This window comes from Halopseudomonas oceani (assembly GCF_002903165.1).
In the GTDB taxonomy this organism is placed as follows: Bacteria; Pseudomonadota; Gammaproteobacteria; order Pseudomonadales; family Pseudomonadaceae; genus Halopseudomonas; species Halopseudomonas oceani.
The window spans coordinates 228,182-285,196 of record NZ_PPSK01000003.1 but is presented as its reverse complement, the minus strand read 5'-3'; the positions used below and the strand labels follow the sequence as shown (position 1 = coordinate 285,196).

At 58.0% G+C, this 57,015-nt stretch carries 53 protein-coding genes (2 of these 53 only partly in view); 40 read left to right on the top strand and 13 right to left on the bottom strand.

Annotated elements, in window-relative coordinates; all coding sequences use genetic code 11:
• The 12 genes from C1949_RS05370 to lpxC form a co-directional block, all read left to right on the top strand.
• Positions 1-1,273: the 3' portion of a UDP-N-acetylmuramoyl-L-alanyl-D-glutamate--2,6-diaminopimelate ligase gene (locus C1949_RS05370; RefSeq protein WP_104737436.1), read on the top strand. 179 nt of this gene lie to the left of the window's left edge; 1,273 of the gene's 1,452 nt are visible here — the last part of the coding sequence; its start codon lies off the left edge, out of view; the stop codon is at positions 1,271-1,273.
• Entirely contained in the window at positions 1,266-2,654 is a 1,389-nt protein-coding gene (locus C1949_RS05365) for a UDP-N-acetylmuramoyl-tripeptide--D-alanyl-D-alanine ligase (protein WP_104737435.1), read from the top strand. The genes C1949_RS05370 and C1949_RS05365 overlap by 8 nt, the downstream gene beginning before the upstream one ends.
• A 1-nt stretch (position 2,655) precedes the next feature.
• Positions 2,656-3,738: a phospho-N-acetylmuramoyl-pentapeptide-transferase gene (mraY, locus tag C1949_RS05360; RefSeq protein ID WP_104737434.1), complete on the top strand. Its 1,083-nt coding sequence runs from the start codon at positions 2,656-2,658 to the stop codon at positions 3,736-3,738.
• Between the two features lie 10 nt (positions 3,739-3,748).
• A complete protein-coding gene (gene murD, locus C1949_RS05355) occupies positions 3,749-5,098 on the top strand; it encodes a UDP-N-acetylmuramoyl-L-alanine--D-glutamate ligase (protein WP_104737433.1) in 1,350 nt (449 codons plus the stop codon).
• A complete protein-coding gene (gene ftsW, locus C1949_RS05350) occupies positions 5,095-6,270 on the top strand; it encodes a putative lipid II flippase FtsW (protein WP_104737432.1) in 1,176 nt (391 codons plus the stop codon). The genes murD and ftsW overlap by 4 nt, the downstream gene beginning before the upstream one ends.
• A complete protein-coding gene (gene murG / locus C1949_RS05345; protein WP_104737431.1) occupies positions 6,263-7,336 on the top strand; it encodes an undecaprenyldiphospho-muramoylpentapeptide beta-N-acetylglucosaminyltransferase in 1,074 nt (357 codons plus the stop codon). The genes ftsW and murG overlap by 8 nt, the downstream gene beginning before the upstream one ends.
• A 34-nt stretch (positions 7,337-7,370) precedes the next feature.
• The gene (gene murC, locus C1949_RS05340) at positions 7,371-8,777 is read left to right on the top strand and encodes a UDP-N-acetylmuramate--L-alanine ligase (protein WP_104737492.1); all 1,407 of its coding nucleotides are present in this window, start codon (positions 7,371-7,373) and stop codon (positions 8,775-8,777) included.
• Positions 8,777-9,694 carry a D-alanine--D-alanine ligase gene (locus tag C1949_RS05335; RefSeq protein WP_104737430.1) on the top strand — a complete coding sequence of 306 codons (918 nt, stop codon included), beginning with the start codon at positions 8,777-8,779 and terminating at the stop codon, positions 9,692-9,694. The genes murC and C1949_RS05335 overlap by 1 nt, the downstream gene beginning before the upstream one ends.
• Before the next feature lie 11 nt (positions 9,695-9,705).
• Complete coding sequence (locus C1949_RS05330) at positions 9,706-10,566, top strand: cell division protein FtsQ/DivIB (RefSeq protein ID WP_104737429.1); 861 nt, start codon at positions 9,706-9,708, stop codon at positions 10,564-10,566.
• A 10-nt stretch (positions 10,567-10,576) separates the two neighbouring features.
• Positions 10,577-11,809 (top strand): cell division protein FtsA, encoded by a 1,233-nt coding sequence (gene ftsA / locus C1949_RS05325; protein WP_104737428.1) that lies wholly within the window; start codon positions 10,577-10,579, stop codon positions 11,807-11,809.
• Positions 11,810-11,897: 88 nt separating this feature from the next.
• On the top strand, positions 11,898-13,070 hold the full coding sequence (gene ftsZ, locus C1949_RS05320; RefSeq protein WP_104737427.1) for a cell division protein FtsZ: 1,173 nt from the start codon (positions 11,898-11,900) through the stop codon (positions 13,068-13,070).
• A 111-nt stretch (positions 13,071-13,181) separates the two neighbouring features.
• Positions 13,182-14,093: a UDP-3-O-acyl-N-acetylglucosamine deacetylase gene (gene lpxC, locus C1949_RS05315; protein ID WP_104737426.1), complete on the top strand. Its 912-nt coding sequence runs from the start codon at positions 13,182-13,184 to the stop codon at positions 14,091-14,093.
• A gap of 94 nt (positions 14,094-14,187) precedes the next feature.
• Here the strand turns inward: lpxC and C1949_RS05310 are convergent, their stop codons facing one another.
• Positions 14,188-14,649 carry a DUF721 domain-containing protein gene (locus C1949_RS05310; RefSeq protein WP_104737425.1) on the bottom strand — a complete coding sequence of 154 codons (462 nt, stop codon included), beginning with the start codon at positions 14,647-14,649 and terminating at the stop codon, positions 14,188-14,190.
• A 75-nt stretch (positions 14,650-14,724) separates the two neighbouring features.
• Here C1949_RS05310 and C1949_RS05305 point away from each other — a divergent pair, with 75 nt between their 5' ends.
• The 3 genes from C1949_RS05305 (at position 14,725) to argJ (ending at position 20,025) form a co-directional block, all read left to right on the top strand.
• Entirely contained in the window at positions 14,725-15,684 is a 960-nt protein-coding gene (locus tag C1949_RS05305; RefSeq protein ID WP_104737424.1) for a M23 family metallopeptidase, read from the top strand.
• Between the two features lie 169 nt (positions 15,685-15,853).
• The gene (gene secA / locus C1949_RS05300) at positions 15,854-18,595 is read left to right on the top strand and encodes a preprotein translocase subunit SecA (RefSeq protein ID WP_104737423.1); all 2,742 of its coding nucleotides are present in this window, start codon (positions 15,854-15,856) and stop codon (positions 18,593-18,595) included.
• Positions 18,596-18,807: 212 nt separating this feature from the next.
• The gene (argJ, locus tag C1949_RS05295) at positions 18,808-20,025 is read left to right on the top strand and encodes a bifunctional glutamate N-acetyltransferase/amino-acid acetyltransferase ArgJ (RefSeq protein ID WP_104737422.1); all 1,218 of its coding nucleotides are present in this window, start codon (positions 18,808-18,810) and stop codon (positions 20,023-20,025) included.
• A gap of 4 nt (positions 20,026-20,029) precedes the next feature.
• Here the strand turns inward: argJ and C1949_RS05290 are convergent, their stop codons facing one another.
• Positions 20,030-20,578, bottom strand: coding sequence for a GspH/FimT family pseudopilin (locus C1949_RS05290; RefSeq protein WP_104737421.1), 549 nt, complete (start codon positions 20,576-20,578; stop codon positions 20,030-20,032).
• Positions 20,579-20,687: 109 nt separating this feature from the next.
• Here C1949_RS05290 and C1949_RS05285 point away from each other — a divergent pair, with 109 nt between their 5' ends.
• From C1949_RS05285 to C1949_RS19750, 6 genes are read left to right on the top strand one after another with little or no spacing between them, the layout of a single operon-like run.
• Positions 20,688-21,158, top strand: a complete 471-nt coding sequence (locus C1949_RS05285) for a GspH/FimT family pseudopilin (RefSeq protein ID WP_170063007.1) — start codon at positions 20,688-20,690, stop codon at positions 21,156-21,158.
• Complete coding sequence (gene pilV, locus C1949_RS05280; RefSeq protein WP_104737419.1) at positions 21,155-21,679, top strand: type IV pilus modification protein PilV; 525 nt, start codon at positions 21,155-21,157, stop codon at positions 21,677-21,679. Before C1949_RS05285 ends, pilV begins: the two co-directional genes overlap by 4 nt.
• A complete protein-coding gene (locus C1949_RS05275; RefSeq protein WP_104737418.1) occupies positions 21,676-22,395 on the top strand; it encodes a PilW family protein in 720 nt (239 codons plus the stop codon). The genes pilV and C1949_RS05275 overlap by 4 nt, the downstream gene beginning before the upstream one ends.
• Positions 22,395-22,928, top strand: a complete 534-nt coding sequence (locus C1949_RS05270; RefSeq protein WP_104737417.1) for a PilX N-terminal domain-containing pilus assembly protein — start codon at positions 22,395-22,397, stop codon at positions 22,926-22,928. Before C1949_RS05275 ends, C1949_RS05270 begins: the two co-directional genes overlap by 1 nt.
• 13 nt (positions 22,929-22,941) lie before the next feature.
• Complete coding sequence (locus tag C1949_RS05265; protein WP_104737416.1) at positions 22,942-26,136, top strand: PilC/PilY family type IV pilus protein; 3,195 nt, start codon at positions 22,942-22,944, stop codon at positions 26,134-26,136.
• A complete protein-coding gene (locus tag C1949_RS19750; RefSeq protein ID WP_104737415.1) occupies positions 26,126-26,494 on the top strand; it encodes a type IV pilin protein in 369 nt (122 codons plus the stop codon). The genes C1949_RS05265 and C1949_RS19750 overlap by 11 nt, the downstream gene beginning before the upstream one ends.
• A 25-nt stretch (positions 26,495-26,519) precedes the next feature.
• Here the strand turns inward: C1949_RS19750 and trmA are convergent, their stop codons facing one another.
• Positions 26,520-27,605, bottom strand: coding sequence for a tRNA (uridine(54)-C5)-methyltransferase TrmA (trmA, locus tag C1949_RS05255; protein ID WP_104737414.1), 1,086 nt, complete (start codon positions 27,603-27,605; stop codon positions 26,520-26,522).
• A complete protein-coding gene (locus tag C1949_RS05250; RefSeq protein ID WP_104737413.1) occupies positions 27,605-28,897 on the bottom strand; it encodes an NCS2 family permease in 1,293 nt (430 codons plus the stop codon). The genes trmA and C1949_RS05250 overlap by 1 nt, the downstream gene beginning before the upstream one ends.
• A 122-nt stretch (positions 28,898-29,019) precedes the next feature.
• Here C1949_RS05250 and bamJ point away from each other — a divergent pair, with 122 nt between their 5' ends.
• Positions 29,020-29,637: a BamJ family beta-barrel-assembly machinery protein gene (bamJ, locus tag C1949_RS05245; protein WP_104737412.1), complete on the top strand. Its 618-nt coding sequence runs from the start codon at positions 29,020-29,022 to the stop codon at positions 29,635-29,637.
• Positions 29,638-29,912: 275 nt separating this feature from the next.
• Here bamJ and ispB read toward each other — a convergent pair whose 3' ends face one another.
• On the bottom strand, positions 29,913-30,881 hold the full coding sequence (ispB, locus tag C1949_RS05240; RefSeq protein ID WP_104737411.1) for an octaprenyl diphosphate synthase: 969 nt from the start codon (positions 30,879-30,881) through the stop codon (positions 29,913-29,915).
• Positions 30,882-31,135: 254 nt separating this feature from the next.
• Between ispB and rplU the strand changes: the two genes are divergently transcribed.
• The 4 genes from rplU to proB all read left to right on the top strand — a co-directional run bounded on the left by rplU (position 31,136) and on the right by proB (position 34,238).
• A complete protein-coding gene (rplU, locus tag C1949_RS05235; protein WP_104737410.1) occupies positions 31,136-31,447 on the top strand; it encodes a 50S ribosomal protein L21 in 312 nt (103 codons plus the stop codon).
• Between the two features lie 24 nt (positions 31,448-31,471).
• Complete coding sequence (gene rpmA / locus C1949_RS05230; protein ID WP_088274866.1) at positions 31,472-31,729, top strand: 50S ribosomal protein L27; 258 nt, start codon at positions 31,472-31,474, stop codon at positions 31,727-31,729.
• 98 nt (positions 31,730-31,827) lie between these two features.
• The gene (cgtA, locus tag C1949_RS05225; protein WP_104737409.1) at positions 31,828-33,033 is read left to right on the top strand and encodes an Obg family GTPase CgtA; all 1,206 of its coding nucleotides are present in this window, start codon (positions 31,828-31,830) and stop codon (positions 33,031-33,033) included.
• 86 nt (positions 33,034-33,119) lie between these two features.
• Positions 33,120-34,238, top strand: coding sequence for a glutamate 5-kinase (gene proB / locus C1949_RS05220; protein ID WP_104737408.1), 1,119 nt, complete (start codon positions 33,120-33,122; stop codon positions 34,236-34,238).
• Between the two features lie 188 nt (positions 34,239-34,426).
• On the opposite strand, the gene rpsT is transcribed toward proB, so the two are convergent.
• Positions 34,427-34,699, bottom strand: coding sequence for a 30S ribosomal protein S20 (gene rpsT, locus C1949_RS05215; protein ID WP_083725310.1), 273 nt, complete (start codon positions 34,697-34,699; stop codon positions 34,427-34,429).
• Between the two features lie 217 nt (positions 34,700-34,916).
• Between rpsT and murJ the strand changes: the two genes are divergently transcribed.
• The 6 genes from murJ (at position 34,917) to ispH (ending at position 42,300) form a co-directional block, all read left to right on the top strand.
• Positions 34,917-36,494, top strand: coding sequence for a murein biosynthesis integral membrane protein MurJ (gene murJ / locus C1949_RS05210; RefSeq protein WP_104737407.1), 1,578 nt, complete (start codon positions 34,917-34,919; stop codon positions 36,492-36,494).
• Positions 36,495-36,564: 70 nt separating this feature from the next.
• On the top strand, positions 36,565-37,491 hold the full coding sequence (gene ribF / locus C1949_RS05205) for a bifunctional riboflavin kinase/FAD synthetase (protein ID WP_104737406.1): 927 nt from the start codon (positions 36,565-36,567) through the stop codon (positions 37,489-37,491).
• Positions 37,492-37,514: 23 nt separating this feature from the next.
• Positions 37,515-40,340, top strand: coding sequence for an isoleucine--tRNA ligase (ileS, locus tag C1949_RS05200; protein WP_104737405.1), 2,826 nt, complete (start codon positions 37,515-37,517; stop codon positions 40,338-40,340).
• Positions 40,333-40,830: a signal peptidase II gene (gene lspA, locus C1949_RS05195; RefSeq protein WP_104737404.1), complete on the top strand. Its 498-nt coding sequence runs from the start codon at positions 40,333-40,335 to the stop codon at positions 40,828-40,830. The genes ileS and lspA overlap by 8 nt, the downstream gene beginning before the upstream one ends.
• 45 nt (positions 40,831-40,875) lie before the next feature.
• Entirely contained in the window at positions 40,876-41,307 is a 432-nt protein-coding gene (fkpB, locus tag C1949_RS05190) for an FKBP-type peptidyl-prolyl cis-trans isomerase (protein ID WP_104737403.1), read from the top strand.
• 48 nt (positions 41,308-41,355) lie between these two features.
• Positions 41,356-42,300, top strand: a complete 945-nt coding sequence (ispH, locus tag C1949_RS05185) for a 4-hydroxy-3-methylbut-2-enyl diphosphate reductase (protein WP_104737402.1) — start codon at positions 41,356-41,358, stop codon at positions 42,298-42,300.
• Positions 42,301-42,350: 50 nt separating this feature from the next.
• On the opposite strand, the gene C1949_RS05180 is transcribed toward ispH, so the two are convergent.
• The 6 genes from C1949_RS05180 to pilB are packed head-to-tail and all read right to left on the bottom strand — an operon-like array spanning position 42,351 to position 47,962.
• On the bottom strand, positions 42,351-43,298 hold the full coding sequence (locus C1949_RS05180; protein ID WP_104737401.1) for a Nudix family hydrolase: 948 nt from the start codon (positions 43,296-43,298) through the stop codon (positions 42,351-42,353).
• A gap of 2 nt (positions 43,299-43,300) precedes the next feature.
• Positions 43,301-43,492, bottom strand: a complete 192-nt coding sequence (gene yacG / locus C1949_RS05175) for a DNA gyrase inhibitor YacG (RefSeq protein WP_104737400.1) — start codon at positions 43,490-43,492, stop codon at positions 43,301-43,303.
• Positions 43,489-44,091, bottom strand: coding sequence for a dephospho-CoA kinase (gene coaE / locus C1949_RS05170; protein WP_104737399.1), 603 nt, complete (start codon positions 44,089-44,091; stop codon positions 43,489-43,491). The genes yacG and coaE overlap by 4 nt, the downstream gene beginning before the upstream one ends.
• Positions 44,092-44,125: 34 nt before the next feature.
• A complete protein-coding gene (locus C1949_RS05165; RefSeq protein WP_104737398.1) occupies positions 44,126-44,998 on the bottom strand; it encodes a prepilin peptidase in 873 nt (290 codons plus the stop codon).
• Between the two features lie 3 nt (positions 44,999-45,001).
• Positions 45,002-46,258: a type II secretion system F family protein gene (locus tag C1949_RS05160; protein WP_104737397.1), complete on the bottom strand. Its 1,257-nt coding sequence runs from the start codon at positions 46,256-46,258 to the stop codon at positions 45,002-45,004.
• Positions 46,259-46,261: 3 nt separating this feature from the next.
• A complete protein-coding gene (gene pilB / locus C1949_RS05155; RefSeq protein WP_104737396.1) occupies positions 46,262-47,962 on the bottom strand; it encodes a type IV-A pilus assembly ATPase PilB in 1,701 nt (566 codons plus the stop codon).
• Positions 47,963-48,267: 305 nt separating this feature from the next.
• Between pilB and C1949_RS19745 the strand changes: the two genes are divergently transcribed.
• The 8 genes from C1949_RS19745 to C1949_RS05115 all read left to right on the top strand — a co-directional run bounded on the left by C1949_RS19745 (position 48,268) and on the right by C1949_RS05115 (position 56,660).
• Complete coding sequence (locus C1949_RS19745) at positions 48,268-48,690, top strand: pilin (protein WP_104737395.1); 423 nt, start codon at positions 48,268-48,270, stop codon at positions 48,688-48,690.
• Positions 48,691-48,769: 79 nt separating this feature from the next.
• Positions 48,770-50,740, top strand: a complete 1,971-nt coding sequence (locus tag C1949_RS05145; RefSeq protein WP_104737394.1) for a hypothetical protein — start codon at positions 48,770-48,772, stop codon at positions 50,738-50,740.
• On the top strand, positions 50,737-51,612 hold the full coding sequence (locus C1949_RS05140; protein ID WP_104737393.1) for a glycosyltransferase family 2 protein: 876 nt from the start codon (positions 50,737-50,739) through the stop codon (positions 51,610-51,612). The genes C1949_RS05145 and C1949_RS05140 overlap by 4 nt, the downstream gene beginning before the upstream one ends.
• Before the next feature lie 314 nt (positions 51,613-51,926).
• On the top strand, positions 51,927-53,087 hold the full coding sequence (locus C1949_RS05135) for a lipopolysaccharide biosynthesis protein (protein ID WP_229744291.1): 1,161 nt from the start codon (positions 51,927-51,929) through the stop codon (positions 53,085-53,087).
• A 16-nt stretch (positions 53,088-53,103) separates the two neighbouring features.
• Positions 53,104-53,862 (top strand): class I SAM-dependent methyltransferase, encoded by a 759-nt coding sequence (locus tag C1949_RS05130; protein WP_104737392.1) that lies wholly within the window; start codon positions 53,104-53,106, stop codon positions 53,860-53,862.
• Positions 53,859-54,461 carry an HAD-IB family phosphatase gene (locus tag C1949_RS05125; RefSeq protein ID WP_104737391.1) on the top strand — a complete coding sequence of 201 codons (603 nt, stop codon included), beginning with the start codon at positions 53,859-53,861 and terminating at the stop codon, positions 54,459-54,461. The genes C1949_RS05130 and C1949_RS05125 overlap by 4 nt, the downstream gene beginning before the upstream one ends.
• The gene (locus C1949_RS05120) at positions 54,437-55,111 is read left to right on the top strand and encodes an NTP transferase domain-containing protein (protein WP_104737390.1); all 675 of its coding nucleotides are present in this window, start codon (positions 54,437-54,439) and stop codon (positions 55,109-55,111) included. Before C1949_RS05125 ends, C1949_RS05120 begins: the two co-directional genes overlap by 25 nt.
• A gap of 94 nt (positions 55,112-55,205) precedes the next feature.
• A complete protein-coding gene (locus C1949_RS05115; protein WP_146040292.1) occupies positions 55,206-56,660 on the top strand; it encodes a CDP-glycerol glycerophosphotransferase family protein in 1,455 nt (484 codons plus the stop codon).
• Positions 56,661-56,671: 11 nt separating this feature from the next.
• On the opposite strand, the gene C1949_RS05110 is transcribed toward C1949_RS05115, so the two are convergent.
• Positions 56,672-57,015: the final stretch of a glycosyltransferase family 4 protein gene (locus C1949_RS05110; protein ID WP_104737388.1), read on the bottom strand. Its footprint extends 772 nt past the window's final position; the window shows 344 of its 1,116 coding nt (coding positions 773-1,116); its start codon lies off the right edge, out of view; its stop codon occupies positions 56,672-56,674.

Here is a 57,015-nt window from a genome sequence, read left to right as displayed (position 1 = left end):
TGAGCCGGGGCACGGCGTCGTTGAGGTCGTCAGCGTTCCAGTTGTTGAGGTGCCGAACCTGGCGCAGCAGGTATCCGCGCTGGGTGACATCTTTTATGGCCAACCCAGCGCGGGAATGCAGGTGATCGGTATCACTGGTACCAACGGCAAGACCAGCGTCAGCCAGATGCTGGCCCAGGCGCTGGACCTTCTGGGTAATCGCTGTGGTGTGATCGGGACCCTGGGCAGCGGTCTGGCCGGCGCGCTTGTTGAACACGGCATGACCACGCCGAACGCCATTGCCGTTCAGAGCCAGCTAGGCGTCATGCGGGATGAGGGCGCAACTCATGTCGCGATGGAAGTGTCTTCCCATGCGCTGGATCAGCATCGTGTTGCAGCCGTGCGGTTCGCGGTCGCGGTGTTTACCAATCTCAGCCGCGATCATCTGGATTACCACGGCACTATGGCCGCCTACGGCGACGCCAAGGCCAAGCTGTTCCAGCGCGGCCTGCAGGCGGCGGTGATCAATCTGGATGACCCGTTTGGTCGCGAACTGGCAGCTCGCTGCGAGGCGCCGGTTATTGGCTTCAGTCTGAGCGATCCGGCTGCTGCGCTCTATTGCCGCGAGTTGGTGTGCGACAGTCTTGGGCTTGATGCGCAGTTGCAGGTTCAAGGTCGTGACTTTGCCCTGCGTAGTCCGCTGCTGGGCAGTTTCAATCTGAGCAACTTGCTGGCCGTGCTCGGCAGTCTGCTGGCCCTTGGTGTAGACGCCGAGACGGCATTGCAGCAGGTTGCGCAGCTGCAGCCTCCGGCTGGTCGCATGCAGCGCCTGGGCGGCGGCAATCTGCCGCTGGTCGTCGTTGATTACGCACACACCCCGGACGCGCTGGAAAAGGCACTGACCGCGTTGCACCAGCATGCCGCAGGGCGCGTTGTTTGCATTTTTGGGTGTGGTGGCGACCGTGACAACGGTAAGCGTCCGATGATGGCGCGGGTTGCCGAACAGTATGCCCAGGCAGTGGTCGTGACCGACGACAACCCGAGAACCGAATCTTCAGCACAGATTATCGAACAGATTTGCCGCGGTGCGGAACACCCGCAGGCGTTGACCGTCATACCCAACCGTGCGCAAGCCATCGCCGAGACGATTGCTGCGTCGCAGCCGGGTGATGTCATTCTGCTCGCCGGCAAGGGTCACGAGAATTATCAGGAGATTGACGGCGTGCGTCACCCCTTTAGCGATATCGAACAGGCCAGCCTTGCGCTGCAGCAGTGGGAGGTGGCTCATGCTTGAAGCGCTGCGCCTGTCCAACCTGCTCAAACCACTGGCCGCCACGCTCAACGGCGTGGATACCCATTTTGACAGTGTCAGCATTGATGCGCGCAAGGTTGCCAAGGGTGGCTTGTTTGTCGCGCTGCCCGGCAGCCGCAGCAACGGCCATGACTTTGTTGCCCAGGCCCGGGAAAATGGCGCTGCGGCAGCGATGGTGGAGTACCTCGTCGATGACGAGCTGCCCCAGTTGCTAGTTCACGATTGCCAACTGGCGCTGGGCCACTTGGGCGCGCTGGTGCGAGACCAGTTCAGCGGTACGGTAATCGGCATCACCGGTTCCAGCGGCAAGACCACCGTCAAGGAAATGCTCGCCGCCATCCTGCGTGAGTGCGGTCCGGTGCTGGCGACTCAGGGCAACCTGAACAACGAACTCGGCGTACCGCTGACCCTGCTGCAACTCACTGCTGAACACCGCTATGCCGTGATTGAGATGGGGGCCGCTCAGATTGGCGATATTAACTACACCATGGGCTTGGTCAAGCCGCAGATCAGCGTGCTGACCAACGCCGGTATGGCGCATGTTGGCCGCTTCGGCAGCCCCGAGAGCATCGCCAAGGCCAAGGGCGAGATCGTCAGCGCGTTGCCCGATGGTGGGCAGGCGATCCTCAATCTGGACAGCCCCTGGTTTGAACAGTGGTATCAACTGCTCGGCAGCCGTCGTACCGCTTGCTCCTTCAGCATGAAGAACCCGACCGCACAGCTGCGCGCAGAAGAGGTTGAGATCAACGCAGCAGGTTGCCCCAGTTTCAATCTGGTGACGCCGGCGGGCACGGTCTCCGCCAGCCTGCAGCTGCGCGGTGCGCACAACATTGCTAATGCGCTCGCTGCGGCGGGCGCAGCGCTGGCCGCAGGTGCGGACCTGGACGCAATCGCCCGTGGCCTAGCGTCCCTTGCGCCCGTTGATGGCCGTGGCAACTGGCTCAACGGTATTGGTGGCGCACTGATAATTGATGACGCCTATAACGCCAACCCGGCCTCGGTTAAAGCCGCGATTGACGTGCTCGCCAGCCTGGACGGCCAGCGTCTATTGGTGCTCGGTGACATGGGCGAGCTTGGCGAGTGGGCAGAGCAAAGCCACCGGGACGTCGGTGTGCATGCGCGAGAACAGGGGTTGGACGGTATGTATGCCACTGGTCGGCTGTCTGCGCTGGCAGTGGAGGCGTTCGGCGCCAAGGGGCGTCTGTTCGACAGCCGCGAAGCGCTGATCGATGCCATTAAACAGGATTTGGATGCCAACACCCGGGTGTTGGTGAAGGGCTCGCGTAGTGCGGGCATGGATGTAGTGGTCGCCGGCCTTCTGGCCCCGGCTGACGCGCACGATAACGATAACGGGGCCAGCTGACATGTTGCTTTTACTCGCCGAATATCTACAGCAGTACTACTCCGGCTTTGCCGTCTTCCAGTATCTGACCCTGCGCGGCATTCTGGGTGTACTGACGGCGCTCGCAATGGCGCTGTTTCTGGGCCCCTGGATGATTCGCACCCTGCAGATTCGTCAGATCGGTCAGGCCGTTCGCAACGATGGTCCACAGTCGCACCTGTCCAAGAAGGGTACGCCGACCATGGGCGGTGCGCTGATTCTGGTTGCCATCGGTGTCAGCACTCTGTTGTGGGCAGACCTCAGCAATCTGTATGTCTGGGTGGTACTGGGCGTCACTATCAGCTTCGGCGCGGTTGGCTGGGTCGATGACTATCGCAAGGTGATCGAGAAGAACTCCCGCGGCCTGCCGTCGCGCTGGAAGTATTTCTGGCAGTCGGTGTTCGGTCTGGCGGCGGCGGTAGTTCTCTACATGGCAGCAAAGACGCCGGTCGAGACCACCCTGATTGTGCCGTTCTTCAAACAGGTCGAATTCCAGCTGGGTGTGCTGTTCGTTGTCCTGACCTACTTCGTCATCGTCGGCTCCAGCAATGCGGTCAACCTGACCGATGGTCTCGATGGTCTGGCCATCATGCCAACGGTCATGGTGGGCGGCGCGCTGGGCATCTTTGCCTATCTGTCGGGTAACGCCAAGTTTGCCGAGTACCTGTTGATTCCCTATGTGCCGGGTGCCGGTGAACTGATCATTTTCTGTGGCGCGCTGCTGGGCGCAGGTCTCGGGTTTCTCTGGTTCAACACCTACCCGGCTCAGGTCTTTATGGGTGACGTCGGCGCGCTGGCGCTGGGCGCCGCACTGGGTGTGATCGCTGTGATCGTGCGGCAGGAAATCGTGCTGTTCATCATGGGCGGCATTTTTGTGGTGGAGACGCTGTCGGTGATCGTGCAGGTAGCGTCGTTCAAGCTGACCGGCCGCCGGGTATTCCGCATGGCGCCGATTCACCACCACTTTGAACTCAAGGGCTGGCCGGAGCCGCGCGTGATCGTGCGCTTCTGGATCATCACCGTGGTACTGGTGCTGATCGGTCTAGCCACCCTGAAATTGCGTTGAGGAGCAGGGCGTGTCTCTGATTACCACGGACAAGCAACGGATCATCGTCGGGCTCGGTAGCAGCGGGCTCTCGGTCGCCCGTTATCTGGCAGGCCAGGGCCTGTCTTTTGCCGTGGCCGATACCCGCCAGAACCCGCCGGGGCTGGATAAGCTCAAGCGCTTTGCGCCCATGGCTGACCTGTATCTGGGCGAGCTGGATGAGGCGCTGCTGAGCCGAGCCGACGAGTTGATCGTGAGCCCCGGCGTCGCGCTGGCGACGCCGGCGTTGCAGGCCGCTGCCAAGGCGGGCGTTTCCATTGTCGGTGATATCGAGCTGTTTGCGCGGGCTGCCAAGGCCCCCATCGTCGCTATTACCGGCTCCAACGCCAAGAGCACGGTTACCACGCTGGTTGGCGAAATGGCGCAAGCGGCGGGCGCGAAGGTGGCTGTTGGTGGCAACCTGGGCACCCCAGCGCTGGATCTGCTGGATCAGGATGCAGAGCTCTACGTGCTGGAGCTTTCCAGCTTCCAGTTGGAAACCACTGATCGGTTGAATGCGCTGGTGGCGACGGTGCTGAACGTCAGTGAAGATCATATGGATCGTTACAGCGGCCTGCCGGCCTATCACATGGCCAAGCACCGGATTTTCCGTGGGGCGCAGCAGGTGGTGATCAACCGCGACGACGCGCTGTCGCGGCCGCTTATTGCCGATCAATTACCGTGCCTGAGCTTCGGCCTGTCGCGTCCTGACTTCAAGGGCTTCGGTCTGATTGAGCAGGCTGGGCAGACGTGGTTGGCCTATGAGTTTTCTGCACTGATGCCGGTCAGCGAGTTGCTTATTCGCGGCTCGCACAACCAGTCCAATGCCCTGGCGGCGCTGGCGCTGGGGCAGGCGGCCGGTCTGCCGATGGAGGCCATGCTGCAGGCGTTGAAGGCCTTTCCGGGCCTGGCGCATCGCTGCCAGTGGGTGGGTAGTCACGCCGGTGTCGAGTACTTCGACGACTCCAAGGCCACCAATGTGGGCGCCGCGCTGGCTGCCATCAACGGTTTTGCTGCTGACATGCGCGGCAAGCTGGTGCTGATTGCCGGCGGCGACGGCAAGGGCGCGGACTTTTCGCCGTTGCGTGAGCCGGTGGCTGCCCATTGCCGCGCAGTGGTTCTACTTGGGCGTGATGCCGAGCTGATTGCCGCTGCCCTCGACCCGCAGACGCAGCTGGTCCGCGTTGGGTCTATTGAAGAAGCGGTTGAAGCCGCAGCGGCTCTGGCTAAAGCGGAGGACCTTGTTCTGCTCTCGCCAGCGTGTGCCAGTCTGGACATGTTCCGTAACTTCGAAGAGCGCGGCCGGCTGTTCGCGGAAGCGGTCGGGAGGTTGGGCGCATGAATCTGACCTTCAACCTGCGTGATGCCGCTGCGCCGCTGATTGGCGAACGTCGCTTCGACATGGATATGCCGCTGCTGGTCGGTGCGGTCGCGTTGCTGGCGCTGGGACTGGTCATGGTCACCTCTGCTTCGATGGAAGTGGCAGCAGGTCGGCTGGGCAGTCCGCTGTTCTATATGAACCGCCAGATCATTTATCTGGTAGTGAGCCTGCTGGCCCTGGCCGCGACGCTGTCGGTCCCGGTTGTTGTGTGGGAGCGCTTCCGCTTCATGCTGTTGTTCCTTGGCTTTGCTGGCCTGGTAGCGGTGCTGATTCCGGGTATTGGTCGTGAGGTCAACGGCAGCTGGCGCTGGATTGCGGTTGGCCCTATCAACGTTCAGCCGTCCGAACTAGCCAAGCTGTTTGCCGTGGTGTTTCTGTCCGGGTACCTGGTGCAGCGCAAGGATGAGGTGAAAGAAGAATGGTTCGGTTTCATCAAGCCCTTCATGGTGCTGGGGCCGATGGCCTGTCTGCTGATCGTCGAACCTGACTTTGGTGCGACCGTGGTCTTGATGGGCGCCGCTACCGGGATGTTGTTCCTCGGTGGGGTCGGCCTGTTCCGCTTTCTGCTGCTGTTTGGCTCGTTGGGTGCACTGGCCGCGCTGGCCGTTTGGGCTGAGCCCTATCGTTTGCAGCGCCTGACCGGCTTCCTTGATCCATGGCAGGACCCGTATGGCACCGGTTACCAGCTGACTCAAGCGTTGATTGCCTTTGGTCGCGGTGAGTGGTTCGGCGTTGGGCTGGGTAACAGTATTCAGAAGCAGTTCTATCTGCCAGAGGCGCACACCGACTTCGTGTTTGCAGTGCTAGCCGAGGAGCTGGGTATGGTTGGCGCCCTTGCCGCCTTTGCGCTGCTCATTTTTGTTGCCATTCGTGGCTTGTATGTCGGTCTGGCGGCGGAGGCCAAGGGCATGTTGTTCCACGCCTATCTTGCCTACGGTCTGGCAATCATGTGGTGTGGCCAGATTCTCATTAACGTTGGCGTGAACATCGGGCTGCTACCGACCAAGGGGCTGACCCTGCCGTTCCTCAGCTATGGTGGCAGCTCGCTGGTGGTGTGCTGTGTCTGTCTGGGCCTGCTGTTGCGGATCGACTGGGAGCGCCGTCAGGTCGGCAGGGAGGTGGCCAATGGGTAATAAGGTGTTGGTCATGGCTGGCGGCACCGGTGGGCACGTGTTCCCTGCGCTGGCCTGTGCTCGCATGTTGCGCGATCAGGGCTATGAGGTGCATTGGCTGGGCACGCGTCGCGGTATCGAGGTCGATCTGGTTCCGCAGGCCGGCTTCCCGATTCATTACATCGACATTCAAGGGCTGCGCGGTAAGGGCAAGCTGGATCTGCTGAAAGCGCCGTTCCGCATTCTGCGCGCGTTGGGTCAGTCGCTGCGCCTGCTGGCGGATCTCAAGCCCATCTGCGTGTTGGGCGCCGGTGGCTACGTGACCGGCCCAGGTGGCCTGGCTGCCTGGCTGCGCCGCATTCCGCTGGTTATCCACGAGCAGAATGCGGTGGTCGGCACTGCCAACCGCCTGCTGGCCCGACTGGCCAAGCGCCGCTGTGAAGGCTTTGCCGGCAGTTTCGCTGAGGGCGCGAACCGCCGCAGCACGGGTAACCCCGTGCGTGAAGACATATTTGCTACTCCGGCGCTGAGCTGGGACGGCGGTCGTCCGCTGCACCTTCTGGTGCTGGGTGGCAGCCTGGGGGCAATGCCACTGAATAACCTGCTGCCGAAGGCGCTGGCGCGCATTGAGCCGAATCAGCGTCCGCAGGTGGTGCACCAGTGCGGTAAACAACACCTGCTGATGGCGCGTGAGGCTTATGAACAGGCTGGCGTGCGCGCTGACGTAGAGGCCTTTATTGCGGATATGGCTGGCGCCTACGCCTGGGCCGATCTAGTGATCTGCCGTGCTGGTGCGCTGACCATCTGCGAATTGGCTGCTGCCGGGCGCCCGTCGCTGCTGATCCCGTTACCGCATGCCATCGACGACCACCAGACTGCCAATGCCCGCTATCTGGCTGACCGTGGCGCGGCAGTGCTGATGCCGCAGGCACAGCTCGACGACGAGCAACTGGCCAATACCCTGATCAACTACATGAATAACCCGGAGCTGCTGCAACAGATGGCCGAACGAGCCCGTGAACAAGCCACCCCGAACGCGACCGCCGATGTGGTACGCGCCTGTCTGGAGGTAGCCCGTGAGCACTAACAAGCGCAGTCAGGCGACTTTTACGCTGCCCGAGATGCGGCGCATCCGCAATATTCACTTTGTCGGTATCGGCGGCGTGGGCATGTGCGGCATCGCAGAGGTGTTGCTCAACCTGGGCTATCAGGTGTCGGGCTCCGATCTCAAGCGCTCGGCGGTGACTCAGCGCCTGGAGTCCTTCGGTGCGCGCATCGACATTGGGCACCGTGCCGAGAATGTTCAGGAGGCGGACGTACTGGTCGTGTCCAGCGCGATCAATCCGCAGAATCCGGAAGTCGCCGGTGCCATCGAACGGCGCATTCCGGTGGTGCCGCGTGCGGAGATGTTGGCCGAGCTGATGCGTTATCGCCACGGTATTGCGGTTGCCGGCACACACGGCAAGACCACTACCACCAGTCTGATTGCCTCGGTGCTCGCTGCAGATGGTTTGAGTCCGACCTTCGTGATCGGCGGCAGATTGACTGCCGCCGGCACCAACGCTCAGTTGGGCGAGAGCCGCTATCTGGTTGCTGAAGCGGACGAGAGCGACGCGTCATTCCTGCACCTGCAGCCGATGGTCGCCATTGTTACCAATATCGACGCAGACCATATGGCGACCTATGAGGGCGACTTCAACAAGCTGAAGCGCACCTTCGTTGAATTCCTGCACAACCTGCCGTTCTACGGTCTGGCTGTGCTCTGCATTGATGACCCGGTAGTGCGTGAAATTCTGCCGCAGATCAATCGTCAGGTCGTGACCTACGGTCAGTCGGACGATGCTGACATCCGCGCAGTGGATATTCACCAGCAAGGGATGCAGACGTTTTTCACCGTGCTACGCGAAGATCGCGAGCCGCTCAAGGTCTCGGTCAACATGCCGGGCGTGCACAACGTACTGAACTCGCTGGCGACCATTGCCGTCGCCACCGACGAAGGCGTGTCTGACCGCGCCATCGTTGATGGGCTGGCTGGCTTTCAGGGCGTTGGTCGTCGCTTCCAGGTTCAGGGTAATTACCGCTGGGCAGACGGCGAAGTGATGCTGGTTGATGACTACGGTCACCACCCGCGCGAAGTTGCAGCGGTGATCAAGGCGGTACGTGCTGGCTGGCCCGAGCGACGTCTGGTCATGCTCTATCAACCGCACCGCTACAGCCGGACCCGCGACCTGTACGAAGACTTCGTCCAGGTGCTGGGCGACGCCAACGCGCTGTTGCTGATGGAGGTCTACCCGGCGGGCGAAGAGCCGATTCCGGGGGCAGACAGCAAGCAGCTGTGCCGCAGTATTCGTCAACGTGGTCAGCTGGACCCGATTTATGTCGAGCGTGATGCCGACGTCATGCCGCTACTGGAAGCGGTGTTGCAGCCGGGCGACATTCTGCTGACCCAGGGCGCAGGGGATATTGGTGGGCTGTCGGTCCAGTTGGCCGAAGCTCTGAGCAATCGTGATACCGGAGGTAAGGCCTGATGGTCGATGTAGCTGACTTTGGGCGTGTGGCAGTGTTGTACGGCGGAAAGTCCGCCGAGCGTGCGGTATCGCTGAAATCGGGGGCTGCTGTCCTTGCAGCGCTGCAGAGCGCAGGCGTTGATGCCTATGGGATTGATGCTGACGAGACGTTGGCAGAGCAGTTGCTGACTGCGCGGCCGGATCGGGTGTTTATCGCGTTGCATGGGCGCGGCGGTGAAGATGGCAGTCTGCAGGGCCTGCTGGAGAGCCTGCAGATTCCCTACACCGGCAGCGGCGTGATGGCCTCGGCGGTCGGCATGGACAAGCTGCGTACCAAGCAGATTTGGCAGAGCATCGGCCTGCCGACACCGGCCTACGCAATGTTGCGCGGTGCTGCTCAGTGCGCCGAGATCGTCGAGCGGCTGGGTACGCCCCTGATCATCAAGCCGGTTCACGAAGGCTCAAGCATTGGCATGGCCAAGGCTGACAGCTTGCAGCAATTGCAGGATGCCTGGGAAAGCGCCCGCAGCTACGACGATGAGGCGTTGGTCGAGCAGTGGATACATGGCGCGGAATTTACCGTCGCGATTCTCGATGGCAAAGCCCTGCCGCCGATTCGGCTGCGTACGCCCCACACTTTTTATGACTACGACGCCAAGTACCAGGCCGATGACACCCAATATCTGTGCCCCTGCGGCTTGCCCGCAGAGCAGGAAGCGCAGCTCAAGGCGCTGAGCCTGCAGGCGTTCGAGGCAGTGGGCTGCAAGGGTTGGGGGCGCGTTGACGTGATGCAGGACGAGCAGGGCCGTTTCTACCTGCTGGAAGTGAATACGGTGCCGGGAATGACTGACCACAGTCTGGTGCCAATGGCGGCCAAGGCCACCGGGATGGATTTTGCTGCGCTGGTGCTGGCCATTCTGGCTGGCACGCTGAGTTAACGGATAACAGGATGCAGGCAATTCGCGATAACCGCAACGCTACACCGCTTTCCCGCCGCAAGGCCGGTGGGCGAGGTGCCGTGCGCGTGCCGCCTGCACAACCGCGGCAGCTGCCACGGCTGCGTCTGCCACGTCCGAATCTGCGTGGTCTGGGTGGGCGGCTGCAGCATTTGCTGTGGCCGTTGCTGCTGGTTGCTCTTGGTATGGGGTTGTACGAGCTGGGTAGCCGGTTGATGCCGCTGGCTGACCGGCCGATTGCGCTGATCAGTGTCGAGGGCGAGCTTGAGTACATCGACCGTGAAGCGGTTCAGCAGGTCATTCAGCCCTACCTGAATGACAGCTTTCTGGGTATCGATCTGGATGGCTTGCGCAGCGACCTGCTGGCGATGCCCTGGGTCGCGCAGGCGTCGGTTCGTCGGGTTTGGCCCGACAAATTGGTGATAGCGCTGGATGAGCAACTGCCGGTGGCTCGCTGGGGTGACAAGGCGCTGTTGAATAACGAGGGCAAGGCGTTCGAGCCGCAGGATATCGCGCGTTTCAGCGAGTTGCCGCAGCTCAATGGCCCGGAGCGCTCCAAACGTCGGGTAATGCGTCAGTACCAGCAGTTCAGCAGCCTGCTGCGTCCGCAGGGCATGGTGGTCAGCAAGCTGGAGTTGCGAGATCGCGGCAGCTGGTTCCTGACCACGGATGACGGTATGGAGCTGTTGCTGGGGCGGGACAATCTGGTGGACAAGATGCAGCGGTTCATGACCATCGAGCAACTGATGCTTAGTGACCGTCGAGAACTGATCGCGCGCGTGGATCTGCGCTACAGCAATGGTATGGCCGTCGCCTGGCGTGATGCAGGCGACGCCGAAAAAGTGTCGGAGTAACGGGAAGATTATGGCAAGCAAGCAGGGCAGCAGAATGATTGTGGGCCTGGATATCGGCACCTCCAAGGTCGTGGCACTGGTCGGCGAGATCGGGGCGGACGGCGAGCTGGAAATTGTCGGCATTGGCTCGCATCCCTCGCGCGGGCTGAAGAAGGGCGTGGTGGTGAACATCGAATCGACGGTGCAGTCCATTCAGCGCGCGATCGAAGAAGCCGAGTTGATGGCTGGTTGCCAGATTCATTCTGTCTACGCCGGGATTGCGGGTAATCACATTCGCAGTCTGAACTCCAACGGCATCGTCGCTATTCGCGACCGTGAAGTGGTTCAGGCAGACATCGAGCGGGTGTTGGATGCCGGTCAGGCGGTAGCCATTCCGGCGGACCAGAAGGTGCTGCATATCCTGCCGCAGGAATATGTGATTGATAACCAGGAGGGCGTGCGCGAGCCACTCGGCATGTCTGGTGTGCGTCTGGAGGCGAAGGTCCATCTGGTGACCTGCGCGCTTAACGCGGTGCAGAACATAGAAAAGTGCATTCGTCGCTGCGGCCTGGAAGTGGAAGATGTGATTCTCGAGCAACTGGCCTCCAGTTATGCCGTGCTGACTGAAGACGAGAAAGAGCTCGGTGTATGCCTGGTTGATATTGGTGGCGGCACGACCGATATCGCCATCTTTACCGAGGGGGCGATTCGCCATACCGCGGTGATTCCGATTGCCGGCGATCAGGTTACCAACGACATCGCCATGGCGCTGCGTACGCCAACCCAGTACGCCGAGGAAATCAAGATTCGCTACGCCTGCGCGCTGGCCAAGCTGGCTGGTCCGGAGGAAACCATCAAGGTGCCGAGTGTTGGTGAGCGGCCGCCGCGTGACCTGTCTCGTCAGGCGCTGGCAGAGGTAGTTGAGCCGCGCTACGACGAGTTGTTCACCCTGATCCAGGCTGAACTGCGCCGGTCCGGTTTCGAAGACATGATTCCGGCGGGCATCGTCATGACCGGCGGTACCGCCAAGATGGAAGGCGCCATTGAGCTGGCCGAGGAGATTTTTCACATGCCGGTTCGCCTCGGCATGCCGCAGGAATTCAAGGGGCTCACCGACGTTGTGCGCAATCCGATCTACGCCACCGGCGTGGGGTTGCTGCACTACGGCATGAAACACCACGGTGACCATAGCTCCCAGCCGAGCGATAGCAACAAGACGCCAGTGCTGGAGCGTGTAAAGAAATGGTTCCAGGGCAATTTCTGATTGCTCTGAACCGATGCAACAGACCCGCCTAAGCGGGCAGCAGTAACGAAACGAAAACGATACGAGTAGCTATTCAAGGAGAAAGGCCATGTTCGAACTGATCGATAACGTTCCGCAGAACGCAGTAATCAAGGTCGTCGGTGTAGGCGGTGGCGGCGGTAACGCCCTGCAACACATGGTGGTCAACAATGTTGAAGGGGTGGATTTCATCTGCGCCAACACCGATGCTCAGGCACTGAAAAACGTCAGCGCGCGCACTGTGCTGCAGCTGGGCTCAGGCGTCACCAAAGGGTTGGGCGCCGGAGCCAACCCGCTGATCGGCCGTGAGGCCGCGATTGAAGACCGCGAGCGCATTGCTGAAGTGCTGCAAGGCTCAGACATGGTGTTTATCACCGCCGGTATGGGTGGTGGTACCGGTACCGGTGCTGCGCCGATTGTTGCCGAGGTAGCTCGTGAAATGGGCATCCTGACCGTTGCCGTCGTGACCAAGCCGTTCCCGTTTGAGGGTCGCAAGCGTCTGCAGGTGGCGGAAGAGGGTATCCGTGAGCTGAGCCAGCATGTCGACTCGCTGATCACTATCCCGAACGAGAAACTGCTGACTGTGCTGGGCAAAGACGCCAGCCTGCTTGCTGCCTTTAGCAAGGCCAACGACGTTCTGCTGGGTGCCGTGCAGGGTATCGCGGACCTGATTATGCGTCCCGGTATGATCAACGTTGACTTCGCCGACGTTAAAACCGTCATGAGCGAAATGGGTATGGCAATGATGGGAACCGGTCACGCCAGTGGTCCAAACCGTGCTCGCGAAGCGGCTGAAGCGGCCATCCGCAGCCCGCTGCTGGAGGATGTCAACCTGATGGGTGCCCGCGGTATTCTGGTCAACATCACGGCTGGCCCTGACCTGTCGCTGGGTGAGTTCTCCGAAGTCGGTAGCACTGTTGAAGAGTTTGCCTCTGAAACGGCCACCGTGGTTGTCGGTACCGTTATTGATCCGGAACTGCGCGACGAGCTGCGTGTGACTGTGGTTGCTACTGGTCTGGGCGCACGTGAGAAGCCGGTTAAGGTCGTGGACAACACCGCTGCTGCGCCGGCTCAGGCCGCTCGTCAGCCGGAAGCTGGTGCGCCGAACTATCGCGATCTGGATCGTCCGACCGTCATGCGCAATCAGGCCCCTTCCGGTAGCGCTGCTGCTCGCTTGAGCCAGCCGGCTGAAGACCTGGATTACCTGGATATTCCGGCATTCCTGCGTCGTCAGGCTGATTGAACTGATCAATTGAAGGCATTGGGGTAATTGGTATTCATCAAAAGCTGACTTTGCTATGATGCACGCCAGTTTACTGAGAGTTTTTCGCAATCAGAGCGGAAGCAGGCAAGCATGATCAGACAACGCACATTGAAAAACGTCATCCGGGCCACAGGTGTTGGTCTGCATTCGGGTGAGAAGGTATACCTCACACTGAAGCCGGCACCGGTGGATACGGGGATCGTGTTCCGGCGCGTGGATCTTGACCCGGTGGTCGAGATCCCGGCGCGTGCCGAGTGTGTAGGGGAGACGACGATGTCGACGACCCTGATCAAGGACGGCGCTAAGGTCGACACGGTTGAGCATCTGTTGTCGGCGATGGCGGGTCTGGGTATCGATAATGCTTATGTCGAGCTGAGCGCGGCGGAAGTGCCGATCATGGATGGCAGCGCTGGGCCCTTTGTCTTTTTGATTCAGTCGGCGGGCATTGCCGAACAGGATGCCGCCAAGCAATTTATTCGTATCAAGCGGGAAGTCACGGTAGAAGAAGACGGCAAGACCGCCACTTTTGTGCCCTTTGAAGGGTTCAAGGTGTCGTTCGGTATCGACTTCGATCACCCTGTATTCCGCGGCCGCAGCCAGGAAGCCTGTGTCGACTTTTCCAGTACATCCTTTGTGAAGGAAGTTAGTCGCGCACGCACGTTCGGCTTCATGCGTGACATCGAGTACCTGCGTTCCCAGAACCTGGCACTTGGTGGCAGTGTCGACAACGCCATTGTGGTGGATGAGTATCGGGTGTTGAACGAGGATGGTCTTCGTTATGAAGACGAGTTCGTCAAACACAAGATTCTGGACGCCATCGGGGATCTTTATCTGCTGGGCAAGAGTCTGGTAGGCGAGTTCCGTGGCTACAAGTCGGGGCATGCACTGAACAACAAACTGCTGCGTGCTCTGCTGGCAAACAAGGATGCATGGGAACTGGTTACCTTTGATGATGCGGGTACTGCTCCGATCTCCTACATGCGTCCCGCTGCGGCCGTCTGATCTCAGACGTCTGACAGCCTACTCGTTTCGTTTCTTGTTTCGGCCGCCTTCGGGCGGCCGTTTTTATTTTTCGGGGTTGTCTGTTTGCGCCGAATCAATGACCTTCCGGCTCGCCATGATGGCGCGCAAGCCTGCTCAAGGCAGCCTTGAGTTCGGGGTCGCAGACGTGTTCGGCGGTTTCCTGCAACGTGCTGCTAGCCACCTTTGAACGCTTGATAGTGCGAACGGGTGGTGCTTTTTTGACCAGTGGTGGTTGTACCTTGCAATGAATTTTCGTTAAGGTGGCGAATTCGTTGAAGGTCTGCAGGTCCCGAATCAGCCTTTTCTGCTGATACCGCATGCGCGTAGCCCACTGACTGCTGGTGACTACCAGTCGCAGTACGCCGGTCTCGAATGAGGCAACCCGGCACTGTTCGCGTGCTGCCGGTTCGAGACGCGACTCAAACAGGGCCTGCAGGCGCTCAAGTTGACGGGACTTTTCCAGCAGTGCGCGGAGTGTGCTACTGGTTCTTAAAAGGTCGGTTGGTCGACGTGCGTCCAGCGGATGGAATGCCATGGGTTCGCTGCCAGCCAGGAGTGATGGAGCGGTCATCCTATCAGAACCGCCGTCAAGAATGTTTGGGGTTGCTATTTGAATATCATTATTCTCACCGGGCGCAATGGCGCATCGCGAACACTGACGCTGGGAGCGCCGTGGGTTGCTGCCGGCGTTTGCCTGCTGCTGGCGCTACCGCTGGTCGCATCTCTGGTCACCTGGCAACTGATGGCCGGCAGTTCTACGGAGCTGGCGGCTGCTGACTCCAGTGTCCCGCAGTGGCAGCAGGTGCTGCAGGACTACGATGTCGACCCGCTGGTCGAAGATGATGGTACCCAGGCACAGATTGAGCGCATGAGTCAGCAGCTAGCCCGCCTGCAAATGCGGCTGACCCGTCTGGATGCGTTGGGCGAGCGACTGACCGAATTGGGCGATTTCAACGACGGTGAATTCGATTTCGGTTCAAATTCTGATTTTGACTTTGGTATTGATCTGGAATCGGGCATGGGCGGTCCAGAGCTGCGCGATGATGACCTTACCTTCGAAGCGCCTTCAGATCTGCAGGGCTTGATTGAGCAGCTGTCCGCGCGGGTTGACAACCGCACCCAGCAACTTCAGCTGCTGGAAGATCTTATGGTCAACCGGCAAACCGATGTTGATGCGATGCTGGATTTCGTTCCGGTCAGCGTCGGCCATCTGTCATCTACCTTTGGCCGTCGTACCGACCCGATAACCGGACGCATATCGATGCACAATGGGTTGGATTTCGCGGCGCCGCGCGGTACACCGATTCACGCAGTTGGTGCGGGGGTGGTTATCTTCGCTGGCCGTCATGGTGCGTATGGCAACATGATCGAAATTAATCACGGCGGCGGTCTCAAGACCCGTTACGCGCATGCTTCGGTGCTTAAGGTCAGCAAAGGTGACCTGGTGCAGAAGGGCCAGGAGATCGCTGCAGTCGGCACTACCGGTCGTTCCACAGGCCCCCACCTTCATCTCGAAGTCTACCGCAACGGCATGGCGGTCAACCCCGCTCGCTTCCTGGCGTTGAAATAACCTCCAGCGATCCTCATATAGGTTGTCGGTCGATGCACTTGTCGGCAGGCGGCCCTGCCCTCTGCGCGGTTTAATGTGCGGCAGAAATCAGAGTAGAATGCCGTTTTCGGGCTGGTCCGGCAGCATGGGACTGGACACGCCACTCATCACATGGATATCTAAGTCGATTATGTTTGCGCCGTTAATGAGAAAGCTGTTTGGAAGCAAGAACGACCGTGAATTGAAGCGAATGGGTAAGGTTGTCGCTGCGATCAACGCCCTTGAAGAAAGCTTGAATGCACTGAGTGATGAACAGCTGAAGGCGAAAACAGACGAATTCAAGCAACGCCTTGCCAGCGGCGAGACCCTGGATGCGCTGCTGCCCGAAGCCTTTGCTGTCGTGCGTGAGGCGGGTAAGCGTGTGATGGGGATGCGCCACTTTGATGTCCAGCTAGTCGGCGGTATGGCGTTGCACGAAGGCAAAATCGCTGAGATGAAGACGGGTGAGGGTAAGACACTGGTCGGTACGCTACCGGTGTACCTCAATGCGCTGGCCGGTAAAGGTGTTCACGTGGTCACCGTGAACGACTACCTGGCCAATCGCGACGCCAACACGATGCGCCCGCTGTACGAGTTCCTCGGAATGACTGTTGGCGTCGTTGTGCCGATGCAGGACCCCGAGCAGAAGCGCGCAGCTTACCAGTGCGATATTACCTACAGCACCAACAACGAGCTTGGCTTTGACTATCTGCGCGACAACATGGCCTTCCGGCTGGAAGACAAGTTCCAGCGTGAGCCGTTCTTTGCCGTCGTTGACGAGGTTGACTCGATCCTGATTGACGAGGCGCGAACGCCGCTGATCATCTCCGGTCCCGCGGAAGACAGTTCCCGGCTGTATACCACCATCAACAAGCTGATTCCCCTGCTCAAGCGCGGCCAGCTCGCTGAAGAGGGTGAAGAAGGTGTCGAAGGCCACTACCTGATTGACGAGAAGGCCCGTCAGGTTGAGCTAACCGAAGAAGGTCACCAGTTCGTTGAAGAGCTGCTGGCGCGCGAGGGTATGCTCAATGAGGGTGACAGCCTGTACGCTGCGCAGAACCTTGGCCTGTTGCACCACGTCCATTCCGGCCTGCGTGCGCACACCTTGTTCCATCGCAATGTCGAGTACATCGTGCAGAACAATCAGGTGCTGCTGGTTGATGAGCACACTGGTCGAACTATGCCCGGCCGCCGCCTGTCCGAGGGCCTGCATCAGGCTATCGAGGCAAAGGAGGGGTTGCAGATTCAGGCCGAGAGCCAGACGCTGGCCTCTACTACCTTCCAGAATTACTTCCGCCTGTATCCGAAGCTGTCCGGCATGACCGGTACTGCCGACACCGAGGCGTTCGAGTTTCGTCAGATCTATGGTCTGGATGTCCTCGTTATCCCGACCAACAAGCCGATGGTACGCAAGGACTACAACGACCTTGTTTATCTCAGCATCGAAGAAAAGTTCGCCGCTATCGTTGCCGACATCAAGCATTGCATGGAGCAGGGTCGCCCGGTGCTGGTCGGTACGGCGTCCATTGAGTCGTCCGAGGTTGTAGCCAATCTGCTGACCCGTGAGAAGGTGCCGCACAAGGTCCTGAATGCCAAGTTCCACGAGAAGGAAGCGGAAATTGTAGCGCAGGCCGGTCGCCCTGGTGCGGTGACCATCGCCACCAACATGGCTGGCCGTGGTACCGACATCATTCTGGGTGGCAACTGGGAAGCCGAAGTTGCCGCGCTGGAGAACCCGACCGAGCAGCAGATCGCCCAGGTCAAGGACGAGTGGCAGCTGCGTCATCAGCAGGTACTCGAGGCGGGTGGTCTGCATATTATTGCTTGTGAGCGCCACGAATCACGTCGTATCGACAACCAGCTGCGCGGTCGTGCGGGTCGTCAGGGTGACCCGGGTTCCAGCCGTTTCTACCTGTCGCTGGAAGACAACCTGATGCGCATCTTCGCCTCTGACCGGGTGAAGAACTTTATGAAAGCGTTGGGCATGGAGAAAGGCGAGGCCATTGAACACCGGATGGTGACCAACGCCATTGAGAAGGCGCAGCGGAAAGTTGAAGGGCGCAACTTCGATATCCGTAAACAGTTGCTGGAATATGACGATGTTGCCAACGAGCAGCGTAAGGTTATCTATGGTCAGCGCAACTCCATTCTGGCCAGCGAGAACGTTGAAGAAACAATTAACGCGATTCGTCAGGATGTAGTGAATGATCTGGTGGCGATGCATATGCCGACCGGCAGCCTGCCGGAGCAGTGGGATGTCGCTGGGCTGGAGCACAGTATTGCCTCCGAACTGGGTTTGCATCTGACTATCCAGCAGTGGCTGGACGAGGATGAGCGTCTGAGCGAGCAGGGTGTGGCCGAGCGCGTGCTGGAAGCGCTGGTTGCGGCCTACCGCGAGAAGGAGGAGCTGGCTGGAGCCGAAGCCCTGCGCACCTTCGAGAAACAGATGTTGCTGCGTGTGCTGGACGATCTGTGGAAAGAGCATCTGGCAACCATGGATCATCTGCGTCAGGGTATTCATCTGCGTGGCTACGCGCAGAAGAACCCCAAGCAGGAATACAAACGCGAAGCCTTCAACCTGTTCCAGGAAATGCTGGAAACCCTCAAACGTGACACTATTCGCGTCCTCAGTCACGTCCAGGTGCGTCGCGAAGACCCGGCCGAGGAAGAGGCGCGGCTGCGTCGCCAGGCCGAAGAGCTGCAGCGCCGCATGCAATTCAAGCACGAAGAAGTGAATGCCGTCGCTGATGTTGCAGGTGATGAGCCGGCTGAGCCGGAGCAGGCGGGTAACGCCGCACCGGTCACCCGTGAAGGTCCCAAGGTCGGCCGTAATGACCCCTGCCCATGCGGGTCTGGCAAGAAGTACAAACATTGCCATGGACAAATTAGCTGAGCCCGGTGAAAGCAGCCGCAAGCTCCAAGCCTTAAGCGGCAAGCAAAACCCGCGCGTTATCGAGCCGCGCGGTGTTTAAACCAATTAATAGCGGCACAGTTTGCAAGAGCGCTTGACGGCTGCGCCGCCCTGCTTACCATTGCCCACAGCTTGTGGGGGCGGCCATCCGCCTTGCGGCTTACCTTTCCCTTTTAATCTTGGAGTTGTTGATCATGCCTGTCGGTCTTGGCCCTTTGCCTGTGCTGCACCCTGTACCCGGTTTTCGTCTTGGTATCGCTTCTGCCGGGATCAAGCGAGTCGGTCGCAAGGATGTCGTGGTCATGGAAGCGGCGGAAGGCTCGACGATTGCGGGCGTATTCACGCAGAACGCATTCTGCGCCGCACCGGTTACCCTGTGCCGCCAACGTATGGGCAGCACCCCGCGTTATCTGCTGGTTAATACGGGTAACGCCAACGCCGGGACCGGCAAGCCAGGCATGGTGGCAGCCGAGCGGACCTGTGAGGCGCTAGCCGAGCTGGTTGGAGTCAAGTCGGAACAGATTTTGCCATTCAGCACGGGTGTTATTGGTGAGTTGTTGCCTGCTGACAAGATTATTCCGGTGCTGCCTGCAGCCCTTGAAAACCTGTCCGAAGATAACTGGGCGGTTGCCGCCGAAGGGATCATGACAACCGATACCCAGCCAAAAGGCTGCAGCCGGCAGATTCAGATTGCCGGTCAGACCGTGACCATCACTGGTACCTCCAAAGGCGCCGGGATGATTCGTCCGAACATGGCTACCATGCTGGGTTACGTTGCCACCGATGCGCCGGTTGCCCAGCCGGTGCTGCAGGCGCTGCTGCGTGAAGCCGCAGACCTGTCTTTCAACCGTATTACCATCGACGGCGATACCAGCACCAACGACTCCTGCATGCTGGTTGCGACCGGCCAGGCCGCCATCGCTCCGATCGACAGCACCGAGGCAGCGGGCTACGCCGAGCTGGCCGCAGCGATCAAGGAAGTGCTGCTGGTGCTGGCCCAGGCCATCGTTCGTGATGGTGAGGGCGCAACCAAGTTTGTCACTGTTCAGGTCAACGGCGGCGGCAACCGCAACGAGTGTCTGGATGTCGCCTACGCCGTGGCGCACTCGCCGCTGATTAAGACGGCGCTATTTGCTTCTGATCCGAATTGGGGGCGTATTCTGGCCGCTGTCGGCTATGCTGGGGTGCCGAATCTGGATGTCGAGAAAATTGACGTCTACCTCGATGATGTCTGCATTACCCGTCAAGGCGGTCGAGCCCCTGAGTATGTTGAGGAGCAAGGCGCGCGGGTGATGGCCCAGGAAGAAATCACTATTCGCATTGAGCTGGGGCGCGGCGCCTGCTCTGAAACGCTCTGGACTACCGACCTGTCCCATGAGTATGTGCGGATCAACGCCGAGTACCGTACCTGAGTCATTACCTCTGACTGCAGATGTCGGCAGCCAGCACTGCCGACTCGCTGCGTAACCGTCCCACCCGGTTGATGATCAGTCGCCGGCCGGGATGTTCGGGATGCACCGGACACAGTCGAAGGGTTCCGGCAAGAAATCCGCCGTCCAGACGTTCAGACTCGCCCAGCGGGTTGTAGCGCAAATAGCGAGCCAGCTCCCCGGTCGCGCTGATCGTGGTGATGTTGGTCGCTTGATCCTCCTGCAGCAAGATATCGTCAGCATCCAGCTGCCCATTCTGGTTGTTGTCGACGAAAACCCGCCATCCCCCATTCCAGTTGCCGGCCAGCGGCGCCATGACGACTGCCTGATTGCGCGTGATAGCTGTCTCTCGCGTCAGGCGAATACTGTTGGTGAGTCGGTCTCCAGCGTTATCGAGCCGTTGCTGGTCAAGTGTGCGGGCCAAGGATGGCACGCCAAGCGTAACGGCCAAGCTCAGTAGGGTGATCGCCACTAGCAATTCGATCAGGCTGATGCCGCCGTCGTGCCGATTGGGTTGTCGATTTGATGCGCCCATCCTTGCTCCTGATACCTGTCATCCTGTTGATCTGACCGGTCATCGCGCCCCAGGCGACGTTGACCTCGGGTCTTTTTATAGTGCAGGTCGTACTAGGAGGGTTCTTTGGATGAAATATGTGAAGGGTTTCACTTTGATCGAGCTAATGATCGCGCTGGTGGTTGCGGGCGTGATTCTCGGTCTGGCCGTGCCAAGCATGAGAACCATGATGGCCAACAGCTCGCTCAGGTCGACCACTGCTGACCTGGCTTCAGCACTAGGAGCCGCAAGAATGCAAGCGCTCAGCATGCGTACGGATGTTGCCGTTGTTCCCGCGGCCGGCGGCTGGGATGACGGCTGGACAATCGATTACCCCGCTTCATCCAGTGAGCAGGACAAAACCTATACGCCTGAGGGTGGCGTTACGGTCAGTCGCGAGGACGCGCCCGGTGGGCTGACCTTCGTGGCCCAAGGTGGCGTGACCGGTGGCGGTGCGGAGTTTTCCGTTTGCTCAGCGGAGGCAAGCCCTGTCCGTGGTTATACCCTCCAATTGTCCTTTCTGGGCAAGGTTACACAGTCTGACAAAGGGGATTGTCCATGAGTTTGCTCCAGACCGATCGGCGACGTCAGGCGGGTGTTGGGTTGTTGGAAGTGTTGATTGCGTTGTTGATTATTGCAATTGGTGCTCTTGGCTACGCGGGGTTGCAGTTGACTGCTCTGCGTAATTCTGGCGATGCCGCCGACCGGGCCCATGCTGCCATGATCGCTCAGGACGCAATTGAGCGGATTAAGTCAAATCCGGCGATGAGTGATTACTACGCTGATCCGGATAACTGGCCGGCGTCGGCAAATGGCTCGGCTGGCAGCCCTGAGGACTGGAAGGTCTGCCGCGATGCTGTGTGCACTGCCGAGGAAATGGCTGACTGGGATATCAAACAGCTGGTTTGGGCCGCTTCTACCAGTTTGCTTGGCGGTAGAGTGATGGCCACTGACTGTGACTTCGGGTCTTTGGGCTGTGTTGTGGTCAGCTGGGACGAGCAGGCCCCTGCCTTGTGCTTGAGTGAGGATGGCATAAACACGGCAGACGACAGCCAGTGCCTGGTTATGGAGATTCAGCGATGATGGATAGAGAGCGAGGATTTGGCCTGATAGAGCTGATGGTGGCACTGGTACTGGGGCTCTTGGCCAGCGGTGTGGCCTTGCAGTTGCTACTGGTCAATAACCAGACTTTCTCGTTGCAGCGTACCTCCGCTACGTTGGAGCAGGATGGTCAGATGCTGTTGCGCTATATGATGGCCGATATTCGTCAGGCTGGTCGTGGTACGGCTACTGACGGAACCATCGACCCTGTTGTGTTTGATACAACACAGACCGCGTTTGCTCAGGATGGTGTCAACGGTGGCAATGATCAGTTGGTGATCAACTATTTTGGCCTGAGGGACTGCCAGGGTGGTGGTAACGGGACTGAACAGGAAATCATCAATCGCTATTTTGTCGACAATCAGGGCGTGCTGTCGTGTTCAGGCAATCTAAGCGGTGGGGTCGCCGAGCTGATGGAAGGGGTGGAAAGCTTTCAGGTGCAGTATGGTATTGACACCGAGCTCAATGGTCAGGCGGGGGTTACCCGTTATGTCAACGCTGGAGCACAGGGCGCCAGTCCGGTTGTGACTATACGTTTCGATATCCTGCTGCGGAGTGAGGGTGAGGTGCAAACCCCCGCTGTTGCGACTGCTTATTATCTTGGGGATCAGTTGGTTAACGTCGCAGCTGATCGACGCCTGCGCAAGGTGTTCAGATCCACTGTAATGATCCGTAACTTCGACTGGGATGGTGTTTGATGAAGCGTTCAATGATGCAAGCGCCTGCACAGCAGGGGATCGCTCTGGTCGTTGCTCTGGTCGTGTTGTTGATGGTCTCGGTTCTGGGGTTGTCAGCGATGCGTGCGAGTGTGTTTTCTGCGAAGGTCGCCACCGGCGTACAGTCCGATGTGATGACGTTTGAAGCAGCAGAGACCGCGATTGTGAGCACCTACGAAGAGCTGTCTGGGCTGAGCAATGAGCAGTTATATGCAGCGGTGGACGGTCAGGCTTCTCAGTTTTGTATAACGGAGAATGGTGCCGTTGACGGTGCCTGTGGCAGTACTAACTTCATGGATGTAAGGGGGCTATTGCAGGCTGAATCCCTCAGCTATTTGGATGGCTTCAGCCCAATCAGCGGATCCCAGGTCAGCTCCAGTGGCGGCGCTGGCGTATTTGTGGATTACCGAATCAATATTCTTGGTGAAAGCGAAATGCCGAACTACAGCATTGAGAACCATCACCTGCAGGAAACGCTCAAGCGTGGCATCAAGCCCGGCGCTGAGATCAATTAGGGAGAGCGTGCACATGATCAATCTGAAAACAGTATTGCGCACCCGATTGCTGGCCTGTTGCCTTGGTCTGGTAATCCCGGTATTCGCTAATGCGGACGACACTGAGATTTATTTCGCCCGAGCAAATGCGGCGAATGAACAGAATACGCCGAAAGCCAACGTGCTGATTATGCTGGACACGTCTGGCTCGATGCGTAATTGCCGCGCTGGTTCGGGAAGCAGCTGGTGTACTGATATAGAAAATCGACGTATCACGCTGTTGCACGAAGCGATGAAGCAGATTATCGCTGACGCGCCAAACACGGTGGAAATTGGCTTCGGTCGTTTGCGTGGTAGTTCTGGTGGGCAAATCCTATTGCCGGTAATGCCGGTTAACGATTTGACCAGACCTTACTTCCTAAATGCGCTGAATTCGATTAACGGCGGCCAGAATAGCGCTTATCCCAGTCGTAACGCGCAGCCATCAGGCAGTACGCCCACAGCGCTTGCTTTTGACGATATGGCAGACTACATGCTGGGTCGCAGAAACAGGACAGGCGTTTCCTACTCCAACTCTGGCAAGGTGTGTGTAAGTAATGCGCCAGATGAGGAGGTCTGTAGAGACGTTGTCCAAACAGATATCGTTCAGGTTGACTCTTGTGACACCTCCGATCCGGCCTGCAACGCCAGTTATGTTTGGAATACGGTGCCTTCCTGTAACCTCAATGAGTCGACCTGTCGACTGACCAGCTATCGTAGAGTCGACTGGTGCGATACTGATTTACCAAACTGTTATCGAGAGCGTTATTGGTGGTCTTGGCGTTATTACGAAGCGGATTATCAGCAGCGGAGTACCATTTATGAGCTAACCGTCCAAACCACGGTGCAGGTATGTGAAACGGTTGAGGGTGGCTGCGACGAGGAGCGAGCCGTGGTTAACGGTAGCAACTTTGTATCACCCGTTAACACTGCTAATCAGTGCGAGTCGAACCACATTATTCTGTTTACCGACGGTAGCCCCTCTGGCGATGACCCTGAGGATGTTGGACTCGTCCATTGTGGCAGGAACTCTTATGAGTGTCAGGTGCGAATTGCATCTGAGCTGAACTCAAACGGCAACAGCCTGAATACTCCCATCAAGACCCATAATATTGGTTTGTATATGGGGGACAGTACGCTGGCCAATATGAAAGCCGTGTCAGCTGCCGGCGGCGGTGAGACCTACGACTCTGACAGCGCAGAAACCCTGCTAGAAGCTTTCCAGGAAACTCTGGATCTGATCGACGAAGACGCGCGTTCCATCTCTGCGCCGGGCGTGGCTGTGAACGCCATGAACCGTTTCCAGCATCTGGATCAGCTGTACTATTCCGTGTTCCAGCCGTTCGAAAGCAGCTACTGGAATGGCAATCTTAAACGCTATCAAGTGGTGGACGGCGAAATCCATGGTCAGAACGGCTACGCGGTTGACCCGGCAACCGGGTACTTCCGTACCGGCTCCCAGAGCATGTGGAGCTCAATGATCGACGGCCCCGATGTTACCAAGGGCGGTGCCCGTGAGCAGGTGGGTACCCGCAACCTGTTTTACACCACTACGGCTGGTGGCGCGCTGCAGAAGCTCAATTGGGCAAGTTCCAGCGTGCCCAGCAATGCTCAACTTGGCCTCGGGGGCTCTGCTACCTCAGCCCAACGCACTGCGCTGTTGAACGAGCTCGAGAGTATGTGGGGGGATCCGCTGCACAGCGTGCCTGTCATGGTCAACTACGGTGAGGATGCCGAAAACAACTATGTTTTCGTTTCCACCAATGGCGGCATGCTACACGCAATCAAGACCGAAGATGGTTCGGAAGCTTTCGCCTTCATGCCTAACGAAATTCTGCAGAAGGCGAATCTCTATACCACCAGCCGGCCTGCTTTGAGGGTAGACAATACCCGCCAGACCTATGGACTGGACGGCAGCTGGGTCGCCTGGCGTAAAGGGGGCAACAATTCGCTGTCCGCGCCTGAAGCCGTTTACCTCTATGGCGGTATGCGTCGCGGGGGGCGTAGTTATTACGCGCTGAACGTTACGGATCCGACAGCTCCTTCGATGTTGTGGCAGGTGAACAATGGCTCCACTGGCATGTCCGGCTTGGGCCAGACATGGTCAACGCCTACCCTGACCAGCGTACCTGACGGCTCTGGCAGCAAGGTGCCGATCCTGGTTGTTGGGGGAGGGTATAGTCCGACCGACCATGACGATTCTGCCTCCCTGTCGGCGGCTGACCAGATGGGCAATATGGTCTACTTCCTGAATGCGGAAACCGGTGAGGTGCTTTGGTCGGCAGGTGGGCGCAATGAGGCTACGGAAAACGTTGCCAATATGAAGTGGGCCGTGCCCAGCAGTATTGCTGTTGTTGACATCGACTTTGACGGTGTGGCGGACCACATGTACTTCGGCGATCTGGCCGGCCAGGTGTTCCGTATCACCATCAAGGATAATGGTGAGCACGTGGTTGATCGCATAGCTAACCTGGGGGGCAGTGGTAGTGCGCGTCGTCGCTTCTATGAGGCACCGGCGGTTGGCCTGGTCAAAGCCAGTACAGGCAATGAACTGTATGTGGTCATAGGCTCCGGGTATCGGGCGCACCCATTGGATGAAACTGTCACTGATGGGGTGTTTGTTATTCGAGATCGCACGGCGCTTCGTGGGTCCGGCTCGCAAACGCTGGCTACCACTGTCAATATGACTAATGTCACTTCCGGTGGTCAGCCGCTTTCAACCAGTCGCGGCTGGTACTACACATTTGGTGAGACGGGGGAGAAGGCGCTGGCTTCGCCGGTAATCTTCAACGGTCGGATTTTGTTTACGACCTATGCGCCAACGGTGGATCAGGAGTATGACAATCCGTGCGCAGTCCGTTATGGTCGCGCCTACCTGCATACGGTTAACCTGGTAACGGCACTTCCGGCTGCGTTGTCGGATGATTTGCCAGCACCTGCCAGTCGCAGTCAGGCGCTTGAGCAGTCAACTCCGGCACCAACGCCGACGTTGCTGGTCGACGACGAAGGCCGAGTCATTACGATCGTGGGTACCGAGGTCGTTGGGGAGGGCTCATTGGGAGACCCCCGTTTGCGTAAGCGCCGTTGGATGCAGCTGCCTCCGGACGAGGCAAATGTAATTCGGCAGACGCAGGTGAGCTCAGATTCTGAAGGTGAGGGAGAAAGCCAAGGTGAAACTGATGGTCAGTAGATCGAAGGGGTTTACCCTGATCGAAGTGATGATAGTGGTGGCCATTATTGGTCTGCTGGCAGCGATCGCCTATCCCGCGTACACCTCGTACGTTGAGCGTGGGCTGCAGCGCGAGGCGCAAGGGCAGATTATGGAGCTGGCAAGCGCTCTTGAAGGATACCGGACGAAGAACTTCACCTACACAGGAGCCACGGTTGCGGCGCTTGCGCCGGAGTTGAACGCCAATGTTAACTACGGCGTGCAGCTGAATGTTGCTGCGACTGGACTTAGTTATCGGATAGTTGCGACGCCGAGAGGGCGAATGGCTGGTTCGGATACCCTAACTTGGGCTAGCGATGGGACCGCATCCTGGGAGTAGGCGGCTGGTGGCGCTGCTGGCGCGCCTAGCGGCGCTCCAGCAGGACCCCTGACTCCATGTGATGGGTATAGGGGAATTGATCGAACAGGGCGCACCGCACTACGCGGTGCGTTTTTGTAAGTTCCTGCAGGTTTTCTGCCAGCGTTTCCGGGTTGCAGGAAATGTACAGAACGCGGCGGTAGCCTTTGACCAGCTTCAGCGTGGCTGGGTCCAGACCTGCACGTGGCGGGTCAACAAACACGGTGCCGAACTCGAAGCCAGTCAGGTCGATGCCTTGCAGGCGTCGGAAGGGGCGTACGCCGGTCAGTGCCTGGGTGACCTCTTCGCTGGCGAGTCGAACCAGCGTTACGTTTTCCACGCCATTGATCCGCAGGTTCTCCTGCGCCGCCCGCACTGAGCTTTTCGCCAGCTCGGTGGCCAGGACGCGGCGGAAGCGGGTTGACAGCGGCAGGGTAAAGTTGCCGTTACCGCAGTACAACTCCAGCAGGTCGTCATTATTTTCACCAGCAGCATCCAGGGCCCAGCCCAGCATATGCTGATTTACTTCGCCGTTCGGCTGCGTGAAGCCGCCTTCGATTTGCTGGTAGTGCCACTGGCGGCCCGCAACTTGGAGGGTTTCCACCACATGATCCGTCTGCAGCACGCGCTTCTGGCCGCGGCTGCGGCCAATTAGCTGAACACCCAGTTGCTCGGCCAGCGTCTTGGCTGGTGCGTCCCAGCTGTCATCCAGTGGGCGGTGGTAGCACAGGGTGATCAGTGCCTGACCGGAGAGGGTGGTCAGAAACTCGACCTGAAACAGCTTGCGACCCAGGATCGGGTCGGCCTTGCAGGCCTCCAGCAGGGGCATCATTAATGCGTTGATCTGACGGCTGGCAATCGGCAGCTGTTCGATCAGAATCGGGCTGCGCTTGTCGCCCTGTTCGAACATGGCGTAGTAGGGGACGCCAGCTTCGTACCAGAGGCGAAACTCCGCGCGCAGGCGAAAGTGCCCGCGGGCCGACTCGAACACCTCGGGGGGCGGAGCATCAAACGGCGCGAGCAATGTTTGCAGGCGCTCACGCTTTTCGTTCAGCTGCGTATCGTATTGTGCGGGATGGAATGCGGTACTCATCAGCTGAACAGCGCCAGTTTGATAACGAACAGCCCGGCCAGAATGTATAAGCTGGGATTGAGCTCACGCCAGCGCCCCGCCAGCAGTTTGATCACAGTCCAACTGATAAAACCGAGGGCGATGCCATTGGCAATCGAGAAAGTCAGCGGCATCGCCAGTGCGGTAACGACCACAGGTGCTGCTTCGGTCAGGTCGTCCCAGTTGATCTGTACCAGGCCGTGGGTCATGAGTACGGCGACGAATAGCAACGCAGGTGCGGTTGCGTAGCCGGGCACGGCGGTGGCCAGCGGCGAGAAGAACATGCTGAGCAGAAACAGCAGTGCGACTACGCATGCGGTCAGGCCGGTGCGGCCACCAGCGCTGATACCGGCAGTAGATTCGATGTAGCTGGTGGTGGTGGAGGTGCCAAGCGCTGCGCCAGCCATGGTGGCGGTGCTATCCGCCATCAGAGCGCGACCGAGGCGTGGCATCTTGCCGTCTGCTTCGACCAGATTGGCTTTTTGGGCGACGCCGATCAGGGTGCCAGACGTGTCGAACAGATCTACGAATAGGAATGCGAAGACGACACTCAGCAGGCCAACTTCAAGGGCTCCCTTGATATCCAGCTCCAGGAATGTGGGCTGCAGGCTGGGCGGGCTTGAAATCAGGCCGTCGAGGTGGCTGAGGCCGAGCGCGAAGCTGGCGGCGGTAACCAGTAGAATACCGATCATGACGGCACCGGTGATCTTGCGGTAGGAGAGGGCAACGATAATCGCGAAGCCGGCGGCCGCGAGCAGTGGTTCAGGCTTGCTCAGGTTGCCCATGGTCACGAGAGTGACGGGGTGATCGACCACCAAGCCAGCACTTTTCAGTGCGATCAGTGCAAGGAACAATCCGATGCCGGCTGCGATTGCGGAGCGTAGTGGCAGGGGGATGCTGTCGATGATCCATTCGCGAATCCGGAACAGGCTGAGCAGGAAGAACAGGAAACCGGACAGGAATACCGCGCCAAGCGCGACCTGCCAGGTGTACCCCATGGATCCGACCACCGTGTAGCTGAAAAACGCATTCAGGCCCATGCCGGGGGCCAGCGCAATCGGATAGTTCGCCCACAGGCCCATGACCAGAGAACCAATGGCGGCGGCCAGGCAGGTGGCTACGAAGGCTGCGCCCGGGTCTATGCCGGCATCGGCCATCATCATCGGGTTGACGAAGATGATGTACGCCATGGTGAGGAAGGTGGTAACACCAGCAAGTACTTCAGTGCGTACGTTGCTACCGTGTTCGCGCAGTTTGAACAGTTTTTCCAGCATGTGGGCGGCTTTCCGGGCAGGGGGGCAGAAAGCGACGCATTGTAGCGGATTCGCAGCACTGGGTGAATTTTTGCCGACAGTGTGTCAGGCTTGTCGGCCAATTTTTCATCCGGAGGCTCGCCATGAGCAACATTATCGATACCGACGAGAAGCGCGTCAGCTACGGCATTGGCCGTCAGATGGGCGAGCAGCTGCTGGCCAGCAACATCCCTGACCTGGCGCTGGAGCTGGTGGCTGCAGGCCTGAAAGATGCTTTCCAGCAGCAGGCTAGCCAGGTGCCTGAAGCGGAGCTGCAGGCTGCGTTCCAGGTGCTGCAGGGCAAGATGCAGGCGGCTGCCGAAGCGGCGGCTGCAGAGGCCGCACAGGCCGGCGTTGATTTTCTGGCTGAGAATGCCAAGCGCGAGGGCGTCATCACCCTGGAGTCGGGTCTGCAGTACGAAGTCGTTACGGCTGGTACAGGCGCAACGCCGGAAGCGGGTTCCACCGTTCGTACGCACTACGAAGGCACTCTGATCTCTGGTGAGGTTTTCGACAGCTCCTACAAGCGCGGCCAGCCGGCCGAGTTCCCGGTGGGTGGCGTTATTGCTGGCTGGACTGAAGCGCTGCAACTGATGCAGGAAGGCGCCAAGTGGCGTCTGTACATCCCGTCCGAGCTGGCCTACGGGGTTCGTGGCGCGGGTAACAGCATTCCGCCGCACAGTGCCCTGGTTTTCGATATCGAGCTGATCAAGGTTCTTTGATAGGTCTGGACGCGGTTCCGCGTCCAACCCGTCGCCGGGCGTGCGCCTAACCCCGGTCCCTGCGTAGGGTCACGGCATGCCGTGACCGTGCGGCCTGAGGGGTATCCACCGGCGGGTGTTGTATCGTGCAATCTTGACCCCGGGCACGGCATGCCGTGCCCCTACGGGTGTGCGCTTGGCTCCGATCCTTGTGTAGGGTCACGGCGCGGCGCGACCGGGCCAACCCGCTGGGTTTCAGGTGTGGCGCCCTCTGCACGGCGAGGGCCTGCAATCGCTTAGAAGCTGCGTTTCACTGCAAAGCGCGCCAGCAGCTCCAGTGACTCGCGATAAGCCGACGGCGGCAGGGCTGCCAGCAGTGCGACGGCACGGTCGGCGTGCTCGTTTGCCAGGCGCGCAGTGTAATCTAGCGCGCCGCTGTCGGTGACGGCTGCGCGGATAGGCGCGATATCGTCCGTGCCGCCCTTTTGGATGGCGCTTCGTACCAGTGCGGCCTGTTCGGCGGTGCCATTGCGCATGGTGTAGATCAAGGGCAGCGTGGGTTTGCCTTCAGCCAGATCGTCGCCAACGTTTTTGCCCATCTCGGCAGCGTCGCCGCTGTAGTCCAGTAGGTCGTCCATCAGTTGGAATGCGATACCAAGGGCGTCTCCATACTGGCGTAGTGCTTCGGTCTGTTCGCTGCTGGCCTTGCTGAGAATGGCGGCGCTGTGGCACGCGGCTTCGAATAGCATGGCGGTTTTGCTGCGAATAACTTCCATGTAGGTGGCTTCGTCGGTATTGGCGTCGCGCACCTTGGACAGCTGCAGCACCTCGCCTTCGGCAATCACGTTGGTGGCGTTGGCAAGGATGCGCATGACGTCCAGTTCGCCGAGGGCAACCATCATCTCGAAGGCGCGGGAATAGAGGAAGTCGCCTACCAGTACGCTCGGCGCATTGCCCCAGAGGGCATTGGCGGTAGAGCGTCCGCGGCGCATGTCGGAGGTGTCCACCACGTCGTCATGCAGCAGGGTAGCGGTGTGCAGGAATTCAATGATGGCAGCCAGCTTGTGCTGGTCCGGGCTATCGGCATTGCAGGCTCTGGCGCTGAGCAGCACCACCAGCGGGCGCAGGCGTTTGCCGCCGGCGCTGATGATGTAATGGCCGATCTTTTCCACGAGGGGTACCCGGGAGTGCAGTTGGTCCAGGATCAGCTGGTTGACCGCAGCAAAGTCTCCGGCGACCGGCTCGTAGAAAGGCAACGTGCTCATTGATTGCAGAATTCCAGAAAAGGTTCCGCGGCATGCTAGGTTGCGGGCCTCGGACTGTCAAGGAACGCGGGTTTGACGCACATTGCGGTGCTTGCTTATTGTCGGGCGGTTGAGTAAAATCCGCGCCCTGAGATAAAGCATCCCTGTTTTGACAATGGCAAGGTCGATTTCGATAGGCGAAGTCACTTGCAGCCATGCCAGCCAATAACCATTCCTCTAAAGCGCTGGGTGAGCAGGATTACGGAGAAAGCAACATGTACGCAGTCATTGTTACCGGCGGCAAGCAATACAAGGTCGCTGAAGGCGAGTTCCTGAAAGTAGAGAAACTGGACGTTGAAACCGGCGCCAGCATTGAGTTTGACAAGGTGCTGCTGGTTGCAGACGGCGACGACGTCAAGATCGGTGCTCCGGTGGTTGAAGGTGCCAAGGTGACTGCAGAAGTCAGCGCGCACGGTCGTGGTGATAAAGTTCGCATCATCAAGTTCCGTCGCCGTAAGCACCACATGAAGCGTCAGGGCCACCGTCAGTGGTACACCGAAATCAAGATCACCGGCATCTCTGCCTAAGCTGATTCAGGAGAGTAAAGACTCATGGCACACAAAAAAGCAGGCGGTTCCACGCGTAACGGCCGCGATTCAGAATCCAAACGACTTGGTGTGAAAATGTATGGTGGTCAGGCCATCGTTCCGGGCAACATCATCGTTCGCCAGCGCGGCACCGAGTTCCATCCCGGCAAGAACGTTGGCATGGGCAAGGATCACACTCTGTTCGCCAAGGTTGAAGGTGTGGTCAAGTTTGAAGTCAAAGGCAAATTCGGTCGTCGTTACGTTAGTGTCGTAACTGCCTGATAAGCCCCAGCTTCTGAAAAGCCCTGTCTTGCGACGGGGCTTTTTTGTTTGTAGCGTATCTTTTCCAATAGCCCGTCCCGCCTGGGAAGGGGAGATAAATGAAATTTGTTGATGAGGTAGCCATTACGGTCAAGGCCGGTGATGGTGGTAATGGCTGCATGAGCTTCCGTCGCGAGAAGTTCATTCCCAAGGGTGGTCCGGATGGTGGTGACGGCGGTGACGGCGGCTCCATCTATCTTGAGGCTGACCCCAATCTGAACACGCTGGTTGACTACCGCTATACGCGTCGCTTCAATGCGCAGCGTGGCGAGAATGGTCGTGGCAGTGACTGTACTGGTGCCAAGGGTGAGGATATGGTGCTTCCGGTGCCGGTCGGCACTACGATCATCGATGCCGGCACCCAAGAGATCATTGGCGATCTGACCGAGGCTGGTCAGCGTCTGCTGGTGGCCCAGGGTGGTTTTCACGGTCTGGGCAACACCCGTTTCAAGTCCAGTGTGAACCGGGCGCCGCGCCAGACCACGCAGGGTTCGCTGGGCGAGCTGCGTGACCTGAAACTGGAGCTGAAGGTGCTCGCCGATGTGGGGCTGCTGGGCTTGCCGAATGCGGGTAAGAGTACCTTTATCCGCTCAGTCTCTGCGGCCAAGCCGAAGGTGGCTGATTATCCGTTCACTACCATGGTGCCGAACCTGGGAGTAGTTGATGTCGGGCAGTTGCGCAGCTTTGTGATTGCGGATATCCCGGGCGTTATTGCCGGTGCTGCTGACGGTGCTGGTCTTGGTACGCGCTTCCTCAAGCACCTGTCGCGCACCCGCCTGTTGCTGCACCTGGTTGATATGGCGCCGCTGGATCAGTCCGATCCGGTGGAAGCGGTTGAAACTATCATCCATGAGCTGGGCAAGTTCAGTCCTTCGCTGACGCTGCGTGAGCGCTGGCTGGTGCTGAACAAGTGCGACCAGCTGCTGGAGGATGAGCAGCAGGCGATTCTGGATGATGTGGTCGAGCGTCTGGAGTGGGAAGGTCCGGTGTATGTCATTTCCGCCTCTGAGCGCATGGGTACCGCGGAGCTTGCCAAGGATGTGATGAATTGGCTGGATGAGCGTGAGCATCGCCTGGTTGAGGATGAAGAGTACGCCGAAGAGATGGCCAAGCTGGATCAGCGTATCGAGGACGAGGCGCGCGCGCATATTCAGGCGCTGGATGACCGTCGTGCGCTGCGCAAGCAGGGTATTTCGGCGGATGATCTGGATGATGACGACGACGAGGATGATGAGGACGGTCCGGAGATCTTCTACGTCCACTGATTGCTCTGCGTTGGCAGGTGATGAACTCCGCGGTGGCCGCCGCTGCCGCCGCGGTTTGTCTTTAGCATTTTGTTGATGGGATCAGCATGCGTGAAAAGGTAACCGGGGCCCGTCGCTGGGTGGTCAAGATTGGCAGTGCGCTGCTGACTGGCGACGGACGTGGTCTCGATCAGGCGGCGATGGCTGTATGGGTAGAGCAGTTGGCGGCATTGCGTGCTTCTGGTGCTCAGGTGGTGCTGGTGTCGTCCGGTGCGGTCGCGGCGGGTATGAGTCGGCTGGGTTGGCGCGAGCGGCCAAAGACAACGCATGATCTGCAGGCGGCGGCAGCCATTGGTCAGATGGGGTTGGTGCAGGCGTGGGAATCGAGCTTCCAGCGTCATGGTTTGTCTACTGCCCAGATTCTGCTTACCCATGACGACCTCTCTGATCGCAAGCGTTACCTCAATGCACGCAGCACCTTGCGCGCGTTGCTGGACCTGGGTGTTATTCCGGTCATCAATGAAAACGATACGGTGATCACGGATGAGATCCGCTTTGGTGATAACGACACGCTGGGTGCGCTGGTAACCAATCTGGTCGAGGCTGATCTGCTGGTTATTCTGACGGATCGTGATGGCTTGTTCACTGCTGATCCGCGCAGCAACCCGGGCGCCGAGTTGGTTTCGTCGGCGATGGCTGACGACCCGGAGCTGGATGCTATGGCGGGTGGCAGCTCTGGGGCGCTCGGTCGAGGTGGTATGGCAACCAAGCTGCGAGCGGCACGCCTAGCGGCCCGTTCCGGCGCTGCAACCGTTATTGTGGGTGGTCGTCTGGATCGGGTGATTGACCGCCTGCATGCTGGCGAGTCGCTGGGTACGTTGCTGTTGTCGGAAAAGGGTATGCTGGTGGCGCGCAAGCAGTGGTTGGCGGGGCATCTGCAGACGCGTGGCCGCTTGCTGCTGGACGCGGGCGCGGTTCGGGCTTTACGTTCGGGTAGAACCAGTTTGTTGCCTGTCGGTGTGACCGCCGTTGAGGGTGGTTTTCGGCGTGGCGAGATGGTGGTCTGCGTGGGGCCTGACGGGCGAGAGGTTGCGCGCGGGCTTGCCAACTACGCGGCGCAGGATGCGTCACGCATTGCTGGTAAAACGACTGATGAGATTGCTGGCATTCTCGGCTATATCGACGACCCGGAGATGGTGCACAAAGATAATCTCGTTCTGGTGTGATCTGTGCGGCCACGGCATGCCGTGGCTCCGCAAGGGTCAGGCCGTGTTGGTGTTTGAAATGACGGGGTGGTAGGGGCGTCGGTCACTTGTAGGGACGCGACATGTTGCGCCCGCAATATTGCATATTTTCTGCAGGCACAAAAAAAACCGGCCAAGGCCGGTTTTTTTATTCAGCAAGAACAGCGGTATCAGGCGGCTTCAGCCATGGCCTTGATGTGCGCGTTCAGGCGGCTCTTGTGGCGAGCGGCCTTGTTCTTGTTGATGATGCCTTTGTCAGCCATACGGTCAATGACCGGAACGGCAGCAGTGTAGGCTGCCTTGGCTTTGTCGAGGTCCTTGGCATCAATCGCCTTAACGACGTTTTTGATGTAGGTACGGACCATGGAGCGCAGGCTTGCATTGTGGTTGCGGCGCTTCTCGGCCTGCTTGGCGCGTTTCTTGGCTTGAGGTGAGTTGGCCACCGTCTTGCTCCTCAGAAAATCTGGATGAATTAGGTACAAACAAGGCCGCGTACTATGCCGCCGGTCTTGCGGATTGTCAAGCATGTGTGAGCTTGCTTGAACGGCTCTGTTGACCGGTGGTCACAGTGGCCGAAGTGGCGGCATTTTACACACGTGCAGCCTGACAAGGGCAAGTGCTCGCCGCTATCATGGCGCTTTTATTTTGGTGCGATATTACATGTCTCAACCTGCTGTCCCTGAACCTGCTGCACCAAAGGCCCCAAGTCTGCTTAGATCCGGCTTGGTTGTCAGTGTCATGACGCTGTTGTCGCGGGTGCTGGGCATGGTGCGAGATATTGTCGTCGCTGCCTATTTCGGCTCGCAGTCTGAAGCAGATGCCTTCTTCATCGCCTTCAAGATTCCCAACTTTCTGCGTCGATTGTTTGCCGAAGGTGCCTTTGCCCAGGCCTTTGTGCCGGTGTTGTCGGAGTATCGCACCAAGTGCACGCTGGCGGAGGTCAGGCAGCTGGTTGATCGAGTGACCGGTACGCTTGGGCTGACGCTGGCCGGGATCACCGCGCTTGGCGTCGCCGGCGCGCCCGTCATCATCACCCTGTTTGCGCCGGGCTTTCATGGTGATGACGCCAAGCTGGCGCTGGCGACCGACATGCTGCGCATCACCTTTCCCTATCTGTTTCTGATTTCGTTGACAGCACTGTGCGGGTCGATCCTCAACAGCTATGGCCGTTTTGCAGTGCCAGCCTTCACGCCGGTGCTGCTGAACGTCTGCATGATCGGTGCGACCCTGTTCCTGACACCCTATTTCGCACAACCGATTATGGCGCTGGCCTGGGGCGTGTTTATCGCGGGTGTTGCCCAGTTGTTGTTTCAGTTGCCGTTTCTGGCGCAGATCAAGTTGCTGCCGGTGCCGCGGCCCAATCGCCGTGATCCTGGCGTAAAGCGCATCATGACGCTGATGGTGCCGGCGCTGTTCGGCGTGTCGGTCAGCCAGATCAACCTGTTGCTGGATACCGTGCTGGCATCCTTTCTGCAGACCGGCAGCATTTCCTGGCTGTATTACGCCGATCGGCTGTCGGAGCTGCCGCTCGGGGCATTCGGTATTGCCATCGGTACGGTCATTCTGCCGGCGCTGTCGCGCCAGCATGCCGGTGAGGACCTCAAGGCATTCGGTCGCACGCTGGACTGGGCGGTGCGCATGGTGCTGCTGGTGGGCGTGCCGGCTGCGCTGGCGCTGCTGTTGCTGGCCGAGCCGCTGATTGCCACGCTGTTTCACTATGGCGCGATGACCGGCGATGACGTTAGCCAGTCAGCCGCTGCACTGCGAGCATACTCCGTTGGTGTGATGACCTTCATGCTGATCAAGGTGCTGGCCCCCGGCTACTTTGCCCGCCAGGACACCAAAACACCGGTGCGTATCGCCATTATCTGCATGGTCTCCAATATGGGGCTCAACCTGCTGCTGATCTGGCCGCTGCAGCACGTGGGGTTGGCCTTGGCTACCTCGCTGTCAGCCCTGCTCAATGCCGGGTTGCTGTGGTGGGGGTTGCGTCGTGACGGTGTCTATCATGCGCAGCCAGGGTGGCCGCGATTTGCGTTGCGCCTGTTTGCCGCGACTGTCGCGATGGCTGCGCTACTGTTGTGGCTGGTGCCAGCAACAGCGGATTGGCTGTCCTGGGGCTGGCAGCGCAAGGCCTGGGAGATGGCATTGCTGGTGGTCGGGGGTATGGTGGTCTACCTTGGCGTACTGTTTGCGCTGGGGTTGCGTCTGCGCGATCTGCGCGGCGCACGGGGTTGAACGGCATGACGAGCAACCCCGCAAGCCTGTATACTGCGGCGTTTCGATTTACCCACCACTGACGAGCATTATGGAACTGGTCCGCGGTTTACATAACCTGCGGCCCCGGCACCGGGGCTGCGCCGCCACTATCGGCAACTTTGATGGTGTACATGTTGGACATCAGGCTATTCTTTCGCGCCTGCGAGCGCATTCAGAACGTCTTGGTCTGCCCGGCTGCGTGGTGATCTTTGAACCGCAACCCCGCGAGTTCTTCGCACCCGATGCTGCGCCGCCCAGGCTGACCCGCTTGCGCGAGAAGCTGACGCTGCTGCAACAGAACGGGGTGGACCGGGTATTGTGCCTGGCGTTCAATCGCAGGCTGCGCGAGCTCAGCGCCGAGCAGTTTGTGCAGCAGGTGCTGATTGATGGCCTGGGTGTGCGTCACCTCGAGGTGGGTGACGACTTCCGCTTTGGCTGTGATCGTTCCGGCGATTTTGCTTTCTTGCAACAAAGTGGTCGCGCTCATGGCTTTACGGTCGAGGCGGCCAACACGGTTGCAGAGAGCGGTGAGCGGATCAGTAGCAGCCGCCTGCGCCAGGTGCTGGCCGACGGCGACTTTATTCTTGCCTCGCTGTTGCTTGGTCGCCCGTTCAGCATCACCGGGCGGGTGGTTTATGGGCAACAGCTGGGACGCACCATCGGTGCGCCGACCGCCAATATTCAGCTCAAGCGGGTGAATCCGCCGCTGCATGGCGTGTACCGCGTCAGCGTTGAGCTGGACGGCGTGGTGCGCAAGGGCGTGGCCAATATCGGCAAGCGCCCCTCGGTCAGTGGGGATGGCAAGGCGCACCTAGAGGTGCATCTGTTTGATTTTTCCGGCGATCTGTATGGTCGCCGGCTGACCGTCGTTTTTCACCAGAAGTTGCGGGACGAAAAGCGTTTCGACTCGCTGGACGCATTGCAGGCGGCGATCAAGGCCGATTTTGCTGCCGCCAGGGCCCAGTGGGGTCTGTAAATTTTTCGAGAGCCTGATAGAAAATGACCGACTACAAAGCGACATTGAATCTGCCCGCCACGGATTTCCCGATGAAGGCCGGGCTGCCGAACCGTGAACCGCAGACGCTCAAGCGTCTGGACGGCCTGTACCAGCGGATTCGGGAAGTCAGCCAGGGGCGGCCGCAGTTTGTCCTGCACGATGGCCCCCCGTACGCCAACGGCGTTATTCATATCGGTCATGCGCTCAACAAGATCATCAAGGACATGATCGTCCGCTCCAAGACCCTGTCGGGTTTTGATGCTCCCTATGTGCCGGGTTGGGACTGCCACGGCCTGCCGATTGAGCACAAGGTGGAAACGACCCACGGCAAGCATCTGCCGGCCGATCAGGTCCGCGCGCTCTGCCGCGAGTACGCGGGCGAGCAGGTTGCGCTGCAGAAGGCCGACTTCATTCGCTTGGGCGTGCTGGGTGACTGGGACAATCCCTACCTGACCATGAACTATGCCAACGAGGCGGGCGAGATTCGCGCGCTGGGCCGTATGGTCGAACAGGGCGTGGTGTTCAAGGGCCTCAAACCGGTCAACTGGTGCTTTGACTGTGGCTCGGCGCTGGCCGAGGCCGAGGTCGAGTATCAGGACAAGAAGTCCGACGCCATTGATGTCGCCTTCCCGGTCGAGGATGCCGACAAGCTGGCGGCAGCCTTCGGTCTGGATACGCTGCCCAAGCCGGCAGCCATGGTTATCTGGACCACAACTCCCTGGACCATTCCCGCCAACCAGGCGCTGAATGCCCATCCGGAATTCAATTACGCGCTGGTTGATACCGGTGAGCGCCTGCTGGTGCTGGCCGAGGATCTGGTTGCCGACTGTCTGGCGCGTTATGGCCTGGAAGGCGAGGTGATCGCCACTACCACCGGTGCGGCGCTGGAGTTGATCAACTTCCGTCACCCGCTGTATGACCGCCTGTCGCCGGTTTACCTGGCTGACTATGTCGAGCTTGATGCTGGCACCGGTATCGTTCACTCCGCTCCGGCCTATGGTGAAGAGGACTTCCGTACCTGTAAGCAGTACGGCATGCACAACGATGACATTCTCAGCCCGGTGCAGAGCAATGGTGTCTACGTTCAGGACCTGCCGTTCTTCGGCGGCCAGTTTATCTGGAAGGCCAACCCGGCCATCGTTGCCAAGCTGGAGGAGGTGGGCGCGCTGCTCAAGCATCAGAGCATTCAGCACAGCTACATGCATTGCTGGCGCCACAAGACGCCGCTGATCTACCGCGCTACCGCCCAGTGGTTTGTCGGCATGGACGTGCCAGTCGCTGGTGGCGAGACTCTGCGCGAGCGCTCGCTCAAGGCCATTGAAGATACTGACTTTGTCCCCGCTTGGGGCAAGCAGCGCCTGCACAACATGATCGCCGGTCGCCCGGACTGGTGTATCTCCCGTCAGCGTAACTGGGGCGTACCGATTCCGTTCTTCCTGCATCGCGAGTCGGGCGAACTGCATCCGCGCACCGTTGAGCTGATCGAGCAGGTTGCCCTGCGTGTAGAGCAGCAGGGTATCGATGCCTGGTTCAACCTGGATGCGGCCGAACTGCTGGGCGACGAAGCCGCCCAGTATGAAAAGATCAGCGATACCCTGGACGTCTGGTTCGACTCCGGCACCACCCACTGGCACGTGATGCGCGGCTCGCACCCGATGGGCCACGATCAGGGGCCACGCGCTGATCTGTACTTGGAAGGCTCTGACCAGCACCGCGGCTGGTTCCACTCGTCGCTGCTGACCGGTTGTGCGATCGACGGTCATGCACCTTATCGTGGCCTGCTGACCCATGGTTTCACGGTCGACGAGAAAGGCCGCAAGATGTCCAAGTCGCTGGGTAACACCATCGCGCCGCAGAAGGTCAACGATACCCTGGGGGCCGACATTCTGCGTCTGTGGGTGTCTTCGACCGATTACACCGCCGAGATTGCCGTCTCCGATCAGATCCTGCAGCGCAGCGCCGATGCCTATCGTCGTATCCGCAATACCGCGCGCTTCCTACTGTCAAACCTGAGCGGCTTCGACCCGGCGACCGACGCGCTGCCGGCTGAGCAGATGCTGGATCTGGACCGTTGGGCAGTTGACCGTGCTCTGCTGCTGCAGCAGGAAATCGTCGAGGCCTACGAGACCTATCGCTTCTGGAACGTTTATCAGAAGGTACATAACTTCTGCGTGCAGGAGCTGGGTGGCTTCTATCTCGATATCATCAAGGACCGTCAGTACACCACACAGGCCAATAGCGTGGCGCGTCGTTCCTGCCAGACTGCGCTGTATCACATTGCCGAGGCGCTGGTACGCTGGGTTGCTCCGATCCTGTGCTTCACTGCTGAAGAGCTGTGGCAGTACCTGCCGGGTGAGCGCAGTGACTCGGTCATGCTCAACACCTGGTACGAAGGGCTTGAGGCGCTGCCGGAAGGGCAGGCCTTGGGCCGCGAGTTCTGGGCTCAGGTAATGGGTGTGAAAGAAGCGGTCAACAAGGAAATGGAAAACCTGCGCAATGCCAAGGTGCTGCGCGGTAACCTGGAAGCCGAAGTTACCCTCTACGCCGACGACAGCCTGCGCGCTGCGCTGGCCCAGCTGGGCGACGAGCTACGCTTCGTGCTGATCACGTCGCAGGCCACTCTGGCACCGCTGGCCGAGGCGGGCGAGCAGGCGGTAGAGACCGACGTGGCTGGGCTGAAGCTGCAGATCGTCAAGTCTGGCGCTGCCAAGTGCGCGCGCTGCTGGCACCTGCGCGCCGACGTCGGCAGCCACGCCGCTCACCCGGATATCTGTGGTCGCTGCGTCGAGAATATCGAAGGCGCCGGTGAGGTACGCAAGCATGCCTGATGTCCGCAAGGGCAGTTTGATCTGGCTGGCGCTGTCGGTACTGGTCATCGTGCTCGACCAACTGACCAAATGGGTGGCTGTGTCGGAGCTGCAGCTGTATCAGCAGGTGCCGATCATCGATGACCTGTTCAGCTTTACGCTGGCCTACAACACCGGTGCTGCATTCAGCTTTCTGGCTGACGCCAGTGGCTGGCAGCGCTGGCTGTTTGCCGTCATCGCAGTCGTTGTGAGCGTAGTGCTGTGTGTCTGGCTTGCGCGGCTGGATCGCAGCAAAAAGCTAGAAGCCATCGCGTTGGCACTGATTTTGGGTGGCGCCATCGGTAATCTGTATGACCGGGTGATTCACGGCAAGGTCATTGACTTCATTCTGGTGCACTGGCAGCAGAGCTGGTTCTTTCCGGCCTTCAATATTGCCGACAGCGCCATTACCGTTGGTGCGGCATTGCTGCTGTTCGACATGTTTTTCGGCAGGAAGCCGGAGCAAAATTGACCGCTGGTCCGCGTAAGCGGGCCCGGCTTTCCAGGCGAGATTCCCATGACAGAAACGCGTATTGGTCACGAGTCCGAAGTAACCCTGCACTTTACCCTCAAGCTGCCTAATGGCGACGTGGTCGACACCACAACCGACAAGCAGCCAGCGACATTCAAGGTCGGTGACGGTAGCCTGCTGCCCGGTTTCGAACAGGTGCTGTTCGGTCTCAAGGCTGGCGACTGCCGCAGTTTTGACATCGAGCCCGAGCGCGGCTTCGGGCCGGGCAACGAGCAGAATATCCAGACCATCGCCCGTGACCAGTTTGACGAAATAGAGCTGGAGCCGGGCCTGTTGGTGATCTTTGCCGACGCCGCCGGCGGTGAGTTGCCCGGCGTGGTCAAGCAGGTGCATGATTCGGTGGTCGAGGTTGACTTCAATCATCCGCTGGCCGGCAAGGTCATCACCTTTGACGTCGAGATCGTCGACGTTCGCTGATCGCGCTACCGGTCAGTCCATTTTTTTGATACTCCAGCGAGGCTTTTCATGCAGATCAAACTGGCCAACCCCCGCGGCTTTTGCGCTGGCGTCGATCGAGCCATCGAGATCGTCAATCGCGCGCTGGAAGTGTTCGGTCCGCCAATCTACGTGCGGCACGAGGTCGTCCATAACAAGTTTGTGGTCGAGGATCTGCGCAATCGCGGCGCGGTGTTTGTCGAAGAAATCGATCAGGTACCGGATGATGTGATCGTCATTTTCAGCGCCCATGGTGTATCCCAGGCGGTGCGCCAGGAGGCAGCGGATCGCGGCCTCAAAGTGTTCGATGCCACCTGCCCTCTGGTGACCAAGGTGCATATGGAAGTGAGCCGCTACAGCCGTGACGGACGCGAATGCATCCTCATCGGTCACGCCGGTCACCCTGAAGTTGAAGGCACCATGGGGCAGTACGACGCCAGCAACGGCGGCGCAATCTATCTGGTTGAGGATGAGGCAGACGTCGCGCGACTGGACGTCAAGGACCCGGAGCGTCTGGCCTTCGTGACCCAGACCACCTTGTCGATGGACGATACAGCGCGGGTGATTGACGCCCTTCGGGCACGCTTCCCGGCGATTGACGGGCCGCGCAAGGATGACATCTGCTATGCCACTCAGAATCGTCAGGATGCGGTCAAGCAGTTGGCGAGTTCCTGTGATGTGGTGCTGGTGGTGGGTAGCCCAAACAGTTCCAACTCCAATCGTCTGCGTGAGCTTTCCGAGCGCATGGGTACGCCTGCCTATTTGATTGATGGTGCTGAAGAGATTCAGGCGAGCTGGCTTGAAGGTGTGCAAATTGTCGGCGTCACCGCTGGTGCATCAGCGCCTGATGTGTTGGTACGTCAGGTCATCGCGCACTTGCATGCACAGGGGGCTACGGGGGCTGAAGAGCTGGCCGGCAAGGAAGAGAACATCGTTTTCAGTATGCCGAAAGAGCTACGGGTGGTACAGCTGTAGGGGCGCGGCATGCCGCGCCCGCAGGCGTTGCACTGTCGTTGACCGAACGCTTACTGGCTGCTCGGCCACAGCCCCCTGATACCGGCAATGCCCTGTGCGCCAGCGTGGTGGGCGGTATTCAGCTCGGCCAGCGTCAGCCCACCCATCAGGTAGGTTGGTAGGCGGCAGCGCCTTAGCATGGCATGGGCGCTTTCCCAGCCGAGGGGTAGGGCGTCGGGATGAGTCTTCGTGGGTAAAACCGGCGACAGCGTTACAAAATCCACCTCCAGCATTTCCGCCATCTGCAGCTCTTCTGCATTGTGGCAGGAAGCCGCTAACCAGCGACCCTTTGGCAGCGGACGAACTGGTGTTGGCTGCTGGACAAGCTCGCGAAGCTGGGCGGCGGTGAGGTGCCAGCCAGTGTTGCTCTCGGTAGGGGGGCTTTCGCCTTTGAGCATGAAGGTCACCTGCGCTCCCCAGCGTGCAAGCACCTGCTTGCTGAGTTCGTTGTACTGGTCAGCGTTGAGTTGGGTTTGACGCAGTTGAATCAGTTGAATGCCCGAGTCGATTGCACGTTCAATGCCACTGAATAGCTCGTGCTCGTTGCAGTCCGGGGTGATCAGATAGCGATCAGGCAACTGGGCAGCCGTGACGATCGGCTGATTGGCAGCGGGAAAGCTGAATTGGGGCAGCTGGGATTCGCGCACCCACAGCACTGGCTGACCCTCGGCGCCGTGTGCCGAGCCCCTGAATGAGCTGACTTCCCATACGTCCAGCTGAATATGCTTGTCGGGGTAGTCGTGATGCAGGCCGATCAGTGGGCGGGCGTCGTCAATTTCAATGCCCAGTTCTTCGCGCAGCTCACGCCGAAGCGCCTCATGACGTGATTCGCCCTTTTCAAGTTTGCCGCCGGGGAACTCCCATAGGCCGCCTTGATGCGCACTGTCCGGGCGCTTGGCAATTAGAATTCGGCGATCTGCGTCGCGAATGACTGCTGCCATGACGTGAATGCGGCGCATGCTCAGCGCTCCGGCAAGTCTTCGGAAAAGACGTCCTGCTCGTCGTCGGCGCGACCCTCGATGACGTGCTCCTCTGCCGCCCAGGCTCCAAGGTCGATCAATCGGCACCGGTGGCTGCAGAAAGGCCGCTCCGGGAAACTGTCGTCCCAGGTTACCGGCGCCTTGCAAGTGGGGCAGTTGACGGTGAGTGTCATGATTGTGTCTCCAGCAATTGAAGGTAACGCTGGTGAAGCGCGTCTACCTGCGCATGCAAGGCTGCCAGGTCGCTGCCGTTGGTCAGTACGTCGTGAGCGTGACGGAGGCGCTCCTCACGCTGTGCCTGAGCCTGCATGATTGCGCGTACCTGTGCTTCCGGCACGGCGTCGCGTTGTACCGTGCGACTCAGCTGCACGGCTTCTGGTACGTCAACCACGATGACGCGCTTGGTCAGTGCGTTCTGCCCCGATTCAACCAGCAGCGGCGACACCAGTAGCGCGTAGGGTGAGCTGGCGGACTTCAAATCGGTGATGATCTCATCTCGAATCAGCGGATGTAGAAGTTGTTCCAGCCACTGGCGCTCGGCGGGCGCGGCAAAAACCTGTTCACGCAGCGCTGCGCGGTTGAGGCTGCCGTCCTCCAGCAGAATGGCGTCACCGAAACGATCAACAATGTGTTGCAGGGCTGGCTTGCCGGGTTGAACTACGACGCGGGATTTTTCGTCAGCATCGACGACGTGGATGCCGTGTGCGGTGGCAAAGCGATTAGCGGCAGCGGTTTTGCCGCTGCCGATACCGCCAGTCAGGCCAATGATCATCGGGTACTGCTCCTCGGGATGGAGCCGGCTGCTATCAGAAGCCGGCGAACTGCAGATACTGGCTGGTGATTGTCTCACCCCAGATCAGTGCTATCCAGCCGGCAATCGCCAGATAGGGCCCGAAGGGCAGAGGCGTGCTGTTGTCTGCTCCCCGTGTCTTGAGGATGATAATGCCGAGGATGGCGCCAACCAGTGAAGACAGCAAAATCGTCAGCGGCAAAATTTGCCAGCCACCCCAGGCGCCCAGCATGGAGAGCAGCTTGAAGTCGCCATAGCCCATGCCTTCCTTACCGGTAATCAGCTTGAACAGCCAATAAACTGACCAGAGACTTAGATAACCTGCGATGGCTCCCCATAAAGCCGTGTTGAGATCCGTGTAGAGGCCAAGGCTATTGGCAATCAGGCCGAGCCAGAGCAAGGGGAGTACCAGTGCATCCGGCAGTAGCTGGGTGTCGGCGTCGATCATGCTGAGGCTGATCAAGCCCCAGGTCAGCAGGATCATGCCACCTGCAGCCCAGTTGAAGCCGTACTGCCACGCAACCACCATTGAGAGGGCGGCGGTCAAGGCTTCCACCAGCGGGTAGCGAGCGCTGATCGGATGGCGGCACTGGCCGCAGCGGCCGCGGAGAATCAGGTAGCTGATGATTGGCAGGTTTTGCCAGGCCTTGATCTCGGTTTTGCAGTGCGGGCAGTGTGAGTGCGGCAACAGCAGATTATAGGTTTCTGCTGCAGGGGGTTCTGTGTCGGGTTCGAGTAGTTCGAGGGCCTGTTGACGCCATTCCCGCTCCATCATATGTGGCAGGCGGTGAATGACGACGTTGAGGAAGCTGCCGACAATCAGGCCCAGCAGACCTGCGAGCAAAACAAAGGCCAGCGCGTGGCTGGCCAGATAGTCAATGAGCGGCATGTGTTAAACGACGTTACCCAGCTGGAAGATCGGCAGGTACATGGCGACAATCAGGCCGCCGACGAGAATACCCAGCACCGACATGATCATCGGCTCCAGCAGGGTGGTCAGGTTGTCCACCTTGTTGTCTACCTCTGCCTCATAATAATCGGCGACTTTTTCCAGCATGCCGTCCAGGTTACCGGACTCTTCGCCAATCCCGGTCATCTGGGTCGCCAGAGAGGGGAAAACCTTGGTGGCGCGCATGGAGAAGTTGAGCTGTGAGCCAGCTGATACGTCTTCTTTGATCTTCATTGCTGCGTTGTAGAACACCACGTTACCGGAAGCACCGGCGACCGAATCCAGGGCATCCACCAGCGGCACACCTGCAGCAAAGGTAGTGGACAGGGTTCGTGCGTAACGGGCCACGGCAGCCTGATAAACGATATCGCCAACGATTGGTGCTTTTAAAAGTGCGCGGTCTTCGAAGTCGCGGAAGGGTTTTGATCTTTGATGAGCTTGGGAATATGCAAAACCTATTGCGATGATTAGTCCGAGAGCTACAAACCACCATGATTGCAGCCATTCAGATATGCCGATTACAAACAGGGTGAATGCAGGTAGTTCGGCACCGAAGTTAGCAAAGACGTCCTGAAATGCGGGTACCACTTTCAGTAGCATGATGCACGTCACGATGATCGCGACCACAATGACTGCTACAGGGTAGGTCATTGCCTTCTTGATTTTGGCCTTGAGGGCTTCTGTTTTCTCTTTATAAGTTGCGATACGGTCCAGCAGCGACTCGAGTCGACCTGATTGCTCACCGGACTCAACCAGGTTGCAGAACAGATCGTCGAAGTACTTGGGGTGCTGTCGCAGAGAGTCCGCCAGGGTGTTACCGGCAGCAACATCGGTCTTGATCTCGGTGACCAGCTTGCCGACGCTGGGGTTTTCGGCGCCTTCGGCGATGATTTCGAAGGACTGGATAATGGGGACGCCGGATTCCATCATGGTCGCCAACTGGCGAGTAAAAAAGGCGATGTCCAGCGGCTTGATCGGCTTGGGGCGTTTGCCGAATAGGGCGGACTCGCGCTTGATTTTGGTAACCAGGATGCCCTGTTTGCGCAGCTGGGTCTTCACCAGTGCGGCGTTTTCACCCTGCAGGACGCCATCGATTCTGGTGCCCTTGCGATCCTTGCCTTCCCATTTAAAGGGGTAAAGCTTCTCTTCTTTCTTGGCCTTCCTGGCGGGTTTCTTCTTCAATGCGGCTTGTTGCGCCATGACTTAATCCTTGGTCACTCGGTTGACTTCCGCCAGGCTAGTGACACCCTCTGTTACTTTCATAAGGGCGGACTGGCGCAGGTTTCTGAAACCCTCACTCTGGGCTACGTCAGAGATCTGAATAGAGTTGCCGTCTTCCATGATGATGCGCTGCATCGCTGGGGTGATCTTGACGACCTCATAGATACCAACACGTCCTTTATAACCGTCTTTGCAGTTTTCGCAACCCACGGGCCCGTAAATTGTTAGGCCTGCATCAATTTTTTCCGGAGTGAAGCCCTCTTCAAGCAGTACTTCGCGAGGGACATCTATCTTGGTTTTACAGGTCTTGCACAGGCGTCGGGCCAGTCGTTGGGCGATGATCAGGTTGACGGAGGTGGCAATGTTGAACGATGGCACGCCCATATTGCGCATGCGGGTCAGGGTTTCGGCTGCGCTGTTGGTGTGCAGCGTCGACATGACCATATGGCCAGTCTGGGCAGCCTTGATCGCAATCTCGGCGGTTTCCAGGTCGCGGATCTCACCCACCATGATGATGTCCGGGTCCTGACGCAGGAAGGCGCGCAGCGCTTGGGCAAAATCGAGACCCTGCTTAGGGTTTACGTTGACCTGGTTGATGCCTTCAAGGTTGATTTCAACCGGGTCCTCTGCAGTGGATATGTTGCGTTCCATCGTGTTGAGGATGTTCAGGCCGGTATACAGCGAGACTGTTTTGCCTGAGCCGGTCGGGCCGGTGACTAGAATCATGCCCTGCGGTCTGGCCAAGGCTGCCAGATACATCTGCTTCTGGTCCTCCTCGTAGCCCAGGGCATCAATGCCCATCTTGGCGCTTTCCGAGTCGAGAATACGTAGCACCACCTTTTCACCCCAAAGGGTTGGCAGCGTGTTAACCCGGAAGTCGATTGCCTTGTTCTTGGATATCTTCAGCTTGATGCGGCCATCCTGTGGCTTGCGACGTTCGGCCAGATCCATCGACGACATGACTTTCAGGCGTGCTGCGATGCGCACGCCAAGCTGCACCGGCGGCTTGGCCACCTCATGCAGCACGCCGTCGGTACGGAAGCGCACCCGATACATTTTTTCATAGGGCTCAAAGTGCAAGTCCGAGGAGCCCATGCGCACGGCATCCAGCAGCATCTTGTTGACGAAACGCACGATGGGGGCGTCGTCTGCCTCAGAACCGCCGTCTGACTGGTTGTCGTCCTTAACCGCTTGTACATCAAGGTCATCAAGGTCTGCATCGCCCATGTCACCCAAGCCACCGGTCGGGCTGTCTAGGTACTTCTCTATGGCGTTGAGCAGTTTGTCATCTTCGACAATAACGGCGTCGGTCATCAGGCCTGTGTGAAACTGAACGTCACTCAGTGCCTGCTGGTTGGTCGGGTCTGATATACCAAGGTACAAGCGAGATCCGCGCTTGAATAGCGGTAGCACGTTGTGCTGACGGACCAGCTTTTCACTGACCAACTCTTTGGGCTGGGCCTCTTTGTCCAGCGCACCCAGGTCGAAATAGGGGTAGCCGAACTCCTCGGCACAGGTCATGGCGAGAGATTTGGCATCTGCCAGCTTTTTCTGCACTAGATGCGTGATGAGCGGAATCTTGTCCTGGTTTGCCTGCTGGCATGCCTTGGCTGCCACTTCAGCCTCGATGAGGCCTTCCTGCACAATACGTCGCGCGAGCCCTGAAAGAGCGGGGGTTTCCATGTGGCGATAGTCCCAATCTGCAAAAACGTCAATGCTGCAGACTATAGTACAGACGACGCTGGGATTGAACTGTGGGGATCTGCTTGCTGTGAGCGGTTTGTCAGAGTCGGTACCTTTCACGTGCTTATAGTGAATGTGTAGATGTGACAAAAAATGTCACTTTCTGTCGTGCGGTGTCTTGATAGGTTCGCCCAGTAGGTTTTGTGCTGTAGTTCCTAGGCCGCAATACAGCACTTTGCACGCTGGCGTGATTTTTGCTTTCATCTGTTCAGCCGCTTGGCTATTTCACTTAAAGGAGTAAATACATGAAAGCTCAAGTTCAAAAGGGTTTTACCCTCATCGAACTGATGATCGTGGTTGCGATCATCGGTATTCTGGCTGCTATCGCACTGCCGGCTTACCAGGACTACACTGCTCGTGCCAAAATGTCTGAAGTTGTTCTGGCTGCCAGCTCTGCTCGCACCTGTGTTACTGAGACAGTCCAATCTGCTGGCCGTGACGCTGACCTGACCCAGTGCGGTGGTGACTTCACTGCGACCAGGTACGCTACTGACCTTCAGGTTTCTACCAATGGTGTTGTAACGGTTGACAGCCAAGACGATATCGCTGGTGTGGAAATCGAGCTGTCCCCGGTCTATCAGGGTTCTTTCCACATCACTGAGTGGATCTGCTCTGGCAACATCAGTGGCAATGGCAAGAATGCTTGGCTGCCGGGCTCCTGCCGTTAATGAACTCGAGTTTTTGAGTTGAAGAAGCCCCGCTTTGCGGGGCTTTTTTATGGTAAGGAAATAGGGTGTGTGGAATGCAATGAGTAATATGGCCGGGGTTAGATTTCTGCTTGCGGTGCTAGCTATTGCTTTGCTTTTTGCGGTCTACAAGCAGGGTTTTAGTGGTGCGCTTTATTACGACGACTATGGAAATCTGGAAGGCCTGAGCAAGATCGTTGATCTGCATTCCGCGAAGCAGTTCGTATTTGGCGGTTTTGCCGGTCCGCTAGGCAGGCCGATCGCACTTGCTTCTTTTGCTTTGCAGGCTTCGGGTTGGCCAGAAAACAGTGCCTCATTGCTGTTTGTGAATGCTTTGATCCACCTAGCCAACGCAACATTGTTAGGTTTGCTGGGTTATATGTGCGTGCGGCTCAGCCTGTCGTTACCGCGCGGCAAGGCATTTTGGGTAGCATTTGGTGCGGCTTTATTGTGGGCTGGCTTGCCTTTGCTGGCGTCAACCTCGCTAATAGCAATCCAGCGTATGACCGGGCTGGCAGCACTATTCAGCATCTTGGGTTTGGTTGGTTTTACCTGGTCCTATCGGCTCTACGCAAGTTCACCTGTTCGCGGGCTGTTTTGCCAGTTTTCTTTACTTGGGTTGGGTACTTTGCTGGCCATGTTCAGCAAGGAAAGTGGCGCGCTAACGCCACTTTTTGCACTTGCTATCGAGACTCTTGTACGAAGAGATGTGTTGCGGTCTCCAGGTCATTGGGTCCATAAACTACGGTTTGTAGTATTGCTGCTAGCGTTAGCAGTGTTCTTGATTTACCTCTCGCCTCTTATGCGCGACTATTTTTCAGTCTCTGATGTGCGAGGTTACAGCGCCTGGGAGCGACTGCAAATAGAGCAAGTTGTTTTGTGGGATTATCTTCGTGCATTGTTTGTGCCCATGCCATCCTTATTTGGCCCCTTCCATGATGATTACCCGCGCACGGTCGATAGCCTGTCTTCCGCCGTCGCTGCGTTTGCGTGGTTGCTGGCACTGGTGCTTGGTGTTTGGCTGCACCTGTCCGGCAGGAGTCGCTGGCTGCTATTTGCGGTGCTTTGGTTTATGTTCGGGCATCTGCTGGAGTCCACAACTATCCAGCTGGAGCTGTATTTTGAACATCGCAATTATCTCCCGATGTATGGGGTTTGCCTGGCGTTAACTGTTGCCGTAGTCAGTGTTCCGATGGTCTACCGGCGAGTGGCTGTGTTTTCGTTTGCGCTGTTCGTTTTGCTGCAGTGGGCTGTGTTGCTTTCTGTTACGTCTATGTGGGGGCAGCCGATAAAAGCGGCCAATGTGTGGGCAGCAGAGAAACCTGCCTCTTCACGTGCAGTTACTCATGCGGTATTCCTGGAGCTATCTGGGGCAGATGAGAATGTTGCTGATCTGAATTATCAGTACATACGCAGGCAGCGCTATGAATATACACTTTCGCTTCTGGATCGAACCATCGAACACTGCCCGGGTTGCGTCAGTGTTCGACTTCAGGCAATAGGATACGCCTGCAAACTGAACCGGTTTGACGAGGCAAAGGCGCGCTTGCGCGGCACTGTTTCTTTTGCAGCGGGCGCAGAAAAGCCGCGTTCTGTTGTCGACGGTTTGTTTGGTTTGCGCGAGCTGATTCAAGAGGGCAGGTGTGGCGACCTGAGCGGTAATGATCTTCTTGCCTTGATTGAGGCGCTTTCCGACAGCCAGCTTTTTAAAATCAACCACATTAGCACCCGTATATACTTCCTGGCTGCGGCGGTGGCGGAAGACTTAGGGCGAGCTTCAGAGCGGGATGCCTATCTCCTAAAGGCCGAGGCGTCTTCCCCTGTCGCGCTTCCGGTTTTGCAGTATCAACTGAAGGTGGCGATGGCGACCAATCAACTTGAACAAGCGCTTAAGGCGATCGACCGAAGATATCCCTTTGTGGCTGATAGCAAAGGAGCTATGACTAAGGCCGTACTTGATGAGATAAAGGCTGGCGTTCTTGAGGAAATAGCGCAGGGTTCAACGGGTGGAACGCAGGAGCGAGACGAATGATCGAAGGCGTGGTGAAGGAATCTGATGTCTCCATTGTGATTCCCGCGAAGAATGAGTCAGCTAGTTTGGCGGCTTTGCTTGAACAGCTTCATGCAGTTGCTAAGTGGCGGGAAGTAATCGTAGTTGATGACGGCTCCAGCGATGAAACACAGGCAATCGCGGAAGCTGCAGGCTGTGTTGTTCCTCGTCATCCGTACAGCAAAGGCAATGGTGCCGCGATTAAAACGGGCGCAAGGCTCGCCACCGGTGACGTCATCGTCTTTATGGATGCTGACGGCCAGCATGCCCCGGCAGATATTGAGCGCCTGCTTGCTCGCATTGGTGAGGGATACGACCTAGTTGTCGGTGCCCGGCAGCAAGGCTCTCAAGCCAGCGTTGGGCGTGGGTTGGCAAACGGTTTCTACAACAGATTGGCGACCTATATGACAGGTCACGAAGTCGAGGACCTGACCTCAGGCTTTCGCGCTGTGCGGGCCGATAAGTTCCGGGAGTTCCTGTACCTGCTACCTAACGGGTTTTCCTACCCGACTACGTCAACTATGGCGTTTTTTCGAGCTGGTTATTCAGTCGCATACGAGCCGATCCACGCCGCTCAGCGTGTTGGTAAAAGCCATATAAAGCCATTGAAGGATGGTGTGCGATTTCTGTTGATTATATTCAAGATTGGCACCTTGTATTCACCGTTGAAGTTGTTTGCACCAGTATCTGTGTTGGCGTTTTTTATTGCCACACTCTGGTATGGATACACCTTGATTGTGGACGGGCGTTTCACGAATATGAGTGCGCTTCTTTACACAGGCAGTGTAATGGTCTTTCTGATGGGGCTGATATCGGAGCAGATTACTGCCTTGATGTATAAGGATGGGAGTTGAGGTGCCTTGGTCAAGAGGGATAAGGGAGATGATACCCTTGGCTGGTGTTGCCACGGCTAGTTTTGTCGGAAACAGTCGCATTCATAGTGCGAGGCTCTCAGCTCCGGTTATTGTGAGTAATCCTCAGGCATGATCCCAACAATAGAGCCAAGCCAGATGCCTCAGCATACTGAGTGGGCATATCGCTGCGTGTTCGCAGAATGGGGCTTTTGATCATGCTTCGAGGGACGATTGCACTTGGTACTCTTCGCACTAGTGTAGTCCTGGCATTACGCTTGGTTGTTCAGGCAAGCACTTTGCTTTTGGTCGCTAGAATGTTGGGAGCAGAGCAATTTGGTGCGTTTGCAGGTGCTTCAGCCTTGGCAGTGTTGATGGGAGCTTGCTCCACTTTCGGGACACATGTTGTTTTGCTCGCTGGTGTCGCCAAAGATCCTTGTTCAAGAGATCGCATACTCCCTTGGGCTATTCCTTGTACCCTCGTATGTGGGATTGTGCTGTTCATAGGTTATCTATCAATCTCCTCCGCTGCGTTTGGCGCTGCGCTGTTACCTTTTAGAGCGCTGCTGTTGATTGGTTTTGCTGAAATTCTTCTGCAGCCGCTTTATGCACTGATGACCTCAGAGCATCATGCCTTGGGGCGGGTCGCAAGGGCGCAGCTCTTGCAGCTTTCCCCTCTAGGGCTTCGCCTCATGGTCGCTTTGTCGGTGGCTGTGCTTGGGTTGGCCGATCCTTTTGACGCTTATGTTTTAGGTTACACATTAGCCTCGCTTGTTGCTCTGGGGGTGGGAGCAATGATGCTGCCAGCTCGCTGGCCTTCTTGGCATAGCTGGCGTTTACCGATCAAAAGCGAGTGGCGCGAAGGTTTTGGCTACGCTGCCATGAATATCACCAAAGCGGGTCCGGCTGAGCTTGACAAGACGATATCACTGAAGCTTCTCCCACCTATTTCAGCTGGTGTTTATGCGGCGTCAGCTCGAGTCGTGGGTGCGGTTACTCTTCCGGTTGCGGCCATGATGCTTTCAGCGTTGCCACGTATGTTTCGCGAAGCCGGGAGGCCAGCAGGTTTGGCGGATCTGCTGGTATGGATGTACGCAGCTGCCGCTTGTTACAGCGTTGCTCTGGCGGCTGCAGTCTGGGTATCTTCCCCTCTGTTGGACCAGCTCTTTGGGGATGAGTACCTGGGGATAGCCGACATGGTTCGTTGGTTGTGCATTGCTATACCGGGAATGGCTCTGCGTTTGGTCGCTGGCAATACGCTGATGGCGCTGGGTAAGCCTTGGACGCGAGTGGTATTCGAGGTGGTGGGGATGGCTGCTCTTATATTTTCTGCTGTCGGTTTGGTAGGTCGCTTTGGCGTTCTCGGCCTGCCTTTGGCTGTTGCCATTTCTGAGTGGTTAATGACGGCAGTTGGTACGGCCATGATCTTATTTTTTCGCCCTAAACGGGTGAGCCGCAAAGTCCGGTACGAATCCTAGGGAGGCGTTAGAAGCAATGACCAGAACCTATACAGGGCCCGGAGAGTGTGGTGGGCCGGAGATAGACAAAAAGTCGGTGAGTAGTTTTTTTGATAAGCGAGCTGAGAAGATTGAATCCGTCGGCCCGTTGCATGCGGTTATTTATCAAGATAAAGACTCAGACCTTGCACTAAATCGCGATATTGCTGAAAAGCAGAAGTTGCTTCCCCTCCTGCAATTGAGTGGCTCGGAGCGTTTGCTTGATGTGGGGTGTGGTACAGGGCGTTGGGCGAAAAATTTGATACCCGTTACTGCTAGTTACTATGGTATTGATGCTTGCGAAGGGTTAGTCGAGTACTCTCGGCAACATTTCTCTTCAGAGAATAGTTCTTTCTTTGTTGCGTCGGCAGATGATTTTTCGTTGCATACACTGGGTGTTGTTGAGCCCTTCGACCGTGTTTTGTGCGCTGGTGTGCTGATATACCTTAATGATACGGAGTTGGGTAACGCGTTGCGATGTATTGCTAATGCAATCGCGCCTGGTGGCCTCATTTTGCTCCGCGAGCCTGTCGGGCTTGGGCGGCGGTTAACGATATCTGAGCATTTCTCTGAGGATATGGAGCAGTATTACAACGCGATATATCGTACCAGGGAAGAGCTAGAGGCTTTCATTCGCACAGAGATGCCCGCTCCCAACTTTCGCTTTGTTGGTGCTGGAGATGTCTACGATGACAGGGTTTTGAACAATCGGAGCGACACTCGGCAGTGCTGGTTCCTGTTGGAGAGAAACCGATGAAAACGGCTTTTTTTTTCGATCTTGACGGTACCATTACCACGACAGAACTTTTACCTTGTATCGCTTCTGAGCTTGGGGTCGCTGACGAAATTGCTACTTTGACCCGACTGACGATGGACGGCCTCATTCCTTTCACCGACTCAATGCGCCTTCGCTGTCTTATTCTTGGTCAGGTGCCATTGGAGCGAGTGCACTCTGTAGTCGATTCAATTCCTATGCAGTCCGAGCTGGTCGATTTCATCAACGGCCGGTCTGAGCAGTGCGCTGTTGTGACAGGCAATTTGGATATTTGGCTGCAGCCGCTTATGGAGCGGCTAGCGTGTCGCTGGTTCTGCTCCTCTGCCACTATCAGCTCCGGTAGCGTCAGGCTGAACCACATCATCGATAAGGGGCAGGTTGTTAGAGAGAGTCGGGCGTCGGGGAAATTTGAACGTCACGTCGCGATTGGAGATGGTGCTAATGACGTATCTATGCTTTCCGAGGCGGAAATAGGTATTGCATATGGGGCTGTGCACCCCCCTGCGCCCTGCACCGTTGATGCGTCGACATTGCTGGTCAATTCTCCGGAGGCTCTATGCAAGCTGTTGAAGGCGCTGTAATTGCGTGTGCTGGTCTTGGTTCCAGGCTGGGGCTTGGGTTGCCGAAGTGTTTGATAGAAGTAGATGGAAAGACGATTCTGACCCGGCTGATAGAGTCACTCAGGCCGCAGGTATCACGTATACATGTTGTCATTGGATACCGCGAGGAGTTGGTGGCTGACTATTGCGCCAGATACCATCGGGATGTTGTATTGGTTCGAAATCCTCAATATAGGGAAACCAACACAGCCCATAGTATTGCTATCGGAAGTCTTGGTTTCCATTCTAAGGTTCTATATTTGGATGGTGACCTGATTATTGACGACGGATCGCTGGTAAGTTTCATTCGAGCTGCTAATGAGCACTGTTCACTGGTCGGCGTGACGCGTGCCAAAAGTGAAAATGCTGTGCTGGTTGAGGTTGGGCAGAGCGCTGGTGATGCATTGGAGGTGACCCACTTTGGCCGCGACCTGGACAGTGAGTACGAATGGGCCAATATCTTTGCAGGGCCGCCGGTGAGGTTGGAGCAGGCAGAAGGCTTTGTCTATCAGGCGCTTGAGCCTTCTCTGCCATTACCTGCAAAGCTACTTGACTTGCATGAGGTCGATACGCCTGCTGACCTGGCTGCTGCTAATGCCTTCTTGCTTGGCGTCGGGAGTGCTCGTTCTTGAGTTGTTTTCGGGACGCGCGGTGTCTAGTGCTATTCCCTGATCGGGACGTTCCGGCGAACTGCACCTTTTTCTGACTTTTGCAAAAGGGTTTTAAATGCAGCCTGTAAGAGTTTTGCTGCTGCTGCAGCGCCCTGAGGCATGGGTAAATATTGCCTCAGTATGGGAGGCGATGAGGCATAGTGATAGCTTCTCTCCTGTTGTATGGGTGCTTCCTTACAATTATGAAAACCCTTCTGTTTCTGCGGAAAAGCTTACGTTGATGCAGGAACTGTTGCAGCGTGATGCGGTGCCGTTTCTTGAATGGGATGAAAGCGTGATTCTGCATCGTGATCAGTTCGATGCAGTGATCTTTAACCATCCTTATGATAGAGAGCGTCCTGAGGGGTTATGGTTTGACCATGTGCGAGCTCTTGTACCGGTAACGGTATATATTCCTTACGGTTTGGTTATGGGGGGGGGTAATAAGAACCTGCGCCTTCAATACTGTCAGCCTGCCCAGCTTCATGCCACGGCGGTTGTGGCGCGCTCACGGTACGAGAAAACACTTTATCAAGAGTACTGCCCTTCGGGGGCTGGCCATGTTTATGTACTTGGGCTGCCTCGTTTCGATCGCCTTATAAGCTCGACCGCTGCGCCGTTTCGTGAGGACTGGACCAGCGCTATCAAAGGTCGGAAGGTGATTTTGTGGAACGCTCATTTTAGTTTTGGTAAGTCACACTCTCAGGTTTCTAATTTCTCCACGTTTGACTTGCTGGGGCCGGAGATATTTGAGTTTGCCTTCTCCCGACGAAAAGATATTTGTTTACTTTGGCGTCCACATCCAGGTTTGCTGCCTGCGGTTGTGCGTGAGGGACTATTGACTGCGGACCAGCTTCCGTTGTTGCGTGAAGAGTTGGCGCAGGCTGGCCTGGTGCTCGATGAGTCCCCAAGTCATTCCGGCGCTTTTGCGGCATCCGACGCGCTGATTACGGATGTTGGCTCTTTTCTTCTTGAGTACCTGGTAACAGGCAAGCCTGTTCTGGCGCTTATCAACCCAGAGGGCGAGCCGCTGAATCAGGAGTCTAAGCAATTAGTCAGGCATTTTGCTGTTGCTAGCGCTCCTGGCGACGTGAGCACGTTTCTAGATTCGGTCATTGCTGGCGAGGCCGACGTGAGAGACTTGTCAGGTGCTTTGGCTAATCATTTGCCGTTGCTGGACGGTCGGGCGGGTGAGCGAGTCGCTGATTTTCTGAAGCGTCTCTGTCAGGGTGGGGCTTCCGAGGAGGCGATCACGTGTATTCCTTCTCCGCCTCCCTATATTAGAAAGCCGCTTCGACCGGCAGCCCTGTCGTCTGGCAATGCAGAGCTGGTGCCGCCATTACCGCCGACGTTGGCACAGCTGGTTTCTGCGCTAAAGTCGCTCCGGGAGGAGAAAGTCCGGGAACCAAAATGGCGTAAGTTAGCGCGCCGAAAACTGAATCAGAGCCGCATTGTTTTTGGAGAAGCGGTAAAAGGCTCGCCGCGTTTAATGGCCTGCATCCGTTCCTTACGTGGCGTCGGCAAAGTGTGAGCAAGGGGATGTTAGTTTCTGGGGCTGGCCGGAAGTTGCTGAGCGGCATTTTGCAAGATTTTATCCAATTGTGCTGCAAGCGCTGTCCAGTCTGAGACGGTGTAGCTAACGGATCCCCTCTCGCCAGCCAGCAAGGTGTTCAGCTTTTCTGCCAGTTGCAGAGCATCCCCTGGCCTGTATTGCATCGTCGGATGATCTTTTAACAGGTGGGCTACATCACCTACCATCGCTGCACATACTGGTACGCCGCATGCCATCGCCTCTTGAAACTTCAAGGGGAAACAATAGCGTCCGAACGTGTCGTCCCGGTTGCAGACCACTGCGACATCTAACGCGTTAATTAGCATCGGCACCA

Coding starts and splice junctions, on each gene's coding strand:
- C1949_RS05365 (WP_104737435.1), top strand. CDS start 1,266: ATGCTTGAAGCGCTGCGCCTGTCCAACCTGCTCAAACCACTGGCCGCC.
- mraY (WP_104737434.1), top strand. CDS start 2,656: ATGTTGCTTTTACTCGCCGAATATCTACAGCAGTACTACTCCGGCTTT.
- ftsW (WP_104737432.1), top strand. CDS start 5,095: ATGAATCTGACCTTCAACCTGCGTGATGCCGCTGCGCCGCTGATTGGC.
- murG (WP_104737431.1), top strand. CDS start 6,263: ATGGGTAATAAGGTGTTGGTCATGGCTGGCGGCACCGGTGGGCACGTG.
- murC (WP_104737492.1), top strand. CDS start 7,371: ATGCGGCGCATCCGCAATATTCACTTTGTCGGTATCGGCGGCGTGGGC.
- C1949_RS05335 (WP_104737430.1), top strand. CDS start 8,777: ATGGTCGATGTAGCTGACTTTGGGCGTGTGGCAGTGTTGTACGGCGGA.
- C1949_RS05330 (WP_104737429.1), top strand. CDS start 9,706: ATGCAGGCAATTCGCGATAACCGCAACGCTACACCGCTTTCCCGCCGC.
- ftsA (WP_104737428.1), top strand. CDS start 10,577: ATGGCAAGCAAGCAGGGCAGCAGAATGATTGTGGGCCTGGATATCGGC.
- ftsZ (WP_104737427.1), top strand. CDS start 11,898: ATGTTCGAACTGATCGATAACGTTCCGCAGAACGCAGTAATCAAGGTC.
- lpxC (WP_104737426.1), top strand. CDS start 13,182: ATGATCAGACAACGCACATTGAAAAACGTCATCCGGGCCACAGGTGTT.
- C1949_RS05310 (WP_104737425.1), bottom strand. CDS start 14,649: ATGGCATTCCATCCGCTGGACGCACGTCGACCAACCGACCTTTTAAGA.
- secA (WP_104737423.1), top strand. CDS start 15,854: ATGTTTGCGCCGTTAATGAGAAAGCTGTTTGGAAGCAAGAACGACCGT.
- argJ (WP_104737422.1), top strand. CDS start 18,808: ATGCCTGTCGGTCTTGGCCCTTTGCCTGTGCTGCACCCTGTACCCGGT.
- C1949_RS05290 (WP_104737421.1), bottom strand. CDS start 20,578: ATGGGCGCATCAAATCGACAACCCAATCGGCACGACGGCGGCATCAGC.
- C1949_RS05285 (WP_170063007.1), top strand. CDS start 20,688: ATGAAATATGTGAAGGGTTTCACTTTGATCGAGCTAATGATCGCGCTG.
- pilV (WP_104737419.1), top strand. CDS start 21,155: ATGAGTTTGCTCCAGACCGATCGGCGACGTCAGGCGGGTGTTGGGTTG.
- C1949_RS05275 (WP_104737418.1), top strand. CDS start 21,676: ATGATGGATAGAGAGCGAGGATTTGGCCTGATAGAGCTGATGGTGGCA.
- C1949_RS05270 (WP_104737417.1), top strand. CDS start 22,395: ATGAAGCGTTCAATGATGCAAGCGCCTGCACAGCAGGGGATCGCTCTG.
- C1949_RS05265 (WP_104737416.1), top strand. CDS start 22,942: ATGATCAATCTGAAAACAGTATTGCGCACCCGATTGCTGGCCTGTTGC.
- C1949_RS19750 (WP_104737415.1), top strand. CDS start 26,126: ATGGTCAGTAGATCGAAGGGGTTTACCCTGATCGAAGTGATGATAGTG.
- trmA (WP_104737414.1), bottom strand. CDS start 27,605: ATGAGTACCGCATTCCATCCCGCACAATACGATACGCAGCTGAACGAA.
- C1949_RS05250 (WP_104737413.1), bottom strand. CDS start 28,897: ATGCTGGAAAAACTGTTCAAACTGCGCGAACACGGTAGCAACGTACGC.
- bamJ (WP_104737412.1), top strand. CDS start 29,020: ATGAGCAACATTATCGATACCGACGAGAAGCGCGTCAGCTACGGCATT.
- ispB (WP_104737411.1), bottom strand. CDS start 30,881: ATGAGCACGTTGCCTTTCTACGAGCCGGTCGCCGGAGACTTTGCTGCG.
- rplU (WP_104737410.1), top strand. CDS start 31,136: ATGTACGCAGTCATTGTTACCGGCGGCAAGCAATACAAGGTCGCTGAA.
- rpmA (WP_088274866.1), top strand. CDS start 31,472: ATGGCACACAAAAAAGCAGGCGGTTCCACGCGTAACGGCCGCGATTCA.
- cgtA (WP_104737409.1), top strand. CDS start 31,828: ATGAAATTTGTTGATGAGGTAGCCATTACGGTCAAGGCCGGTGATGGT.
- proB (WP_104737408.1), top strand. CDS start 33,120: ATGCGTGAAAAGGTAACCGGGGCCCGTCGCTGGGTGGTCAAGATTGGC.
- murJ (WP_104737407.1), top strand. CDS start 34,917: ATGTCTCAACCTGCTGTCCCTGAACCTGCTGCACCAAAGGCCCCAAGT.
- ribF (WP_104737406.1), top strand. CDS start 36,565: ATGGAACTGGTCCGCGGTTTACATAACCTGCGGCCCCGGCACCGGGGC.
- ileS (WP_104737405.1), top strand. CDS start 37,515: ATGACCGACTACAAAGCGACATTGAATCTGCCCGCCACGGATTTCCCG.
- lspA (WP_104737404.1), top strand. CDS start 40,333: ATGCCTGATGTCCGCAAGGGCAGTTTGATCTGGCTGGCGCTGTCGGTA.
- fkpB (WP_104737403.1), top strand. CDS start 40,876: ATGACAGAAACGCGTATTGGTCACGAGTCCGAAGTAACCCTGCACTTT.
- ispH (WP_104737402.1), top strand. CDS start 41,356: ATGCAGATCAAACTGGCCAACCCCCGCGGCTTTTGCGCTGGCGTCGAT.
- C1949_RS05180 (WP_104737401.1), bottom strand. CDS start 43,298: ATGCGCCGCATTCACGTCATGGCAGCAGTCATTCGCGACGCAGATCGC.
- yacG (WP_104737400.1), bottom strand. CDS start 43,492: ATGACACTCACCGTCAACTGCCCCACTTGCAAGGCGCCGGTAACCTGG.
- coaE (WP_104737399.1), bottom strand. CDS start 44,091: ATGATCATTGGCCTGACTGGCGGTATCGGCAGCGGCAAAACCGCTGCC.
- C1949_RS05165 (WP_104737398.1), bottom strand. CDS start 44,998: ATGCCGCTCATTGACTATCTGGCCAGCCACGCGCTGGCCTTTGTTTTG.
- C1949_RS05160 (WP_104737397.1), bottom strand. CDS start 46,258: ATGGCGCAACAAGCCGCATTGAAGAAGAAACCCGCCAGGAAGGCCAAG.
- pilB (WP_104737396.1), bottom strand. CDS start 47,962: ATGGAAACCCCCGCTCTTTCAGGGCTCGCGCGACGTATTGTGCAGGAA.
- C1949_RS19745 (WP_104737395.1), top strand. CDS start 48,268: ATGAAAGCTCAAGTTCAAAAGGGTTTTACCCTCATCGAACTGATGATC.
- C1949_RS05145 (WP_104737394.1), top strand. CDS start 48,770: ATGAGTAATATGGCCGGGGTTAGATTTCTGCTTGCGGTGCTAGCTATT.
- C1949_RS05140 (WP_104737393.1), top strand. CDS start 50,737: ATGATCGAAGGCGTGGTGAAGGAATCTGATGTCTCCATTGTGATTCCC.
- C1949_RS05135 (WP_229744291.1), top strand. CDS start 51,927: ATGTTGGGAGCAGAGCAATTTGGTGCGTTTGCAGGTGCTTCAGCCTTG.
- C1949_RS05130 (WP_104737392.1), top strand. CDS start 53,104: ATGACCAGAACCTATACAGGGCCCGGAGAGTGTGGTGGGCCGGAGATA.
- C1949_RS05125 (WP_104737391.1), top strand. CDS start 53,859: ATGAAAACGGCTTTTTTTTTCGATCTTGACGGTACCATTACCACGACA.
- C1949_RS05120 (WP_104737390.1), top strand. CDS start 54,437: ATGCAAGCTGTTGAAGGCGCTGTAATTGCGTGTGCTGGTCTTGGTTCC.
- C1949_RS05115 (WP_146040292.1), top strand. CDS start 55,206: ATGCAGCCTGTAAGAGTTTTGCTGCTGCTGCAGCGCCCTGAGGCATGG.